Source organism: Rhizobium sp. SYY.PMSO (assembly GCF_046840415.1).
Classification (GTDB): domain Bacteria; phylum Pseudomonadota; class Alphaproteobacteria; order Rhizobiales; family Rhizobiaceae; genus Rhizobium.
Map to the genome: position 1 here is coordinate 3,370,001 of NZ_CP177349.1, position 56,331 is coordinate 3,426,331.

Consider the following 56,331-nt stretch of genomic DNA (forward strand, 5'->3'; position numbering starts at 1 on the left):
GTGTTCTGCATACATTGTGAAGAGAAGATTGATCTGGAGGCTTCCAGGTGTTTTGGGTTTAGGCCTGAGACGTCCGAGCCCGGACCTTGTGATATCGTGGATGGCCTAGCCGGCTGGAAACGAAGGAGGGGACGGAGGTAGGAAGGAAGCTTGTCGCTCTGGATTGTCAGCGTAAATTGCGCAAGCGGTTTATCGCGTCGTTGTTGATACTCTTTGGAGTATCTCTGACGGACAATCGGATTACCGTTGCCTGACCGCGCGGTACCGGATTTAATCTCGAGAAGCTGGTCTTAAGACAGGCTGCAAGCGAGCTGCTCGGCGTAGCTCCAATAAAGCAAGCCTGTCGAACACGTCGATGGCATTGTTGATAGGCTGGGTTGTAAAAGGTAACCCGGTCTGTTGCCGTTTCCTGACGGAAACGGGCAACGAGACGATGAGCATTGGCAATGAGAACGATCAAGTGTCGTAAGGGCATTTAGTGGATGCCTAGGCATGCACAGGCGATGAAGGACGTGATACGCTGCGAAAAGCCGTGGGGAGCTGCGAATAAGCTTTGATCCATGGATCTCCGAATGGGGCAACCCACCTTAAATACCTAGAAAATCTGAATTGTTGACCGCAAACATCCTGCTCTTTCGCTTGCTCTTCGGAGTGGCGAGGGAAAAGGATCGAAGCCCGTTTGGGCTTCGCAAGGCCGGAGGCCGTCGCTGCTGATGCAGCGTAGCCTCAACGGCCTGGTGGCTGGTTGGACACTTCAGGTTTCTAGGTATTGTAACAAGGTATCTTCACCTGAATAAAATAGGGTGTAAGAAGCGAACGCAGGGAACTGAAACATCTAAGTACCTGCAGGAAAGGACATCAACCGAGACTCCGCAAGTAGTGGCGAGCGAACGCGGACCAGGCCAGTGGCAATGAAGTTTAAAGTGGAAGAACCTGGAAAGGTTTGCCGTAGAGGGTGACAGCCCCGTACGCGTAGATAGCTTTATTGTCCTAGAGTAGGGCGGGACACGTGAAATCCTGTCTGAACATGGGGAGACCACTCTCCAAGCCTAAGTACTCGTGCATGACCGATAGCGAACCAGTACCGTGAGGGAAAGGTGAAAAGCACCCCGACAAGGGGAGTGAAATAGAACCTGAAACTGGATGCCTACAAACAGTCGGAGCCCGCAAGGGTGACGGCGTACCTTTTGTATAATGGGTCAACGACTTAGTGTAACAAGCAAGCTTAAGCCGGTAGGTGTAGGCGAAGCGAAAGCGAGTCTGAACAGGGCGATATAGTTTGTTGCATTAGACCCGAAACCGAGTGATCTAGCCATGAGCAGGTTGAAGGTTGGGTAACACCAACTGGAGGACCGAACCCGCATCTGTTGCAATAGATTGGGATGACTTGTGGCTAGGGGTGAAAGGCCAATCAAACTCGGAAATAGCTGGTTCTCCGCGAAATCTATTTAGGTAGAGCGTCGAGCGAATACTCCCGGGGGTAGAGCACTGGATGGGCTATGGGGACTCACCGTCTTACTGATCCTAACCAAACTCCGAATACCGGGAAGTACTACTCGGCAGACACACGGCGGGTGCTAACGTCCGTCGTGAAAAGGGCAACAACCCTAACCTCCAGCTAAGGTCCCCAAGTCATGGCTAAGTGGGAAAGGATGTGAGGATCCCAAAACAACCAGGATGTTGGCTTAGAAGCAGCCATCATTTAAAGAAAGCGTAACAGCTCACTGGTCTAGTCAAGGGTCTTTGCGCCGAAAATGTAACGGGGCTGAAGCCATGCACCGAAGCTGAGGATGTGTAGCAATACACGTGGTAGCGGAGCGTTCCGTAAGCTGATGAAGGGATACCCGTGAGGGGTCCTGGAGGTATCGGAAGTGCGAATGTTGACATGAGTAACGATAAAGAGGGTGAGAGACCCTCTCGCCGAAAGACCAAGGGTTCCTGCTTAAAGTTAATCTGAGCAGGGTTAGCCGGCCCCTAAGACGAGGCGGACACGCGTAGTCGATGGGAACCACGTTAATATTCGTGGGCCTGGTGGAAGTGACGGATTGCTTAACTTGTTCACACTTATTGGATTGTGTGGGCGGGGACGCGGTTCCAGGAAATAGCTCCACCGTACAGACCGTACCCGAAACCGACACAGGTGGTCAGGTAGAGTATACCAAGGCGCTTGAGAGAACTATGTTGAAGGAACTCGGCAAATTGCACGCGTAACTTCGGAAGAAGCGTGACCCTTATGTGCGCAAGCATGTGAGGGTGGCACAGACCAGGGGGTAGCGACTGTTTACCAAAAACACAGGGCTCTGCGAAGTCGCAAGACGACGTATAGGGTCTGACGCCTGCCCGGTGCTGGAAGGTTAAGAGGAGGGGTGCAAGCTCTGAATCGAAGCCCCAGTAAACGGCGGCCGTAACTATAACGGTCCTAAGGTAGCGAAATTCCTTGTCGGGTAAGTTCCGACCTGCACGAATGGCGTAACGACTTCCCCGCTGTCTCCAACATAGACTCAGTGAAATTGAATTCCCCGTGAAGATGCGGGGTTCCTGCGGTCAGACGGAAAGACCCCGTGCACCTTTACTATAGCTTTACACTGGCATTCGTGTCGGCATGTGTAGGATAGGTGGTAGGCTTTGAAGCAGGGACGCCAGTTCTTGTGGAGCCATCCTTGAAATACCACCCTTATCGTCATGGATGTCTAACCGCGGTCCGTCATCCGGATCCGGGACAGTGTATGGTGGGTAGTTTGACTGGGGCGGTCGCCTCCGAAAGAGTAACGGAGGCGCGCGATGGTGGGCTCAGACCGGTCGGAAATCGGTCGTCGAGTGCAATGGCATAAGCCCGCCTGACTGCGAGACTGACAAGTCGAGCAGAGACGAAAGTCGGTCATAGTGATCCGGTGGTCCCGCGTGGAAGGGCCATCGCTCAACGGATAAAAGGTACGCCGGGGATAACAGGCTGATGACCCCCAAGAGTCCATATCGACGGGGTTGTTTGGCACCTCGATGTCGGCTCATCGCATCCTGGGGCTGGAGCAGGTCCCAAGGGTTTGGCTGTTCGCCAATTAAAGCGGTACGTGAGCTGGGTTCAGAACGTCGTGAGACAGTTCGGTCCCTATCTGCCGTGGGTGTAGGAATATTGACAGGATCTGTCCCTAGTACGAGAGGACCGGGATGGACATATCTCTGGTGGACCTGTTGTCCTGCCAAGGGCATAGCAGGGTAGCTATATATGGAATGGATAACCGCTGAAGGCATCTAAGCGGGAAACCAACCTGGAAACGAGTGTTCCCTATCAGAGCCGTGGAAGACGACCACGTTGATAGGCCGGGTGTGGAAGTGCGGCAACGCATGAAGCTTACCGGTACTAATAGCTCGATTGGCTTGATCGTTCCCATTGCCAGTGCTCATCTCAGGCTGAATGCGAAAGCATTCATGCCTATCCCCCGCTGAATGCGAAAGCATTCATGCGGCATGAGCAATCCAAAGACGTGTTCAAATAGACAAAACGAGACGTCTAGTCTCACCAGCTTCTCAAATCGGGCCAAATCCGCAAGGTTTGGCCTGAAGTTGCGCTTTGCCGACCTGGTGGTTATGGCGGGGTGGCTGCACCCGTTCCCTTTCCGAACACGGCCGTGAAACGCCCCTGCGCCCATGGTACTTCGTCTTAAGACGCGGGAGAGTAGGTCGCTGCCAGGTCTGCTAATCGCAACTCAGGCTAAATCGCGTAAGCGGTTTATGCCTCGCATAAATCTTCTCTGATCGAATAACGGCTCGGCCGTGTTGCAATAGGCCGCTCATGCGGCCTTTGTCGCTTCTGAAAGCAAGAAGTTCTCCCCTTGCGCACCTGAAATAGAGGGCAAGGGAAACAAGCGATAGGACGCAACGCGGCTTACGCTGGTGGCCCCCTGAAAAAGGGTGCCTAATGAACACGAGACAAATTGCTAAAGCAATTTGCTCGGATGACGCAAGTCGGCTACGCCGGCTTGCTACTCGCGACAAATCCTCCGGATTTGCGCTGGTGACGCGGGGTGGAGCAGCCCGGTAGCTCGTCAGGCTCATAACCTGAAGGCCGCAGGTTCAAATCCTGCCCCCGCAACCAAATCTTCCCCAATCTCAAAGCCAATATCCAGCAACAATCCCGCAACCGGGCTCCTTGCTGTTCCATATCCAGAAAATCCCGCAGAACTCACCCGCATCGCAGGCCGCTGCCACGATCGAATACATGAACCCCACAGCCCAAACCCAGCCGCAACACGTCCCCCACCGCCAGCCCGCAACTCGCCGGAAGGCTCGCCATCAGACGCTGTGAACCAACATGAACCGTCACGATCAGTTCCGGACCCGTCAATTCCGTGACTTCGCAGACCGCTTCAAGCTGACCCTCGCCATCCAGATGCAGCGCTTCCGGCCGAATGCCGATCACCAGCTCCTGTCCCTGCCGGATCCCGGTGCTCGCCGCAGGCATGGGCAGCGCGATCGATGTCCCGTCGATACGCAGGCTGCCTGCTTCCGCCGTCGCGTTCAGCAGGTTCATCGGCGGCGCGCCGACGAAGGTCGCGACATGGAGTGTCGCCGGCCGGTTGTAGATCTCGTCCGGCGTGCCGAGCTGTTCGATCCGGCCGTCGCGCATCACGGCGATGCGGGTTGCAAGCGTCATCGCCTCGATCTGGTCGTGCGTCACATAGACCACCGTGGTCTTCAGCATCTGGTGAAGACGCTTCAGCTCCGTGCGCATCTCCATGCGCAGCTTGGCATCCAGGTTGGACAGCGGCTCGTCGAACAGAAAAACCTCCGGCTTGCGCACAAGTGCACGCCCAATCGCTACGCGCTGACGCTGGCCGCCAGAAAGCGCGCTCGGCTTGCGCTCGAGCAGCGATTCGATCTGTAGCAGCTTCGCCGCCTCACGCACTGCCTTGTCGCGCTCGGCAGCAGGCACTTTGCGCATTTCCAGGCCGAAGCCGATGTTGCGGTGGACCGAGAGGTTCGGATAGAGCGCATAGGACTGGAACACCATGGCGATGTCGCGGTCCTTCGGATGGACGCCGAGCACCGAGCGATCACCGATGCGGATATCGCCGCTGGTTGCCTCGGCAAGTCCGGCGATGATGTTCAGCAGCGTGGACTTGCCGCAGCCCGACGAGCCGAGCAGCACCAGGAATTCGCCGCTTTCGAGCGAAATATCGATGCCTTTCAGAGTATCTACTTCGCCGTAGCTCTTGCGGATGTTCTGGATTTCGAGCGCGCTCATTGAACGGCCTCCTCGGATGCTTGGGCCGGGCCATAGCTGCGCGGCAGAGTGGAAATGGCGCTGGAAGCGACAGCGGTCCCCGCCGAAAGGCAGGCCGCAGGCGGCTCGCCGCAGGCAAGGGCGGCCAGGAAGCCGGCATTGAAGACATCGCCGGCACCGATCGTGTCGACGACGGTGACAGGCGGCGCATCGGCCGAAACAAGGTTGCCATCTGCTTCGATGGCGATTGCGCCGTCCGCACCGCGCTTGACGACGAAGATCGCGCCGTCAGGCATCAGCGCATGGAGTATACGCGCAGCCTCGGCCGGATCGGATTTGCCGGCAAGCGTCGTCGTCTCGACTTCGTTCATCAGCGCCACGCCGCAGCGCGAGAGCCAGCGACGCGTGGCATCGCGATTCGCCTCGGTCCAGCCATCGAGCGGCCAGCCGGTGTCGAGTGCGACCGTGATCCCATGCTTGTCGGCCCAGTCGAACAGGGCGTCGTAGTCCCGCGTGAGGTCTTCGGTCAGGAAGGCGCCGCACAAAAGCGCATAGCCGCCGGCGAGCCGCTCGCCGTCGAGCACCGCCAGCACATCGTCGAGACTGAAGCGCGGCAGGTGGCCGCGTGTCGTGAAGAAGGTGCGTTCGCCATCGGGATGGGTGATGCCGACCGAGAGCGTCGTGCGCTCGGGGCTGACAGGCCACTTGCTGCTGCGCGCGCCGAACGCTTCGCTGAGCCAGCGTCCGAACTGGTCGTTGCCGACATTGGCCGATATCGCGTAGTCGACGCCGAGGCCTTCCCAGGCGAGCGCGCTATTGCCGGCCTGGCCGCCGACGCGCAACTCGTCGTGATCGACGATGATCTCCGTGCCGGCCTTCGGCCATGGCGCGGCTGGCCCGAGGATCAGGTCGATATTGACGTTGCCGATGACTGCAAGCGGCTTCATTCATTCGCTCCGGGTGATCTTGGTGGAGCGTACCGGCGTGCCGGCATTTTCCACCCGCTCGTCGGCGAAGGCGATCATCAGCGACTGCGCCACGGGCAGCATCTGGAAAATGGCCGCAAGCCCGGTTTCCGGCTTGAAGCGCAGCGTGACGCAGCCAGGGACCGGCTCTTCCTGCGAACCGTCGAAGATGATCACAGGCGCACCCGTCTCGGCAGCCGAAACGGCCATGGCCGTCACGAGGCCAGCCGTCGCATCGTTGCCGCGGAAAAGCACGACGCCAATTGACGGCCCGAGCATTTCCATCGGCCCATGGCGGAGCTGGCCGCCTTCGAGCGAGAAGCAGGGACGGCGGGAAAGTTCCGTGAGGCCGAGCGCCAGCGCTTCGGCAACGCCCTGCAGGCGGCGGCCCGAGGTGACGATCGTGGCGACATTGGCAAGTGCCGAGAGCGCCGGCTTGATATCGAGCGCCTCAGGCGCGCGAAGCACGGCCAAGGCGGGCGATGAATCCTGCCCGAGGGCGGCGAAGATCGCCAGATGCAGCGCGAAGCTCACGGTGAGGCTGCGGGTTGCGGCAAAGGCAAGCTCGGTGCCGCCAGCACCGATGAGAGAAGGCGCTGTTCTGGCAAGGAAAGAGCTGCCCTCCAGCGTCAGGCCGAAGGTCTCGGCGGTGCCGCCCGTCTCGTCGAACCAGCGCAGGACCTCGGCGCTTTCGCCGGATTGCGAGGTCATGAAGATCGTGCGTCCGTCCAGCGATAGCGGCTGGCCGAGCTGTTCGGAGAGCGGCAGCGCGATCGCATCGATGCCGGCGGCGCGATAAAGCGGCTCGACGGCGCGGTTGACGGCGTGCGAGCCGCCCATGCCGAGCAGCAGCAGCCTGCGAGTGTGCTTCAGCGAGGCGGCGGCCTTGGCGGCCATATCGGCGGCAGCCTCGAACGAGGCGAGCGCATCCGCATGCTGGCGGGCCATCTCGCGGTCGATGGCGGCAAGGCCTTCGGGGCGTGTTTTCTCTTTGGTCATGGTCATCCCTTGACGCCGCCATTGGTCAGGCCCGAGATCAGGGCGCGTTGCATGACAAGGCCGATCAGCACCGGGGGCAGGGCGGCGAGCACGCCGGCAGTCGCGATCAGTCCGTAATCCGAGACACGGCCGCCGGCGAGATCCGCGATGGCGACGGTGAGGGTCTTGGCGCGCTGGTCTGACGTGAAGAGCAGCGCATAGAAGAATTCGTCCCAGGCAAGCAGGAAGGCGAAGAGCGCCGAGGTCGCCATCACGGGCATGGCAAGCGGCAGCGTGATGATCTTCAGCGTCTGGAACAGCCCGGCGCCGTCGATCATCGCCGCGGCCTCGATCTCCTTCGGAATGGAATCGAAGCCGGATTTCATCAGCCAGGTCGTGAACGGCGCCAGGATCGTCAGGTAGACGAGCGCCAGGCCGAAGACGTTGTTGAGCAGGCCGAGATGGGCAAGGCCCATGTAGAGCGGCACGGCCAGCGCCACCGGCGGCAGCATGTAGGTGGCGATGACCATGGACAGAGACCAGCCGACCGAGGGCGTGCGGGACACGGCCCAGCCGGCGGGGATGGCGAGTGCGATGGCGGCAATGGTCGCCATGCCTGCCACTTCGATGCTGTTGCGCAGCGAAGAGGTGAAGGCGGCGCCCTCGCTGTTTTCCAGCGTCGACAGCAGCACCTTGTAACGCGAGAAATCTGGTGTCTGCGGCCACCAGCGCAGCGGCTTGGCGGCAAGGTCGGCAGCCGGCGAAATGCTCATGATGAAGAGCCAGGCGATCGGCGCCAGGATAACGGCGGCAAGCAGGATGGCGCAGACATAGACGAAGCAGGTGAAGAGCGGGCTCTTGCGTTCCATCAGGCGGCACTCCCTGCGGTTTTGCGGACAAGGGCGGCATAGGCGGCGGCAAGCACAGTGACCAGCAGCGTGACGATGAGGGCGAGCGATGCGCCGGACCCCGCCCGCTGGAAGGAAAACGCTTCCTGATAGACGAGGATCGACAGCGTGCGCGTGCTGTTTGCCGGTCCGCCGCGTGTCATCACCCAGATGATGTCGAAGACCTTGAAGGCCTCGATGGTGCGCAGCACCAGCGCCACCATCAGCGGTCCGACAAGATAGGGAAGGATGACGAAGCGGAAACGCTTGAAGGGGCCTGCGCCATCGACCAGCGATGCGGCGGTGATGTCACGCGGCACGGCCTGCAGGGCGGCGAGCGCGATCAGGGCCACCAGCGGGAAATTCTTCCAGCAATCAGCGACGATGAGCGCCGTCAGCGCCGTGCCCGGCTCGCCGAGCCAGGAGCGATAGGCGTCGATGAGACCGAGCTGGGTGAGTGCCGCATTGAGGGCACCGTATTCCGGATTGTAGATCAGGCGCCAGAGCGTCGCGTTGACGACCGTCGGCAGCGCCCAGGGCAGGATCATCAGCGCTCGCAGCGCCCCTCGGCCCTTGAAGTCCTGGTTCAGCAGCAGCGCGGCAAGCACGCCGAGCACCATTTCGGCGGCGACGGAGACGACCGCGAACCAGGTTGTGGTGATCAGTGTGCGCTGGAAATTGGAGTTCGCCAGCATCTTCGCGTAGTTGTCGATGCCGACGAAATTGCCGCCGGTTCCGACAAGCTTTGCGTCCGTGAAGGAAAGGCCGACGGTATCGGCGAGAGGCCAGCCGATGACGGCAACCATCACCACAAGCAGCGGCAGCATCAAAAGCCAGGCGCGGGTCGTCATAGAGGTGCCGGACATGACAGGCCCCTTCTTTCATTCTTCATGGAGGTTAGGGCGGGCGGCGAGCAGAGCATGATGCCGAAAGTATGATCGGTTTTCGGTCGACATCATGCTCTCTTTCTCTGATGCCGGAGCGGATTCAGATTCTAGGACGAACAGACCTGAAATCATCCGCTCCAGTACCACCCGGTAAGACTATCAGAGACCGCTGTTGTCGGCAGCGGACTTCAGTGCATCTTCCGGCGAAGACTGGCCGAGCAGCGATTCCTGGATCGCCTGCTGAAGCGCGGTCGACAGTTCCTGATACTTCGGCGTCGTCGGACGCGGATACATCGCGGCAAGCCCCACCTTGGCAGCCGCGATCAGCTCTTCCTGCCCCTTGGTGACGGCCGGATCGTCATAGGACGATGCCCAGATCGGCAGGCTGAGCTTGGCATACTGGTTTTGCGTCGCCTGCGAGGTCATGAAGGAGATGTATTTCCAGGCTTCGTCCGGATGCTTGCTGGCCGTGGTGATGCCGAGGCCCATGGAGCCGTTGACGGCCGAAGCCTCGCTCTTGCCGGCAACGCCCGGTGCCGGCACGACGCCGACCTTGCCGGCGACCTTGCTGTCCTTCGGATCGTTCGCCATGTTGTACATGTAGGTCCAGTTCAGCGCGAAGGCGGCATCGCCGTTCTCGAAGACCTTGCGGACATCCTCCTCGAGGAATTCCTTGGAGTTCGGGTTGGTGAGGCCGGATTTGTAGCTGTCGACCATGTATTTCAGGGCATCGAGGCCGCCGCCGTTCTGGAAGTCCGGCTTGCCATCCTTGATGAAATCGCCCTTGTAGGCGCTGACGAGCGTGGCGTAGTCGCAGATCGCGGCTTCGGCCTGCGACCAGCTCCAGGCGATCGGGGTTGCGAGCAAACCCTTGTCCTTGATGATCTTCGCCTGTTCGTTCAGTTCGTCCCAGGTCTTCGGCGGCGTCTTGATGCCGGCCTTTTCCAGGATTTCCTTGTTGTAGAACAGGTACTTGGTATCCAGGATCCAGGGCATGCCGTAGTACTTGCCGCCATACTGCACCGTCGTCCAGGCGCCCGGCAGCACGTTCTTCCTCGTGTCGTCCGGGATGCGCGAGGACACGTCGACCAGAACCTTGTTGGTCGCGTATTCGGCCGGCCAGATCACGTCGAACAGGACGACGTCGTAGCCGCCGCCGGAGCCTTGAGCGAGCACGGTCTTGTCGTGCAGGCCTTCGTAGGGGACGAATTCGAGATTGACCTTGATATCCGGATTGGCCTTGGTGAAGGCATCCGTCATGGCGCGCACATCGGCTTCGCTAAAGGCCGCCTGCGCCATGAAGAGGGCATTGATCGTCGTTTCGGCGAAGGCATGCGAGGCGAAGGATACGCCGATCAGCGCTGCGCCGAGCAATGTCTTGTTCATTGATTTCAACATTCCATCCTCCAGTTTTTGACAGTCACGCGATTTTTCCGATGCCGGCTCGAGCGTCGCCATCGATTATCGGGCAGGCAATCGGCTTGGCCGGCTGCCGCACGCGGATCGGAGCGTCTTCCGAGCCTTTAAGCCCTCTGCGTTCCCTTTTCGAAACTCTGCGGTTTCTTTTAAGTCAATTGTATTGACTAATTTGTTCTTCAATATTCTATTGGTGTCAAGAGGCAAATACATATGGACGACAATCGCCCGATCAGGGCTACGAGCGGAACGAATCACGAAGGCACCAGCGCCCATAACCGGCGGGTGATCATCGATGCCCTGCGGCTGAACGGCGCGCTTTCGCGCGCGGATCTCGCGCGGGCCACCCGTCTGACGAAGCAGACGGTCTCCAACATCATGGAGGAGCTGGAAAACGACGGGCTGGTCACGTCAAGGGAAACGGTGCGGCGCGGCCGGGGCCAGCCCTCCACGCCCTATGGTCTCGTGCCGGAAGGCGCCTTCGCCATCGGCTTGCAGATCGACCGCCACGTTACCCGGGCCATCGCCGTCGATCTCGTCGGCAATGTTTTGATCCGCAAGGAAGCGAACCTGCCGGCCGGCGGACCGGCGACCGGCACGCCGGTCGTGCTGCAGCTGGTACAGGACGTGCGCGCCGAACTCAAGCAGCGCGTGGCGCAGGCGGAGAAACGCCTCGTCGGCCTCGGTGCGGCGATGCCGGGCCCCTTCGGCATCGAGCAGGACGATGTCGATAACCCCTGGATGATGGGCCCCTGGCAACGCTTCCCGCTGCTGGAAACGCTCTCTGCCGGCACCGGCCTTAACGTCACCCTACAGAACGACGCCGCCGCCTGTGCGACCGCCGAGCGCATGGTGGGAGCCGCGCACGGCCTCGACCACGCGGTCTGTCTCTATGTCGGTTACGGCATTGGCGCGGGACTCATCCTCGGCGGCGAACTCTACAGCGGCGCCCATGGCAATGCCGGCGAAATCGGCATGGCCCTGCTGACGGCCGGCGGCCGGCTGACTCAGCTGGAACATCGAGCCTCGCTGGCCTCGCTTTACGACCATCTCGGCGTCGATCCGATGGCGCCCGATATTTACGCGCTGATCAACGACCGCGCTGCCGCCGACGACCCCGAAATTCTTGCCTGGATCGAAAGGGCGGCGGTCGACCTGCGCTGGAGCGTGCAGCTCATCGAAACCGTCTTCGATCCGCAGACGGTAATTCTCTGCGGCGCCCCCGCGGCGCTGGCAACGCGTCTGATCGCCGCCATGCAGCCGCTGTTGCCGTCCAATGCGGATCGCCCCGGCCGATCGTTGCCGCGTCTGCAGCTCGGCATGACCGATCCCTGGGCCGTGGCGCGCGGTGCGGCGGCGGAACCGATCGGCCATGCCTTCGATCCGCGTTTCCAGGCGATCCTGAAATCCTGAGGTTCAGGGGTGCCGGGGGCTTGCCCCAAGCCGCGCAAGCACCTTGTTCGGGATACCGTAGCGCTGGATGACGTCGCGGCCGTTGCGCAGGCCGCAGATCTCGCGGTGAATGAACATGCCCCAGACGGCTTCGGCGGCGGTGTCCACCAGTCTTTCGTGCTCCACGCCTTGCTTGCCCTTGGCCTCGCCCTCCTGCAATGCGGCGAGCGCCGTCTCGACCTTCATGCCGTGATGGCCGAGCGTACTCGCCCGTTCCGACATCATCTCGTACTCGAGAACGCCGAGGCCGGTCTCGTTCATGTGCGATGGACTGAAATTGCGCGGCGGGCGAACCGTCATATCGGGCTCTGCCTCCTCGATGATTTGCCTCTAATTGTTTTTACACAATTTGAGCCCGTTTCCCAAGCGCGACCATGAATTCCGTGTCAGCTTGAACCTGCGCGCATGAAGCCTAAATGCCGGGATTTCGCTGCCGGCGAACTCTTTTCGGGTGGTTGCAGGCCGTCATTTGAGGTCCAATGCGGACATCAGCGCTTCATCGCAGGCAATCTCGCCCGATACCATGAGCGCAATTCAAGGAAAGGATATCGGCATGACCAAGGCTCCGAAAAATGCAGAAAAGCACTATGTCTCTCGGATCATGAATTCGCCTGTCGGCGCCCTGAAGCTCGTCGGCAGCGACGACGGGCTTGCCGCGATCCTGTGGGATAACGATCGGCCGGGCCGCGTGCCGCTGCTGATCGTGGCCGAGGATGAAAGCCATCCCGTGCTCCTCGAAACCGAACGGCAGCTGCGTGAATATTTCGCCGGCGAGCGACAGGCTTTCGATCTGCCGCTCGACTTTGCCGGGACGGAGTTCCAGCAGAAGGTCTGGCAGGCGCTGCTCGCCATCCCCTTCGGCGAGACGAGGAGCTATCGCCAGATCGCAACGGAGATCGGCTCGGCCAAGGCGATCCGCGCGGTCGGCGCCGCCAACGGCCGCAACCCGATCTCGATCGTCGCGCCATGCCATCGCGTGGTTGGCTCGGCCGGCGATCTCAGGGGATTTGCCGGCGGCCTCGAGCGCAAGGCCTATCTTCTGCGGCTCGAAGGAGCGGACACGAAGACCTTCGATTTCGCCGCCTGATCTCTCATGTTTAAACTCCTTCTCCCCCACGGGAGAAGGTGGCCCGAAGGGCCGGATGAGGGGGGGTAATTGCGCTGATTTAATTGGCTTTTGTGCCCTTGGCGAATCCCCCTCATCCGCCTGTCGGCACCTTCTCCCCGAGGGGAGAAGGTGGTGCGTGGCAACCATCTCTTCCCATGTAAAAAAGCCCATCCGGTTTCCCGGATGGGCTTTTTGTTTCGGTATCACCTTTCAAGTAAGGCGCCGGTCTCAGCCTTCGAGCCACTTCACCTGTTCCGGCGTCAGCTTGATGTCGAGCGCCGAAAGGCTGTCTTCCAGCTCGGCGATCGTGCGCGGGCCGATCAGGGGTATCACAGGGAAGGGCTGGGCGACGACATAGGCGAGCGCGATGTGGATCGGGCTGCGGCCGAGTTTCTGCGCCAGTTCGATCGCCCTGTCGCGGCGGCCGAAATTGCGGTCGGAATACCAGACGCGCACCAATTCCTCATCGTCGCGCTTGTCGCGGCCGGCACGGTCGGTGAAGAAGCCGCGTCCCTGGCTCGACCAGGCGAAGTTCGGGATCTGCTTGGCATTGAGCCACGCCTTCCACTCGTCGTCGGAGGCGGCGATGCAGCCGGCCCAGATCGGGTCGAGCATTTCCGCCAGCGAGAAGTTGTTGGAGAGGGCAGCCGGTGCCGTCTTGCCATTCTTCTCGGCATAGGCGATGGCCTCGTCGAAGCGGGCACGCGTCCAGTTCGAGCCGCCGAAGATTCCGCGAATGCGGCCGGCCTTCACCTCGGCATCCATGGCATCGACGAATTCGCCGACGGGAACGTCGGTATTGTCGCGGTGCATGAAGTAGATGTCGACATAGTCGGTCTTCAGGCGGTTGAGCGACTGGTCGAGCTGCTTGGCGATCATGTCCGGGTAGCAAAGCGGCGAATGCGCGCCCTTGCCGATCAGCACGATCTCCTCGCGCGGCACGTTGCGGCTCGTATGCCAATCGCCGAAGATGCTCTCCGTCTTGCCGCCGCCATAGACATAGGCCGTGTCGAAGGCATTGCCGCCTGCTTCATAGAAGGCGTCGAGCGTCAGCGAGGCGGCCGCGAAATTCGGGAAGAACTCGAAGCCGAGCGTGACGAGCGAAGCCGGCTTGGAAATGCCCGGAATGCTGCGCTTGGGGATGCTGTTGCCCTTGGCAACGGTTGCGCCGGCGATGTTCTTCGTGCGGCGGGTTGCCTTCTCCACCTCGTATTCGAGGCCGATCGAGGCACGCCACTGATCGAGGACCCGCAGGTTGCCGATCGAATCCGCCCAGCCGATGCCGGGATAGGCGAACTCCTTCTTGCCGGCGCGGATGGCATCGCCGGCGGCATCGACTTCGAAGGAATAAAGCCAGCGGTCTTCCTTGACTTCGATGGTCTGGGTCTCGCCCCCCTTGATCACGTCGATCTTGCCGACGCCGCCCTTGTGGCCGGATGCGAACCAGAAGTCCGCGACTTCGATGCGGCCCTCCGAGCCGATGATGCGCAGCGTGTTGTCCTGGTTCGCCATGATCGAGCATGAGACTTCGGCGACGATGCCGTTCGGAAACTTCAGCACGGCGGAAGCCCATTCGTCGACGCCTGTCTGGCCGAGATGGCCGACACCCGAGACCTTGTCGGGATCGAGGAACGGCTTGCCGTCGACCGCACCGGCAATCAGTCGCGCCATCGATACCGGATAGCCGCCGACATCGAGAATACCGCCGCCGGCGGTTTCATTGGCGAACAGCCGATGTTCCGGATTTACCTTGCCCATGTTGAAGCCGAAGGATGAGCGGATGATGCGCAATTCGCCGATCGTGCCGCTTTTTACCAGTTCGATCAGCTTCGCCGTCTGCGGATGGACGCGGTACATGAAGGCTTCGCCGGCGAAGACGCCGGCCTTCTTCGCTTCGTGGTAGATGGCGTCGGCATCGAAGGCTGAAAGCGCGATCGGCTTTTCGACCAGCACATGCTTGCCGGCGCGGATCGCCTTGATCGCCCATTCGGCATGGCCGGTATGCGGCGTGGCGATATAGACGGCGTCGATCTCCTTGTCGGCCAGCAAAGCTTCATAGCCGTTGACGATGCGCGCACCGGGAAAATTGTCGCCGAGGCCGGGCTTGTCCGGATTGCGGCTGGCGATGGCCACCAGCTTGCCGCTGCGGGAATGGGCGACGCCATCGGCAAAAGTCTGCGCGATCCGGCCGGGGCCGATGATGCCCCAGCGGATGGGTGTGTCGGTAGTCATGGAACGGTCCTTTCCTAAATCTGCATGCTGTCCTGGGAGGGGTGAAGGGCAGCGCCTACCGCAATCGGTTGCCGGCGCTGTCGAACAGGAATGTCTTGGCCGCCGACAGCGCCACGGTGAGCTTGTCGCGATTGCCCGTATTGCGGGACTCCTCGCGCTCGATGACGATCTGCTCGCCGCCTTCGATATTGGCGTAGATGTAGCTGGTATTGCCGAGATGCTCGGCGACATCGACGTCGACGGTCATGTCCGCGTCGCCGCGTCCGGCCTCCAGAAAATGTTCCGGACGAACGCCCAGCATCACCGATTGGCCGACCTCGGCCTTTGCCGGGCTGATCGGCAATGTCAGCTGCACATTGCGCTGGCCCTTGAGCACGATGGAGACGCGGCCAGGCTGGTTGTCGGCGATCTCGGCCTGCAGGAAGTTCATTTTCGGCGAACCGACGAAGCCGGCGACGAACTGGTTGGCCGGATCGTCGTAGAGATCGAGCGGCGCTCCCACCTGTTCGATATTGCCGTTGCGCAGCACGACGATCTTGTCGGCAAGCGTCATGGCCTCCGTCTGGTCGTGCGTCACGTAGATCATCGTCGTGCCGAGCTTCTTGTGCAGGCGCGAGATTTCGACGCGCATCTGCACGCGCAATTCGGCATCGAGGTTGGACAGCGGCTCGTCGAACAGGAAGATTTGCGGCTCGCGCACGATGGCGCGGCCGATGGCGACGCGCTGGCGCTGGCCGCCGGAAAGCTGCTTCGGCCGGCGCTGCATCAATTCGGTGATCTGCAGGATCTCGGCGGCCTGCTTGACACGGCGGTCGGTGTCGGCCTTCGGGTTGCCGTTCATGCGCAGCCCGAAATTGAGGTTCTGCTCGACCGTCAGGTGCGGATAGAGCGCATAGGACTGAAAGACCATGGCGATGCCGCGATCGGCCGGCTCGACATCGTTGACCACGCGGCCGCCGATCCTGAGCTCGCCGCCGGAGATATCCTCCAGCCCGGCGATCATGCGTAGCAGCGTGGACTTGCCGCATCCGGACGGCCCGACGAAGACGACGAATTCGCCGTCCTTCACCTCCAGATTGGCGCCGTGGATGATCTCCAGCGAACCGTAGCGCTTGACGACATTGGTAAGAGACAGTTCAGCCATGCGGGGTCTCCCGGAATTATTTGATTGCGCCGGCGGCAATGCCGGCGATGAAGTGGCGCTGCAGGAGAACGAAGACGATGAGGATCGGCGCCGTCAGCATCACGGCGCCGGCCATGATGCCGCCCCAGGAGACCCTGGTGAGTCCGATCAGCGTTCCGAGCGCCACGGGCGCGGTCATCATCCCCGGCCGGGAATTGATGAGCAGCGGCCAGAGGTAATTGTTCCAGGAAGCCAGGAACAGGATGATGGCGAGCGCCGCCATGGTCGGCCGCGCCAGCGGCAGGGCGATGCGCAGGAAGATCTGCCATTCCTTGACGCCCTCGACGCGGGCCGCGTCGAAAAGCTCGCCCGGCATCATCGAGAAGGCCTGGCGCATGAACAGCACGCCGAGCGAATTGAAAAGAGGCGGGACGATCAGCGCGACCCATGAATTGGCCAGCCCGAAATCGCGAGCCACCATGATGAACTGCGGAATGACGACGACGGAATAGGGCAGCGTGATCGTGCCGAGGATGATGCCGATGACGCCCGAACGGCCGGCGAACTGGTAGCGCGCCAGAGCCCACCCGGCCATCGAGGTCAGCAGCACGGACAGGACGGTATAGACGACGGCGACGACGATGGAGATCGTCATGGCGCCGATGAAGTTGGTATCGGCCTGCAGGTTCCGGACGTTGTCCAGGAAACCCGTCGACGGTGTCAGGATGATGCCGGGACTGAAGATGCCGTAGTCGGGCATGGTCGAGAAGACGAACATCATCCAGAGCGGAAACAGCCAGATTATGGCGAGCGGTGCCAGCAGGCCGTGCAAGGCAAGCGAGCGGATGAGAGTGGATTTGGACTTCGATTTCATTTCGGTTCGCGCCCCACCCAGAGATTGAGAAGAGAGATGACCACAGCGAGCGCTGCCATCGTGTAGGCGATCGCCGAGGCATAGCCGAAGTTGGTCGACTGGAAGGCCTGGCGATAGAGCAGGAGGCCGAGCGTCTCCGTCCCGCCGCCGGGACCGCCCCTGTTGGTGATCAGATATGGTTCGGTGAAGAGCTGCATGGTGCCGATGACGGACAGCACGACGCAGAAGAGGATGATCGGCTTCAGGAGCGGCAGGGTGATGTGGATGAACTGCTTGAAACGGCTGACGCGGTCGAGCGTTGCGGCCTCGTAGACATCCTCGGGGATCGATTGCAGCCCGGAAAGGATGATGATGGCGTTATAGCCGGCCCAGCGCCAGGTGACGGCGATGATGATGAGCAGCATGGCGGCATGCGATTCGGCGAACCACGAAACCGGTGCGATGCCGACCGTGCCGAGAAGCTTGTTGATGATACCGAAGTCGACGTTGAACATCAGGCGGAACACGGCGGCATAGGCCACTTCGCCGACGACCACGGGCGCGAAGAAAGCAAAGCGAAAAATGCTACGCGCCTTCAACAGCGGCGAGTTCAGCAGCACCGCCATGACCGTGGCGAGCGTGATCATGACGGGGACCTGAACGATCAGGATAATCAGCGTGTTTTGAAGCGCGTTGTAGAAGGCCGGGTCGCCGAACAGGCGCCCCCAGTTGATCGAGGTGTTGAATACCCATGGATTGACACGCGTGTTCTGGAACGAGATCAGAAACGAATCGATGATCGGCCAGACCCAGAAAGCGGCGAACACCAGAAGATAGGGTGCAAGGAACGCGTAGGCGCTCCGGTTTCGCAACCGCATGAAATCCTTCTCCTTTATGCGCGGTGAAATGACTCATGACCGCATCCCCGCCGCCCTGAGAGCGGCGGGGATGCCGGGCGCGGCTTGGGATGCGCGCCCGGCAGTGTCACTCATTTCGCGAGCGGCAGACCTGTCGCCGAGGCGATCTGCTGGGCCGCATCGTCGAGCGCGGCCTTGCCGTTTGGATAGCCGCCGGCAAGGTATTTCGTCTGTACGGCCTTTATGATTTCATCGGCGTCGCTGAAATACTGGGTGCCGGGGCTCGGGCGGATTTTCGGCAGGGTGGCGAGGATATCGGCCCAGACTTTTTGCCCGCCCCAATAGGGCTGCGGCTGGTTGACGAAGGGATCCTGAACCGCCGTCAGCAGCGACGGCACAAGCCCGAAGGACTTCAGCATCGTCACCTGGCCCTCATTGGTGCCGAGCGTGTATTCGAGGAATTTCCAGGCGGCTTCCTTGTTCTTGGAGCCGTTCGAGATCGCCAGCGACGAGCCGCCGAGATTGGCCGCATGCGGGCCGTCGGCCGTCATGCTCGGCATCGGATAGACGCCCCATTTGCCCGCGAGATCCGGCGAGGTCGAGCGAACGGTGCCTTCGTACCAGCCGCCATAGAGCTGCGATGCCACCTTGCTTGCCGTGTTCGCCTGGATTTTCTCGTTCCAGTTCGCCGCGGTCATCAGGCCGGCGTCCTTGATTTCCTTTACCTTGTCCAGCGCCTGGACGCAGCCGGGCTGGTTGACGGTGATGCTCTGGCTGTCATTCGAGAAGTAGCCGCAGCCCTGTTCGTTGGCGAGCATGCGGAACCATTCGCTGTCGCCATTGAGATCGGCTTGCGTCATCACAACGCCGGGATTGGCGGCGGAGATCTTTTTGCCGGCGGCGATGAAATCGTCCCAGGTCTTGATCGTTGCCGGATCGACGCCTGCCTTTTCATACATGTCGCGGCGATAGAACATGGTGACCGGGCCGGAATCCCATGGCATTGCATAGGCGGCGTCGCCGACTTCGAGCTCGGCGCGCTTGAAATCCGGGAACTGCTTCTTGAGTGCATCATTATAGCCGAGCTTCGTCAGGTCGGTCAGGCAGTCCGGAAAGCGGTTCCAGAAGATCGAAGCCTTGTGGTTTTCGATCGACATGACGTCGGGCAGACCGTCGCCGCCGGCCGCGCATGCAGCCAGCATTTTATCGAAGACCTGCGGGTTGCCGATGTCCTGCACATCGACCTTGATATCGGGATATTTCTTGTTGAATCCCTCGAGCGTGGATTTCAGCGCCGACGCGGCGATGTTCCAGCTCCAGACTGTGATGGTGGTTTGTTCCGCGAAAGCGGAACCGGAAGCGAGCAAGGCAGCAAGCGCCGTCGCTCCAGCAAGTTTTAAACGCATTGAAAATCCTCCCTTTTCAATTGCCGTCCTCAAGAGAACACGCTTAAACTAGCTGCCCGTACGCTTCTGTCTCCTAAAAAAGGAACATCGACTTGGCGAAAAGTAAGGTAGGTCAACGGGCAATTTATCAGCCGGGCGCGAGCAGCGTCGAAGGGCTCCCGAATGTCCTTCAGATGTTCCATAACCATCCGTTGCCGATGGCAAAGCCGCATTGGCACGCGCAGGTGGAAGTGAATTACATCGTTCGCGGCACCGTGCACTACCGCATAGGCAACCACGAGCTTACTTTGAGAGCCGGCGAGATCTGCCTTTTCTGGGGCGGACAGCCGCATCAGCTGGACGAATTGTCCGACGACGCGATCTATGCGGGCGCGCATCTGCCGCTCGTGCATTTCTTCCGCCTGCGTCTGCCGCTCGATATTTCCGGGCGCCTCATCCGCGGGCAGGCCCTCATCAGCTCGGCGACCGATGCCGCCGATGACGAGAATTTCGCCCGATGGCACCGTTATGTCATGTCCGACGACGGTGCCAGGGCGGAACATGCCGTTGCCGAACTTCTCCTGCGCCTGGAGCGCATCGCCTTCGAGCCGTACCGCATGGTGCCGGAACGGCAGGGAAACCTGGCAAGCGAGCAGGCCCATCCGCAATCCTCGCGCAGCCTGGCGCGAATGTGCGATTTCATCGCCGACAATTTTCTGCACGATATCGATACGGTCGATATCGCCAAGGCGGCGCGTCTCCATCCGAAATACGCCATGAACCTCTTCAAGAAGTCCACCGGCATGACGCTGGCCAAATATGTGAGCCTGCTGCGTCTTTCGCGCGCCCAGGCGATGCTGATGCGCGACGGCGCCAATGTCCTGCAGGTTGCCATGGACAGTGGTTTCGGCTCGATCAGCGCCTTCAACAAGTCCTTCCGCCACATTGCCGGCATGACGCCTTCCGATTTCCGCCGGGACATGCGCGTTCTCTCCGCAATGAACGTGGAAGCCATCGATTCATCGGCGAGGCGCCCTCCGCATATTCAGCGCTGACCCTCTTGCGGCCGCCGCCGATCCCGCGCATTGCTGGGAAAAGTGCGGGAGGAGAATTTCATGCGGCAATTTTCGGCTTGTATCGAGTGGTTGTTTGCGCGCGACGGCGACGCCTTTGCGGATCGCGTGCGGCTGGCGCATGAGGCGGGGCTCGATGCGATCGAGTTCTGGCGTTGGACGAACAAGGATGTCGATGCCATCGCCGCCGCGGTTGCCGAGACCGGCATCGCGGTTTCCGGCCTGGTGGCGGAGCCGATGATCGCGCTGACGAATCCGGCGAACAAGGAGGCCTGGCTGGACGGTTTGCGCAAGTCCGTCGCCGTGGCGCAGCGCCTCGGCGCCCAGGTCCTGATCGCGCAGGCCGGCGACGATCAGCCGGAGTTTTCGCGTGCCGACCAGCGGGCCGCCCTCGTCGGCGCCCTCAGCGCCGGCGCCGATATTCTGCAGGGGTCCGGTGTTCGGCTCGGCCTTGAGCCGCTGAATACGAAGATCGACCATGTCGGCTATTATCTGTCGTCGACGGCCGAGGGCCTGGATATCGTCGACGAAGTCGGCCGCGCGGAAATCGGCATCGTCTACGATCTCTATCATTCCGCCGTCATGGGCGAGGATACGCGCGAGGTCGTCGGTGATCGCATCGACCGCATCGTGCATCTTCATGTCGCCGATCATCCCGGCCGCAACGATCCCGGCACCGGCGATATCGATCTGGCGGAGCGGCTGGATTGGCTGTTCGCCCATGGCTATCGCGGCAGGGTGGGCCTGGAATACAGGCCGGCGACCAGCGATGCGGCAGCCGCTCGCGCCGTGGTGAAGTCTCTCGGTGGGGCCGAGCGGGCAAAGCTTCCATAGATTGGAGCCTTTCCGCTTTTCCTCGAATCGCGAAAACGCCCCATCCTTTTGTTCTCAAGCAATTCCGGACGGAAAACCGCTATGTTCTTTTCCTGGAATTGCTCTATGCCGGCTCCAGCATTCCGAAGACCGAAACCAGCCCGATCACCAGCATGCCGATGGCGATTTCGGCGATGCTTCCCAGCCGGAGGGCATGCAGCGCGCGGCCGGGATTGCGGCCGATCCAGGGAACGAAGACATAGCGATTGACGATCGCCAGCAACGCCATGACGGCGACCAGAGCGATCTTGAGCGCGAGCAGCGTCTGGTAGGGCGACGACCAGTCCGTCGGCAGCCGTTTCAGGATCAGCATGGTATTGACGAGGCCGGAGAGGATGACGAGCGCGACCGCAGCATGCCCGGCATTGGAGAACCGGCGCAACGCCCGTTGCGCGGCCGCCCTGCAGTCCGGCCGCCCGAGAAGCCGCAGAATAGGGATCAACGGCACCAGCGCCCCCAGCCAGCCGCCGCCGGTCAGTACATGAAGGATATCGTTGGCGCGATGCGCTTGGCGCAGCCACCCCTCTAGCATCGAGGCGTGACCGGTCAGCGAGAGCGCCGCCAGCCCCAGGCCGGAGGCCAGGGCCAGCCCATGGCGGCGCCAGCTCTCGGGCAGCAGGAAGGCGCAAACCATCATCGCGGTGGTCAGCGCCTGTGCCTGCCATGCTCGCCCGACGGTGGTGTCGAACAGGACATCGTGCACCATGCCGACATCGAGCGCATCGCTCCATCCATTCCCGATAATGGCGGTGGCCGCAGGCAGCGATATCAGCATCGCCAGGCCACCCACCAGCGCGATCAGCAAAAACGGCATTGCCATCCCGCGCCAGACAATATCCGCAATCGCCTTCGGCACCAGAAGGGAGAGATAGGCGCAGGAGCCCCACAGAAGCATCAGGGATGCGTCGTGCAGAAAGCGGCAGAGTTCGAGCGCTGTCGTCGGATCCATCACAGCTTCACGATAAATTTACAGGCGCCATAGGTGTGATGTTCCAGGTCGGTGTGGTGTCGTTTCGCCCGGCAATCGGCAACTGTCCTGCCGAGTCCGCCAGAAGCAATTCCAGGAAAAGTGCGTAGCGGTTTTCCGTCCGGAATTGCGTGAGAACAGAAGGATGGAGCTTTTCGCGATTCGAGGAAAAGCGGAAAGGTTCTAGCGCGATAGGATTGCGGATACGCACTGTCAACTTTCTCCAAGGCATAAAGGAACCATTCGGGACGCTTTGCCGCAAGCAAGGCCGATGCCGCAGGCCCGATCTCGCGGCCGGCATCGTCATGGGTGATGATTTCCGCCTTTTTGGCAAAGAATCGTCGCTTTTGAGTCCTTTTTGCAGACACAGTTAAGGCGTTCCGGGGTGTGCGCTCGAAAGGCAGTTTCATGGCGGCATCTAGAATACGCGAAAAAATGGCAAATGGCTTCGGCCATCGGCGACGTCGCGAGCGGCTCGATCATCTTGACATGCCCACCTACGTCATCGGCGATGTCCATGGCCGCTATGATCTCCTGAGTGCGCTGGAGCGCAAGATCGTCGCCGATGCGGCAGGGCTGCCGGGCCGAAAGCTCATTATCATGCTGGGTGATTACATCGATCGCGGGCCCGCCTCGGCGCAGGTCGTCGGCCGGATCATGGCGCCGCCGCCGAACGGTTTCGATCGCATCTGCCTGACCGGAAATCATGAGATGGCGATGCTTGCCTATGTCGATGGCGAGATATCGCTGGAGGATTGGGTCGGGCTCGGCGGCGATGCAACGCTGGCGTCCTATGGCGTGGATATCCCGAAACTGAAAGAGCAATATCCCAAGCAGAAGACGCTCGATGCCTTCATCCGAACCTGGTTGCCTGACGATCACGTCACTTTCCTGCGCCGGCTGCCGATCCTGCTGGACACGCCGGAAGCATTGTTCGTTCATGCCGGCATAGATCCCGATCGTCCGATCTCGGAGCAGCGGGACGACGACCTCGTTTTCATCCGTTCCCGCTTCTACGACAGTGCCCAGCCGCTGCCGAAGCTGATCGTCCACGGCCATACGCCCATCCGGCGAGCCGAAGTCAACGGTCTCAGGCTCAATCTCGATACCGGCGCGTTTCACACCGGTCGATTGAGCGCGGCCCGTCTGTGGAAGGGCCGCGTTCACATTAGCTCGACTTGATTTGCCGGCTATAGATTGCCGATGCAGAGATATTTCATTTCCAGATAGTCGTCGGCGCCATGGCGCGAGCCTTCACGGCCGAGGCCGGATTGCTTGATACCGCCGAACGGCGCCGTCTCCGTCGACATCAGGCCGGTATTGATGCCGACCATGCCGTATTCCAGCGCTTCCGCCACACGCCAGACCTTCTTGAGGTCGCCGGCGAAGAAATAGGCGGCAAGGCCGAATTCGGTGTCGTTCGCCTGCGCGATGACGTCCTCGACGGTGTCGAAGCGGAAGAGCGGCGCGACCGGGCCGAAGGTCTCCTCGCGCGCGACCTTCATGCTCCGGCCGACGCCTGTCAGGATGGTCGGCGCAAAGAAGGTGCCGGCACCCTCGATGCGTTTGCCGCCGAGCACGATGCGGGCGCCTTTCGACACGGCGTCCTGTACATGGTCCTCGGCCTTGGCGACGCCCTGTTCGTCGATCAGCGGCCCGACCGTCACCCCCGGCTTGAAGCCGTCGCCGACGGAAAGTTCGCTCACTTTGGCGGCAAGCTTGGCCGCAAAGGCGTCATAGACGCTGGACTGGACATAGATGCGGTTGGCGCAGACGCAGGTCTGGCCGGCATTGCGGTATTTCGACGCCATCGCCCCTTCCACGGCGGCATCGAGATCCGCGTCGTCGAACACGATGAAGGGCGCGTTGCCGCCGAGCTCGAGGCTGACTTTCTTGATCTGGTCGGCGCACTGGCGCATCAGGATGCGGCCGACCTCGGTCGAGCCGGTGAAGCTGATTTTGCGCACCTTCGCATTGCCGCAAAGCTCGCGGCCGATCGCCGGGCCGTCGATGCCGACGATGATGTTGAGAACGCCGGCCGGAACGCCCGCCTCTTCGGCCAGAACGGCCAGTGCGATCGCCGTCAGCGGCGTCTGCTCGGCAGGCTTGGAGACGACGGTGCAGCCGACGGCCAGCGCCGGCGCGATCTTGCGGGCGATCATCGCCGCTGGGAAGTTCCAGGGCGTGATCGTGCCGACGACGCCGACAGGCTGCTTGATGACCACCATGCGCTTGTCGTTGGAGGGGGCGGGGATGGTTTCGCCGTAGATGCGCTTGGCCTCTTCCGCATACCATTCGACATAGGACGCGGCATAGAGGATCTCGCCTTTGGCTTCCGGCAGCGGCTTGCCCATTTCGGCCGTCAGGATCGCGGCGAGATCATCGGCATTGGCGACCATCAGATCGAACCATTTCCGCAGGATCGCGGCGCGATCCTTGGCCGGACGGGCGGCCCAGGCGACCTGGGCGATGGAAGCGGCATCGATCGCGGCGGTCGTCTCGGCAGCACCCATGTCGGGCAGCGAGGCGAGCACTTCGCCGGTGGCGGGATTGATGACATCGAATGTCTCGGTTGCGCCCCCCGCCGTCCAGGCGCCGTTGATATAGCCGGCGGCGCGCAGGAAGCGCGAGGAGAAGGGAACATGCTTGGTCATTGCTGATGTAAAGGACATGCTATGCACTCCGACAGGTTTTCGCCCGGCCAACCGCACGGGCGAATAAAGGAAATACGGGGGTTGCGCCCGTTAGCGCGAGGCGCTTGCCTGCAGCAGCGATGCCTCGAGAATGTCGAGCGCCTCGCTGAACACGCCGTCCTGAATGGTGATCGGCGACAGGAAGCGGATGACATTGCCGTGGACGCCGCAGGTCAGCAGGATCAGCCCCTTGTCGAGAGCGATCAGCCGCACCTTGTTGGCGAAATCCGCGCTCGGCAGCTTCGTCGTCGCATCGTTGAATTCCACGGCATTCATGAAGCCGGGCCCACGAATGTCGGCGATTTCAGGCACCTTGTCGCGCAGCGATTCCAGCCTTTGCTTGAGGCGCGAGCCGAGCTGGTTGGCGCGGTCGCACAGGCCCTCGTCGGCGATGACGTCGAGCACGGCATGGGCTGCGGCGATCCCCAGCGGATTGCCGCCATAGGTGCCGCCGAGGCCGCCAGGTCCGGGCGCATCCATGATTTCGGCGCGGCCGGTGACGGCGGCGAGCGGGAAACCGCCGGCAAGGCTCTTCGCCATGGTGACGAGATCGGCCGCCACTTCATGATGATCCATCGCAAACATCTTGCCGGTGCGTGCAAAACCCGTCTGCACCTCATCGGCGATCAGAAGAATGCCTTGCTGGTCGCAAATCTCGCGCAGCGCTTTCATGAAAGCGGATGGCGCCGGATAGAAACCGCCTTCGCCTTGCACAGGTTCCAGAATGATGGCCGCCACGCGCTGGGGATCGACATCGGCGGCGAAAAGCTTCTTCAGCGTTGCCAGCGACTGTTCGACGCTGACGCCGTGCAGCGGCACGGGGAAGGGCGCGTGGAAGACGTCGCCCGGCATCGGGCCGAAGCCGATCTTGTAGGGCGCCACCTTGCCGGTCAGCGCCATGCCCATGAAGGTGCGGCCATGGAAGCCGCCGCCGAAGGCGATGATGGCGGAACGGCCGGTGGCGGCGCGGGCGATCTTGACGGCGTTTTCGACCGCTTCCGCACCCGTCGTCACGAAAATCGTCTTCTTGGCGAAGTCGCCGGGGACGATGGCGTTGAGGCGTTCGGCCAGATGCACGTAGCTTTCATAGGGCACGACCTGATGGCAGGTGTGGGTGAAGCGATCGAGCTGTTCCTTGACGGCTGCAATAACGCGGGGATGACGGTGGCCGGTATTCACCACGGCAATGCCGGAGGCGAAATCGATATAGCGATTGCCTTCCTTATCCCAGATCTCGGCGTTTTCAGCGCGGTCGGCATAGATTTGCGTCGTCATGCCGACGCCGCGGGAAATAGCGGCATTCTTCCGTTCGGTCAGGGTCATTGCAGGGCTCCCAGAAAGCTGTCTTGAATTATCTTGCAGAACTTCTGTAAGTTCTTTAGAAATTTCCTACATTTTTTCTGCAAGATTTCAAGCGGGATTTTGTGCGGATGACAAAATGCAGCGGAGACGCTGCACACCCCGAATGGCGGCATAATTCCTTAAATCGATTCCGCGCTTCATCCATGCTAAACGGATCGAAAGACCAGAGAGCAGGGATCATTGGCCAATGAGCAGCATCGAGCCGGAGCGCCACGCCGTACGCTACAAGGTGGCGGAAGCGGCACGCCTTGCCGGCGTCTCGGCTTCCACCCTGCGGCTATGGGAAAGCCAGGGCCTTGTCGTTCCCTCCCGCTCGGAGACCGGACATCGCCAGTACAGCGCCGAAGACGTGGCGCGGCTGAAGCGCATTTCATGGTTCCGCGCCGAGCGTGGCCTCAATCCGGCGGCGATTCGCGAGGCGCTTGAGACCGAGGAAGGAAGTGCCGCCAGCCCGGAAAATGGCGAACAGCTGGCATCGTCGGATATCGGCCGCAGGCTTCGTTCGCTGCGCCATGCCGCCGGCAGGACGCTGGAGCAGGTCGCCGCAGACATGGGTATGACCTCCTCGACGCTCTCGACGCTTGAGCGCACCTCGCAGGGTGTCAGCTTCAAGACCCTCCACGACCTGGCGGATTACTACGGCACGACGGTATCGCGCCTGTCGGGAGAGGAGCGCGAGGATGTCCCGGCGCTCATCCGCTCCGGCGAATGGCGTGCCTGGCCGGCAACGACGCCGGGCGTCACCGTGCAATTGCTGGCGGAAGGGAGGACGATGATGGATTGCCACCGCTTCGTGCTCGCGCCCGGCGCGACGAGCGAGGGGGCCTATCGCCACGAGGGCGAGGAGTTCATCCATGTGCTCGCCGGTCGTCTGGAGCTGGTGCTCGATAGCGACCAGTTCTTCGACCTCCTGCCCGGCGATTCGCTTTATTTCGAAAGCCGCCGCTATCATTCCTGGCGCAACCGGCATGACGGTGAGACCATATTGCTCTGGATCAACACGCCGCCGACATTTTGAGCGCCTGCGGTATGGTTCTCATCCCGTCTGTTCTATAGAACGGACGAAAAGCGCGAATTCAGAAAGACAAAGCCGGGAGAATCTCATGGCTGCCACCATCCGCTATCACGAGGGCGATATTTCCGCCGAAGACGCTGCCCGCTACACCGGCGCCATAGCCATCGATACCGAGACCCTCGGCCTCATTCCGCGCCGCGACCGGCTTTGCGTCGTGCAGCTTTCGCCGGGCGACGGCACGGCCGACGTCATCCGCATCGCCGCGGGTCAGAAACAGGCGCCCAATCTCGTCGCCATGCTGGCCGATCCGACGCACCAGAAGATCTTTCATTATGGCCGCTTCGACATCGCCGTGCTGTTCCATACCTTCGGCGTCACCACCACGCCGGTCTTCTGCACCAAGATCGCCTCGCGCCTCTGCCGCACCTACACCGATCGGCACGGGTTGAAGGACAATCTCAAGGAGATGCTCGACGTCGATATCTCCAAGGCGCAGCAGTCGTCGGACTGGGCCGCGGAAACCCTGTCGCCGGCGCAGCTCGAATATGCGGCCTCCGACGTGCTTTATCTGCACGCGCTGCGCGAGAAGCTGACGCAACGCCTGCTGCGCGACGGGCGGATGGACTATGCGGACGATTGCTTCGCCTTCCTTCCGACGCGCGCCAAGCTCGATCTGCTCGGCTGGGAAGAGACGGATATCTTCGCGCATAGCTGATCGTTTCGCCGAAAGAGCGAAATCCACCGGCCGATGCCGCAAAAGTGGCATTGGTCTTTTTTGTTTAGGAATCTGTTAAGAAACGCCCTGCTATCCTCATCGCTGACTTCCGGCCCGACGCGTCCGCGTTTCGCTCTTCCGGTTTTCCGGCGCTCGAAGTTCTACCGGCCGCATGAGCGGACCCTGATTGAACCTGCCCCTAGCTTCCATCGTCGCCCTGCCAGACAAAGGAGCATGTCATGTTGCTTTCCGTGGGTGCCGTATCCGCTGTCGGTGTGACGGCTGAAAAGCCGGTTGTCGTGACAGCCGAGACCTCCGGACTCCAGACCGCGGCTACGCCGCTTGCGGTTCTATCGAGCACGGTCAACGCCAGCGTCGAGGGCAAGTTGAACATGCTGCTGGTCGCGGCCCGCGAGCGGATGTTCGACAGCCTGCTTTCCGCAATCGACGCCGCCGCTCAGGCGGTGAATGTTTCGCGCGAGCCGGGCGAGAGCAATGCCGCCTATGCGCAACGCGTCGCCGCCGCGATCCGCAGCCTGACGCCGCCGCAGCTCGTTGCGGCGCAGCAGCGGATGGACACGCAGATGAGCACGCCGCTGCCATTGCCGCTTCTGGCGGAGGCACTGGAGGATCCTGAAAATCCGCAGGCGATCCAGCTGGCTCTCAGCCTCGAACAGGCATCGGCTGGCGAACCCGATGCCGTGCTGAAGGCGGTCGTCAATTCATACGGACAAAATGCCGGCGAAGTGGAAACGCCCGCCCCGCAGACACTGGCAGCGGCCCCACCGCCGAAGCCGGCCGATCTCGCCGCTCCGGCAGCGGCTCTTGCCGCCACCATCGCCGAAGAACCGTTGCTGTCAACACCCGCATCCACGCAAACAGCGGTCCAGCCGGATGCGCAACCGGCGTCGGCGCCGCAGCAGACACCACAGGCGGCCGTTCCGGCTGTATCCGGGCCGGCTGCTGGCGCGGGAGCTCTTCCGGCACAGACGATGGCGCCAAATGCCACCGCCGCCGCTGCGCAAACTGCGCCTGCCACTGGCATCGCCGACGCTGCGGCCCAGGCTTCGGCGCTCGCTTCCCTTGTCGATGATCTGGCTGCGGGAGCATTGTTGACGGCAATCGCCGCCGAAGCCGAACTCCCGAGCGAGGTGGCGTTGATCAGATCGCCGCTGACGCCGCCGCCGGTGCCGCGCGATATCCAGCAGATAGAGGCCGATATCAAACAGGGGCTTCAGGTCGTCATCAGCCCGCCTGCGATGGCAACCGATCCCGACCTTTTGCAGATCATCCGCAATCCGTCGTCGTCGGTCGAGAAAATCATCGCGCAGGCGTTGACCGGCAACGCGGCCGCACAGACGTCATCGCCATTGCCTGCCGTCAATGAAAATGGCAGGAGCCCGGCCTCGGTAACGGCCGTGCCGGTATCGTTGACGGAGCAGCCCGAGGCGCCCGCCATCGCGGCCGTGCTGTCCGGCAAACCGGCGGCCCAGGCGTCGTCCGCAGCGTCGATGGCGGCGAACGAGGCCGCGGAACAGTTGGCCACGCCCGCGCCTCTTCCGCTTGGCGTTCCCTTCGTCGTGGCGAATTATCTGCCGGCCGAACCCCCCGTCAGGAAAAGCGAAGCGAAACTGCTCGATCGGGTCGATCCCGTCGGCGACGAGGAGGGCGGGCAGGCTCGTGACGAGGAGACCCCGCAGGATCAGGACGAAGACGAGGCCCATGCGGACGAATCGCCGGTACAGGCGGTCGAGGAGCAGGCCGACGAATCCGAAGCCGCATCGACCGCTCCGCAGGGTGAAGGCGTCCGGCCGGAGCTCGTTGCCTTGCCGCAGCCTCTGCGCGACCCCCTGACCGATCACGCCTTCGATTTCTATCGGCGCATGGTGGCCTGGGAATAGGCGCCATGGGAGCGGAACGGCCGGGCGCAGGTATGTCGTGGCCGCCAAAGAAAAACCCGCCGGATCGCTCCGGCGGGTCTTTTGTTTTCCAGGTTTTAGCCGGGATTATTCGGCGTTGCGGTTCTTCAGAGCCGCGCCAAGGATATCGCCGAGCGAAGCGCCCGAGTCGGAAGAACCGAACTGAGCGACGGCTTCCTTCTCTTCCGCGATTTCCAGAGCCTTGATCGACAGCATGATCTTGCGGTCCTTCTTGGAGAAGTTGGTGACGCGAGCGTCGACAACCTGACCAACCGAGAAACGCTCCGGACGCTGTTCGTCACGGTCACGCGACAGATCGGCGCGGCGGATGAACGAGGTGATGTCTTCGTGGTTGACGAGCTTCACTTCGATGCCGCCGTCGTTGACTGCGATGACTTCGCAGGAAACGACTGCATTCTTGCGCAGGTCGCCGGAAGCGGCTGCTTCGCCGACTGCGTCCTTGCCGAGCTGCTTGATGCCGAGCGAGATGCGTTCCTTCTCGACGTCGACGTCGAGAACGACGGCCTTGACGACGTCACCCTTGTTGAACTCCTCGATGACCTGTTCGCCCGGACGGTTCCAGTCGAGGTCGGAGAGGTGCACCATGCCGTCCACATCGCCGTCGAGGCCGATGAACAGACCGAATTCGGTCTTGTTCTTGACTTCGCCTTCGACTTCGGTGCCGGCCGGATGGTTGCGGGCGAATGCTGCCCACGGGTTTTCCAGCGTCTGCTTCAGGCCGAGCGAGATACGACGCTTGGTCGGATCGACTTCGAGAACGACGACTTCGACTTCCTGGCTCGTGGACAGGATCTTGCCGGGGTGAACGTTCTTCTTGGTCCAGGACATTTCCGAGATGTGGATGAGGCCTTCGATGCCCGGCTCCAGCTCGACGAACGCACCGTAGTCGGTGATGTTCGTGACCGTACCGGAAATCTTCTTGCCTTCCGGATACTTGGCCTGGATGCCATCCCACGGATCGCTCTCGAGCTGCTTCATGCCGAGCGAGATACGGTGGGTTTCCTGGTTGATGCGGATGATCTGCACCTTGACCTGCTGGCCGATGGACAGGATTTCCGACGGATGGTTCACACGGCGCCATGCCATGTCGGTGACGTGCAGCAGGCCGTCGATGCCGCCGAGGTCGACGAACGCACCGTAATCGGTGATGTTCTTGACGACGCCGTCAACAACCTGGCCTTCTTCGAGGTTCTGAACGATTTCAGAACGCTGCTCGGCACGGGACTCTTCCAGAACCGTACGGCGCGATACGACGATGTTGCCGCGACGCTTGTCCATCTTGAGGATTTCGAAGGGCTGCGGGTTGTGCATCAGCGGGGTGACGTCGCGGATCGGACGGATGTCGACCTGCGAACGCGGCAGGAAGGCGATAGCGCCGTCGAGATCGACGGTGAAGCCGCCCTTGACCTGGTTGAAGATGACGCCTTCGACGCGCTCGCCAGCTTCGAACTTGGCTTCGAGCTTGATCCAGCTTTCCTCGCGGCGAGCCTTTTCGCGCGACAGAACGGCTTCGCCAAGCGCGTTTTCGATACGCTCGACGTAGACTTCGACTTCATCGCCGACCTTGAGCGTGCCGTCCTTGGCGCGCGCACCGAATTCCTTCAGCGCGATGCGGCCTTCGACCTTGAGGCCGACGTCCACAACGGCGACATCCTTTTCGATGGCGGTGATGATGCCCTTGGTGACATAGCCTTCAGCCAGATCGTTCTTGGCAAAGGATTCTTCGAGAAGAGCTGCGAAATCTTCGCGAGAGGGGGAAGTTACAGACATAAAATCTCCTGGCGTGTCCCGATCGTGCGATCTGGACACTGACGCGCCGGTGGTTCGCGTTGAACAGAACCTGACCCCAGTCCGCCTCCCCTTCGGGAAGCTATCCGGCGCTTGGACGGAATGTCAGGCTATTGAAATCGGCGGTTTCGGGCGCGGAAGCGCGCGAAAGCCGCTCATATTTTCAGGCATTTCGGCTCAGAGCGGCGTCGATGATCGATTTCGCCGTCTGAAACGCCGCTTCTATACTCATTTCTGAGGTATCTAGCAAGTACGCGTCTTCGGCGGGTTTCAGCGGGCTGTCGGTGCGGCCCATATCGCGCTCGTCGCGCCGCTTCACATCCTCGAAAATGGCATCGTAATCGGCGCTGCCCCCGGCCTCGACGATCTCTTCGTAGCGGCGTCTGGCGCGGACTTCGGCCGAAGCCGTCACATAGAGCTTCACCGGCGCGCCGGGGCAGACGACGGTGCCGATGTCGCGGCCGTCGAGCACCGTGCCCGGCGTCTTTTCGGCAAAGCGGCGCTGCGCCTCGACCAGTGCCCGGCGCACGGCCGGCATGACGGCGATCTTCGATGCGGCCTCGCCGATCTCGTGCCTCGACAGAACGGTCCGGTCGAGCCCGGCAAGGTCGACCCTGAGCGCCATGCCTTCGGCCACGGCTTCGTCGTCCAGCGGCAGTCCGGCATCGAGCAGGGCCTTGGCGGTCGCGCGATAGGTGAGGCCGGTGTCGAGATGATGAAAACCGTAGGTTTCGGCGATCCGGCGTGCCAGAGTTCCCTTGCCGGCAGCCGCAGGTCCGTCGATGGCGATGATCATGTCTTCTTTCGTCCCTACCCTGTATTTCCTGCTCTACTTGCCGTAGCAGCGCACCAGATCGGCCATCTCGGCTGCTTCGCTGCGATCGATCGCCGCAAGCCCCTCGGCCACGCCCTGCCGGTCGGCGAGCGGCCGGTTCTGGCTCACCTTCCACTTGCCGTCAATCGTTTCGATGTCGATTTCGATGCCGACAATGCCTTTCATCTGGGCCGCGATGAAGTCCGGCGGCGCGTCCTCCACCGCCCAGGGCTGCGCACGGTCGCTTTCGTTTTCTCCCGTCAGCGCCCCGATCTGCGTGCGCAGCCAGGCGGGATCCTCGATCGTGCGCGCGCTTCCGCGGACCTGCACGATCGCATAGTTCCAGGTCGGCACCACCTTGCCGGTCTCCCGCTTCGTCGCATACCATGATGGCGTGATGTAGGTGTCGGCGCCCTGGAAGACGACGAGCACCGGCGCTCCCGCCGCGATCTCCTTCCACTGGCCGTTCGCCCTGGCAAGATGCGCCTGCAGGGTGCCCTTGGGCGAAAGTTCCGCATTGAGATGAAACGGCACCGCGTTGGCGATCAGCCCGCCGCCGCCCGCGGTGATGAGCATTCCCAGCGGATGCGCGCGGATCAGCCGGTGCTGCGTGCCGAGATCGTCTTCGCGGTGATGTGGGGGCTGATACATGGCTTCGATCCGTTGTTGCCGCCATCCCCGGACCCTTGCAGGACTTCGAATGGCCGATGCGCGATCTAGCAACTCCTGGCTTCGATCGTCGCACCCAATCTTGTCATCATAGCAAAATAGCAGAAAATCCGGAAAGCCCGCGGCTCCGTTCGTTCGAGCGGCGTGTCGCGGCTGGATGCGGGTATTCCTGCCGCATTCTGCGGCCGGCTGCGATACCCTTCGCCTTATGTCCTGCGGTTCATCCCGGCTCGCCGGCACGGGTCTGCCGACCGGTCGTCCCGCAATGCGCGCAAACCGCGTGCGAAGCGGCATGAAGTTTAGCTTTGACAGAAACGGCCGCAACGATTAAGGGGACCGGCTGATATTTCCCTTAAAACGCCGGCTTCCCCGGCATTGCCGAATTTTCATTCGGCCATTCATGAGGCTTTGACAGTGGCGAAAGCGGAACTTGGAACGAAACGTACCGATCCCGATACCGGCAAGAAATTCTACGACTTGAACCGGGATCCGGTGATCTCGCCCTATACCGGCAAATCCTGGCCCTTGTCCTTCTTTGAAGAAACCTCTGCTTCCAAGGAAGTTCCGGAAGAAGACGAAGTGGCCGAGGTCGATACCGAAAACACCGAAGTCGAACTGGTGTCGCTCGAGGATGCCGACGAGGCTGCCGCCGGCGACGATATTCCGGATATCGGCGATGACGATGTCGAAATCGGCGATGACGACGACGATACCTTCCTCGAAGCCGACGAAGATGAAGACGATGACGACATGAGCGACATCATCGGCGTCACCGGCGACGACGACGACGTCTGATCTGCGGACAAGTCGGCCCGGTAAGCAAGAAAAATTTCCCGGGCCGAATTTTTCGGCTTGCTATCTGTGAAAACCACAAGTAATAAGCCGCCACCCCGACGGGCGAAGCGCTCGGAAGGGACCCAGGGCCGGTCACACGGCACCACCTTGATGGGGCTATAGCTCAGCTGGGAGAGCGCTTGCATGGCATGCAAGAGGTCAGCGGTTCGATCCCGCTTAGCTCCACCAAATTCTCCTTCGATAAAAATTCCATAATATAATCAAATGGATGTGCCGTATGGCTGTCTGGTTGAGTACCCAAGAAAGTACCCATGGCGAGTACCCACGCGTTTCTGGAGATTAAGCTTCGAGAAACCACCCGTTAGTAACTTGTGATTCGCGGCGGCTGGGAATCCATTCTAGGCTGCCTTCACAAATTGGAGATGAAGAGCGCAATGTTATGAGCGCCGGATATGACCCCAGAGCTGTTGCCAACCTCATGCTAGATGAGGCGGGCAGGATTGACTTGGGGCTGGGGCACATTCAACTCCAAAAGCTCCTATATTTCTCCCACGGCATCCATCTTATCCAAACCAAATCGCCTCTCGTCTCGGGATATTTTGAGGCATGGCAGTATGGTCCTGTCCATCCTACCGTCTATCGCTCATTTAAGCAGGCGGGCCGCGAAGCCATTCAGTTCCGCGCGACCGGCCAAGACCCCCTGACTGGGGAGCGTCGCCCCATCGAAGACGTTAAAGACAGCCGGATCGTGGATCTCATTCGGCGTGTTCTAGCCTCATACGGCTCTTTGCCTACAGGTCGTCTTGTCGACTTGTCCCACGCCAAGGACTCTCCATGGTGGTATGTCGTGGAGCAGGGGCGGGCGGGAGTTGCGTTCGGGATGAGAATCTCGGATAGTGTGATTGCAGACCGATTCCGTCACCATAAGGTCTCAGTCGGTCCAGAACCACTATCTGGAGAACCTCTTGACGACACCCCTTTTGCCTGACACCGACTTGGCGCGGCTTGCTCCACTGCCTGATGAGGTGCAACGAGCGCAGTTGTGGAAGATGAAGACGGGATTTTCTACCTTCTCCTACAAACACGTTCGCGCATGCTTTGCTGATATCTTCAATGTTCAGCCAGCAATGTTTGGCGATGCGTCCCCTACGCCCTTTGAGAAAATCCGGGAGCGGTTGATTCGGTCCTGCAAGTCGGGCGACGAGTTCAAGAGCAATGAGCAGATTGCGAAAGCGCTCCACGAGTTTGCTGCACAACACAACATCGCGGGCCGGCACCATGACTTTTTCCCGATGGCGATGGGCATTGGCCGCAAGGTAAACTTCTGGCTTCCCTCCGTGTTCGCCATTGACGGTATGCCTTACTCTTTATTCATCGACCCAAGGCGCACCAAAGGGCTTACCAAGGCGGGACGGCGCTTTGCATTCTCCGTGATGCATGAACGCATTCGTGCTGCGGACGATGACTTTGCTGGGGTCAACCTCGGGATTGTTCGCTTTGGCGTTGACGATGACGGCGGGCGTACGGCGCGGCTCTACGGTGATAAAGGTGTGACGCTGTATTCGCTTGAAGAGCTAGAGAGCATGGTGGCGAATACCTACCGCATCTGGGCTGAAGTCTACGAAGAGCGAACCGCTGAGACACGGCGCAAGGGCACAGCAAACGGTGGGTTCATTTAATGAAGACGGTCAGGCACGCTCGTAGCAGAGGCGCATCGCCCGCCATCTAAGTACTCTACTTTTTTATGAACTCTAGCAGCCCCAGAGGCGGGCCCTCCTCTTGTGGGCTAATAGGCGCAGGCCGGAAAAGCGCGTTGAGAATAAGCGCTCTATCTTGTTCCGCAATGCCAACAGACTTCCGCTTGGCCAGACCCAAGAATGTTATGGCCATCACCCTTCTGTGCTCAGCATCAGAAGCGATCAAAAGGTTCTGAGCGAAAATTCGGCTCACATGCTTCAGCAACCAGCCGTACGCCAACACCGGCACCGTGAATACAACGAGCGAAGCAACGGATATCCCACACGTCGAAATATGCCCCTTGGTCGATAAAGACCTACATTGCGTTTTCCGATGAGGCGCAGGCATTCGCATTCGAAAAATATCTCAAATCCGGGTCGGGGCGGGCCTTTGTGAAAAAGAGATTGTAGCTGCCCCCTCAGGAAGGCTTCCCATTTCCTACAAGCACCGTAATACTCCGCATGCTCCCCGAGTTCATGCTACCCTCCAACCCTCCGTAACACACCTCGATTCGCCCCATGACCAGACAACGCCGCCGCCGTCTCATCAAGACCCGCCGCACGGTGACGGGATTGATGCTCGTCGCTTCCATTTCCTTTCTGGCCGGCATGACGGATGCCGTCGGCCTGATGCTGACGGGCAATTTCGTGTCCTTCATGACGGGCAATACGACGCGGGCGGCGATTGCTCTGGGAACGGGTGATTTCGGCCACGCAGCGGTGCTCTTTTCCGCCATCCTGACATTCATTGCCGGCAATGCGCTCGGCATCGTCATCGCGCATGCGGCCGACAGGCGGGCTTTCGTGGTGCTGGCCTGCGTCAGCGCTCTTCTTGCCGCCGCCGCGGGCTTTGCGGAGCCGCCGCTCATTCTGGTGCAGTTCTATCTGGTGGTGCTTGCCATGGGCCTGGTCAACGCCACCGTCGAACACATCGAAGGCCTGCCGATCGGCCTGACCTATGTAACCGGAGCGCTCTCGCGATTCGGTCGCGGTGTCGGCCGCTTCCTGCTGGGGGATCGGGACTTCGCCTGGACGGTGCAGATCGTGCCCTGGAGCGGCATGATCGTCGGTGCCGTCATCGGCGCGCTTCTCGCCAATGCGCTCGGCGCCCACGCGCTCTGGCTGGTGTCGATGGTTGCGCTCGTCCTGGCATTGGCCACGCTTTTCATTCCGCGCCCGCTGCAGCGCCGCTTCAGCCAGCGCCTGATGATGGCGGCCCCGATGGCGCGACGATCGAAATAGCCACATTGCAGCGCACAAAATCTGCTAGGAGAAAAGACGAATCGTTTTGCCGACAAGCGTAAGGATGTGCCGTGTTCGTTTTTTCGAAACTTGTCTGGATTTTCGGTCAGCCGCTGTCGCTGGCGTTTCTCTTCGTGCTCCTGGCGTTCATTGCGGCTCTCCTGCGCTGGCGCGCCATCTCCGCAGCCTCGTCGCTGCTGGCGACACTCATCCTGTTCGTCGCGCTCTATACGACGGCGGGTTCCTATATCGTCCAGGGGCTGGAAGAGCGTTTTCCGCATCCTGCGGCCGATCCCGCCGATCTCAAATGCATGATCGTTCTCGGCGGCGCCACGCAGAACGAGGTGGCGACCGCGCGCGGCGGCTACGAGCTCGATTCGGCCGGCGATCGGCTGATCGAAGCATTGCGGCTGGCGCAGAAATACCCGCAGGCGCGTATCCTGATCTCGGGCGGCGACGGCTCGATCGGCGGCACCTATGAGGGCGACGCCGTCATCTCGGAGCGCTTCTTCACCGCGCTCGGCATCCCGACGAGCCGCATGGTCGAGGACACGACCTCGCGCACCACGTTCGAGAACGCGGTCAATACGAAGGAGCTGCTGGCACGGAACGGGCTTTCGGATTGCCTGCTCATCACCTCCGGTTTCCATATGCCGCGCTCGATGGGCATCTTCCGCAAGCAGGGCATCGATGTCGTGCCCTGGCCGGTCGATTATCGCAGCACCGGCAAGGAAAAGCTCGGTTTCGATTTCACGCAGCCGTCGCGCAATGCGCAGCTGCTGGCGACGGGCGTGCGCGAATGGGTCGGCCTGGTCGGATATTACGCGGTCGGCCGCACCTCGGCGCTGTATCCGGCGCCGTGAGGCCTATTTCTTCGATATGGTGACGAACTTCGTGCCACGGACCCTGACGGTGATCTCGCAGGGATCCTCGCCATCCTTGCGGTCGCAGAAGCGCGGATGCATTTTCATGACCAGCACCATGTTGCCGAAGCGCTGGATGAAATCGTAGCCGTAGATCTGCGCCGTGGCGATCAGCAGATAGCCGCCTTCCGCCACCTGGACGTAGAAATTGTAAGGGCAGCCCTCATCGGTGCAGTAGGGCCCTTTTTCGCCCTTGCAGGTGATCTCGCCCTCATTGATGACGATATCGGTCAGCTTGTCGTTGTTGACGTCCTGTTCGGTCGCGAACTTGTCGCCGAAGCTTACGGGGCCGTCGCAGCTCTTGGTGAAGTGATCCTTTTCGAAAGCCACGGGGTCCTGCAGGACCGATTGCTGCGCCACGGCCGAAACGGGCATGATGACGAATGCGACGAGGTTCAGGATGACGATCAGCAGGGATTTCAAGGGGGATTCCTCTTCGAAGTGCCGTTGCGGCCACGATGGTCGCCGTAACCGCTGCGATATCTTTGCACGCGCCTGCTTGCGCGGCCCTTGCCGTCGTGATTCATTCCGGAAAAATCGCCGGCGCCCCGTTGGAGTTTTCGATGTCGCTTCTGTCGTTTCTTGATTATACCGGCGTCGCCCTTTTTGCCGCAACCGGTGCGCTCGCGGCTTCGCGCAAGCAGCTCGATCTGATCGGCTTCCTGTTCCTGGCCGCTGTCACCGGCATCGGAGGCGGCACGCTTCGCGATATCGTCCTGGGCCGGGTGCCGGTCTTCTGGGTGCTGAACCCGACCTATATCATCATCTGCGCTGCGGTCGGCGTGCTGTTCTTCTTCACCGCGCATCTGTTCGAATCGCGCTACCGGCTGCTTCTGTGGCTCGATGCGGTCGGATTGTCGGCCTATTGCGTCATGGGGGCGGCCAAGGGCATGGCGGCGACGGGCTCCCCCACGGTCGCCATCGTCACCGGCGCGCTGACGGCGACGTTCGGCGGCATCCTGCGCGATCTGCTCGCGAACCAGCCCTCGGTGCTGCTGCGGCCGGAAATCTACGTGACGGCCTCGCTCGTCGGCGCAGGCGTCTTCACCGCCGCCAATGCGACGATGCTGCCGCTCTATGTGTCGGCGGGATTGGGCGTGGCGGCGGCCTTCGCGGTGCGCGGCGGCGCGCTCTGGTTCGGCTGGACCTTTCCGACCTATCGCCACAAGCCAGGCCGGCATCCGGATGATGTGATGTAATTGGAGGCAATGGGTATCGGGCAATAGGGCAATAGCAAACGCCCGGGAAACAATTCTGCTGCCGCTGCCTATTGCCGCTGCTTGCGGCGCAGGCGGATCACCACGTCGACATGGGCGATTTCCATGCCCTTGGGCGGTTCGGGTAGATTGCCGATCGTCAGGTTGCTGATGGGGATATCCAGCACCTCGTTATGGCCTTCCACGAAAAAGTGATGGTGGTCGGAGACGTTGGTGTCGAAATAGGTCTTGGTGCTCTCGACGGCGAGCACGCGGATCAGGCCAGCCTCGGTGAACTGATGCAGCGTGTTGTAGACGGTCGCGAGCGAAACGGGGACACCGGCGGCAACGGCTTCCTCGTGAAGCTCTTCCACGGTCAGATGGCGGTCGCCCTTGGCGAAAAGAAGATCCCCCAGCGCGATCCGCTGTCGGGTCGGCCTCAGGCCCACATTGCGCAGCCTGCTTTCGATCGCGATTTCGGCCTCTTCCGCCATTCAGGGACTCCGGATTCCTGAGCTCTATAATTCTTTACTAAGCCATATAACTTTTGCCTTGATTGCTTTCAATAGTTTCCATGCAGTGGGAAGGTGCTCAAAAGCCGCAAAAAACGGGCTTTTGGCGCATTTCGCTCTGGTCGCGGCTCTGGCGTTCCTGTATGCGACCACCACATAACAGCTAGTGCATTCGATCGAACGGATGAATGAGAGCGTGATGCTTTCGCTTCATTTTCTGTCCATCTTGCACTAAAGCTTCACATCCATCGGCATTCATGTGGGGGAAACGGAATTTTTATGACGACGAGACAGCCCAGCTTCAATTACGAGGAAATCCTGGCTTGCGGCCGCGGCGAACTGTTCGGCCCGGGCAACGCGCAGCTTCCCCTGCCGCCGATGCTGATGGTCCATCGCATTACAGAAATTTCGGAAACCGGCGGCGCCTTCGACAAGGGCTTCATCCGCGCCGAATACGACGTGCGCCCCGATGACTGGTACTTCCCGTGTCATTTCGCCGGCAACCCTATCATGCCGGGATGCCTCGGCCTCGACGGCATGTGGCAGCTCACCGGCTTCTTCCTCGGCTGGCTCGGCGAGCCCGGCCGCGGCATGGCGCTTTCGACAGGCGAGGTGAAGTTCAAGGGCATGATTCGTCCGGACACGAAGCTTCTCGAATACGGCATCGACTTCAAGCGCGTCATGCGCGGCCGCCTCGTCCTCGGCACCGCCGACGGCTGGCTGAAGGCCGACGGTGAAACCATCTATCAGGCGACGGACCTGCGTGTGGGCCTGTCGAAGGACAAGGTCGCCTGAACCGCGGCGCCGCCGCCTCCACCAAGACAGACGTTTTAGAAAAGGTCATCGATATGAGACGGGTAGTTGTTACGGGTCTGGGTATTGTCTCCTCGATTGGAAACAATGCTCAAGAAGTGACCGCCTCGCTGCGCGAAGCCAAATCCGGCATTTCTTTCTCCCCCGATTTCGCCGAGCATGGCTTCAAGTGCCAGGTCTGGGGTTCGCCCAACATCGATACGACCGATATGGTGGATCGCCGCGCCATGCGCTTCCTGTCGCAGGGCGGCGCCTGGAACCACGTCGCCATGAAGCAGGCGATCGCCGACAGCGGCCTCGAGGACGGCGATATCACCAACGAGCGCACCGGCATCATCATGGGCTCCGGCGGCCCGTCGACCCGCACGCTGATCGAAGCGGCCGACATCACCCGCAAGAACAACAGCCCGAAGCGCATCGGTCCCTTCGCCGTGCCGAAGTCGATGTCCTCGACCGCGTCGGCAACGCTTGCGACCTGGTTCAAGATCCACGGCGTCAACTATTCGATCTCGTCCGCCTGCTCGACCTCGGCGCATTGCATCGGCAATGCGGCTGAAATGATCCAGTGGGGCAAGCAGGACGTCATGTTCGCCGGCGGCCACGAAGATCTCGACTGGACGATGTCGAACCTCTTCGATGCCATGGGCGCCATGTCGTCCGACTTCAACGAAAACCATCCGGAAACCGCCTCGCGCGCCTATGACGCCAAGCGCGATGGTTTCGTCATCGCCGGCGGCGCCGGCGTGCTGGTGCTGGAAGAGCTCGAGCATGCCAAGGCTCGCGGCGCCAAGGTCTATGCCGAGATCGTCGGCTACGGTGCCACCTCGGACGGCTACGACATGGTCGCGCCGTCCGGCGAAGGCGCCGCGCGCTGCATGCGCCAGGCGCTTTCCACGGTGAAGGGCGATATCGACTACATCAATACGCACGGCACCTCGACGCCGGTGGGCGACAGCAAGGAAATCGGCGCGATTCGCGAGGTCTTCGGCGACAAGATCCCGCCGATCCAGTCGACCAAGTCGCTGACGGGCCATTCGCTCGGGGCGGCGGGCGTGCAGGAGTCGATCTATTCGATCCTGATGATGCAGGAGCGCTTCATCGGCGAAAGCGCCCATATCACCGAACTCGATCCGGAATTCGAAGGCGTGCCGATCGTGCGCAAGCGTATCGACAACGCCAAGTTCGACATCGCTCTTTCGAACTCCTTCGGCTTCGGCGGCACCAACGCCACGCTCGTATTCCAGCGCTACAACGGATAAGGCAATGACGGGAATCATGCAGGGTAAGCGCGGGCTCATCATGGGCGTCGCAAACAATCACTCGATTGCCTGGGGTATTTCGAAGGCGCTGGCGGCCGAAGGCGCGGAACTGGCTTTCACGTTTCAGGGCGAGGCGCTCGGCAAGCGCGTCAAGCCGCTGGCAGCCGAAGTCGGCTCGGATTTCCTTCTGCCGTGCGACGTCGAGGATCTGGCTTCCGTCGATGCCGTCTTCGCCGCGATCAAGGAGCGCTGGGGCAAGCTGGACTTCATCGTCCATGCCATCGGCTTTTCCGACAAGAACGAGCTGAAAGGGCTTTATGCCAACACCACGCGGGAGAATTTCACCCGTACCATGGTGATTTCCTGCTTCTCCTTCACCGAGATCGCCAACCGTGCGGCCGAGCTGATGACCGAAGGCGGCAGCATGCTGACGCTGACCTATAACGGCTCGACGCGCGTGATCCCGAACTACAACGTCATGGGAGTGGCCAAGGCGGCGCTCGAGGCGTCCGTTCGCTATCTCGCTGCCGATTACGGCCCGCGTGGCATCCGCGTCAATGCGGTTTCCGCCGGTCCGATCCGCACGCTGGCCGGTGCCGGCATTTCCGATGCCCGCGCCATCCTGTCGTGGAACCAGCGCAACGCGCCGCTGCGCAAGTCGGTCACCATCGACCAGGTCGGCTCCTCTTCGCTCTATCTGCTGTCGGACCTGTCGGCCGGCGTGACCGGCGAAATCCACTTCGTTGATGCCGGCTACAACATCACCTCGATGCCGACGCTGGAAACGCTGTCGAGCGCCGACGCCGAGTAGGCCCTGATCCCAATCGTCCTCTCGGTTCGTGGCCGCGAGGACGACATTTCCGGCTATCCTTGCAGAGGATTCCCGATGATGTCGAAAGACGCAAAACCCCTCGCATCGACCGATCGCCTCATCCTCCGCCGCTTCATGCCAGAGGATTTCGCCGCCTATAGCGCCTATCGCTCCCTGCCGGAAATCTATCGTTTCCTGTACCGTGATCCTCCTTCGCCTGAAGCGATGAGGGAGCGTTTCGATGCCCGCCTCGATTCACCTTTCCGCGAAGACGGCGATACGCTGCTGTGTGCCGCCGTTCGGCGAGAGGATGATGCTTTGGTGGGAGATGTCAGCCTGACATTCGCAAACAAGGCCGCACGGCAAGCCGAGGTCGGCTATATCTTCAGCCCCGCCCATGCCGGAAAGGGATACGCCACCGAAGCAGCCGCGGCCATCATCACCCTCGGTTTCGAGAAATTCGGCTTTCACCGGATCTTCGCGCGGCTGGATGCGAAGAACGCCGGCTCCGTTGGTGTTGTCGAACGGCTCGGTTTGCGTCGCGAGGCGCTTTTGATCGAAAGCGATCGCTTCAATGGCGTCTGGGGCGACGAATGTGTCTACGCCGTCCTGAGCCGCGAATGGGCTGTAAGAGTGCCGAATCGGACGCATTGATCTCCGCGAGATAGGAGAAAAGGCTCGGGGAGCAGGTCATCTTGCCGGGGATGCCCGCTCAAGAGGCTGCCGCCTCCGGCGCGAAGCGGAAATGCCCGGTCCTTGGGTAGGCAAACAGCGTGTCGTCCTCCCTTGCGCCCGCGCCGATATTCTGGATCACCAGCGGACAGCCCGCAGCCTCGCCCGACATGCCGGAGGAAACGATGAGGATATGGGGCAGATTGCCCGGCAAAAGCTGCGTGACGAGATCGCCCGGCTGATATTGGCCGATATCGTCGCTCACCGGCATCGCCGTTCCCCTGCGGCTGAAATAGGCGGCCAGATTGAGGACGCGCCGATGGTCGATGTTGCTGTCGGGTCTCTTGAGGCTCCACGCCTGCGGATATCCGGAGAAATGCGTGGTCATGTCCTGATGCACCAGCTTCTGCAGGTCGAGGCCGAAGGCGCTGCGATAGGCGCGGATGACGACGTCGGCACAGACGCCACGCTCGGGCGGCACGTCGCCGCCCGGATAGGCGATCCGGACATAGGCGGGATCATAGAGCGTCGTGACGCCGATCTGGCTGCGCGCGGCGGCGACCAACGCAGACTGCCAGCCAGGTTTCGCCTCGGCACGGCGCACCGCGGGAAATGCCGAGGCGAGCGCGAGAAGTCCGGACTGAAGCAGGCTCCTGCGCGTCATTCCCATAATTCGCGTCATGATCCCCACGGCTTCGAAGATGCAGTGAAGCGGGAGGGGAGGATATGACAGTGGCTTAATTGAGGTCGGGGCCGCCGCGGCTCCGGTCTTACTTCTTCGCCCAGAGCACCTTGTAGCGGGCGTTGCGGCAGGTCTCGCCGAATTCCTTGAAGTTTTCGGCCAGCACCGGCTCGTAGGGCAGGCCGCGATTGGCGACCAGCATCAGCCGCCCGCCGCCCCGCAGCGCCGAAGCGGCCATCTTGATCATCGCCTGTCCGAGCGAGGGCTCGGCGGCATGGCCCTCATGGAAGGGCGGGTTCATCACGATCAGGTCGTACTTGTCCTTGACCGGCTCGCTCGCGAGATCGTGCCAGAAGAAGCGCTGGGCGACTTTCGGGCAGTTTGCCAGCAGATTGGCGCGGGCGGCCTCCAGTGCGCCGTAGTGAGCCTCGTAGAGGTCGATACGCTCGATTCTCGGCGATTTCGTCGCGATTTCGACGGAGAGATAGCCCCAGCCGGCGCCGAAGTCGGCGGCATCGCCGGAAAAATCCGTCGGCAGGCGCGACGCGAGCAGCTCGGAGCCGGCATCGATCCGGTCGTGGGAGAACATGCCGGGCGCCGTGACGAACCGACCATCGACGCGCGTCGCCGGCTTTGCGAGCTGGGCCGTCAATGCTTCGATGTCGGCAGGGCGCGCAAACCAGAAGGCGACGCCGTGATATTTCGGCATGTGCTCGATCGCGAGGCCGAAGCCTTCGATGCGCTTGCGCAGCGGCTGGATGCCGTCTTCCTTGCCGCCGGCAACGAGGATGAGGCCGCCTTCCTTCACCCGCGCCAGCGCCTCCGCGATATGGTCTTCGTTCTCGCCCTTGTGCTTTCCGCAGAGCACGAGCGCGCCGTCATAGTCACCGCCTTCGATTTCCGGCGTCACGTTGATGCGCTGGGCCTGCAGCTGGCGATAGAAGGGGCGGAAGCCCTGGACGGCGGAAAGCTCGGCGGCAAAACCATCAGGCAGCGCAAAGCCGGCCTCGGCGCCGAGAAACAGGATCCGCTCGCCCTCGCCGGGCGCGTCTACGGTGCCGGAGGCAAAGGGATGAAACAGGGTCTTCAGGGCGTCGCGGCTCATGGGCGTGATCTCGTCATGGGGGTGGGTTTCGTTCGTCGGATCCGTGCCACCGTCTTATCCGGTACTTGCCCCTCACCCTAACCCTCTCCCCGTTGGAACGGGGAGAGGGGACGACGGAGCAAGACAACATGTCTCTTGGTAGGAAGGGCTGTTATCGAGCACAATCGTTATCCCCTCTCCCCGCGTGTGGGGAGAGGGCTAGGGTGAGGGGCCGGGCACGCAGTTTCAGCAGGGGCGGCCGACGGCATCAATATAAAAGGGGCGCGGAAACGAATCCCGCGCCCCGGAACTTGGATGAAGGCGGGGCTTATTCGGCCGCGTCGTCCTTCTTCTTCTCGGCGACGATTTCCTGGCCGGTCGCCTGGTCGACGACCTTCATGGACAGGCGAACCTTGCCGCGCTCGTCGAAGCCGAGCAGCTTGACCCAGACCTTGTCGCCTTCCTTGACGACGTCCTGCGTCTTGGCAACGCGCTCGGAAGCGAGCTGCGAGATATGGACGAGGCCGTCGCGGGCGCCGAAGAAGTTGACGAAGGCGCCGAAGTCGGCGGTCTTGACGACCGTGCCTTCGTAGATCTGGCCGACTTCCGGCTCGGCGACGATCGAGTGGATCCACTTGCGGGCCGCTTCGATTTCCTTGCCGGAGGAGGAGGCGATCTTCACGGTGCCGTCGTCCTCGATGTTGATCTTCGCGCCGGTCTTTTCGACGATTTCGCGGATGACCTTGCCGCCGGAGCCGATGACTTCGCGGATCTTGTCGACCGGGATGTTCATGACTTCGATGCGCGGAGCGAATTCGCCGAGCTGGCCACGGCTTTCGGTGATTGCCTTGGACATTTCGCCGAGGATGTGGGTGCGACCGCCTTGTGCCTGGCTGAGGGCGACCTTCATGATCTCTTCGGTGATGCCGGCGATCTTGATGTCCATCTGCAGCGAGGTGATGCCGTCGGCAGTGCCGGCGACCTTGAAGTCCATGTCGCCGAGGTGGTCTTCATCGCCGAGAATGTCGGAAAGAACCGCGAAGCGTTCGCCTTCCAGGATCAGACCCATGGCGATGCCGGCAACCGGCTTGGCCAGCGGAACGCCGGCATCCATCAGCGCCAGCGAGGTGCCGCAAACCGTTGCCATCGAGGAGGAGCCGTTGGACTCGGTGATCTCGGAGACGACGCGCAGCGTGTAGGGGAACTGTTCAGCCGACGGCAGCATCGGGCGGATAGCGCGCCATGCGAGCTTGCCGTGACCGATTTCGCGGCGACCCGGGGAACCCATGCGGCCGGTTTCGCCAACCGAGTAGGGCGGGAAGTTGTAATGGAGCAGGAAGCGCTCCTTGTACATGCCCGTCAGGCTGTCGACATACTGCTCGTCTTCGCCGGTGCCGAGCGTGGCGACGACGATTGCCTGCGTTTCACCGCGGGTGAAGAGAGCCGAGCCGTGCGTGCGCGGCAGCAGGCCGACTTCCGAGACGATCGGACGGACGGTCTGCAGGTCGCGGCCGTCGATGCGGCTCGAGGTGTCGAGGATGTTCCAGCGAACGATCTTCGCCTGCAGGTGCTTGAAGATGGCGCCGACTTCTTCGGCCGTGTATTTGGCTTCGCCTTCCTCGGGGAGGAAGTGTGCCTTGACCTTCGCCTTGACGGCGTCGACGGCGGCGTAGCGATCTGCCTTCTGGGTGATCTTGTAGGCTTCGCGCAGTTCGCCTTCGGCAAGGCCGAGCATTTCGGTTTCGAGCGCGGAGAAATCCTCCGGCGTGAAATCGCGCGGTTCCTTGGCGGCGACTTCGGCGAGCTGGATGATCGCGTCGATCACGGGCTGGAAGCCGCGATGACCGAACATGACGGCGCCGAGCATGACGTCTTCAGGCAGTTCCTTGGCTTCGGACTCGACCATCAGGACGGCATCCTGCGTACCGGCGACGACGAGGTCGAGGGTCGACTCGTCCATCTCGTCGAGATGCGGGTTGAGCACGTATTCGCCGTTGATGTAGCCGACGCGGGCGCCGCCGATCGGGCCCATGAACGGAACGCCCGACAGCGTCAGGGCAGCGGAGGTCGCGACCATCGACAGGATATCGGGATTGTTTTCCAGGTCATGCTGGATGACGGTGACGACGACCTGCGTGTCGTTCTTGTAGCCTTCCGGGAAGAGCGGGCGGATCGGGCGGTCGATCAGGCGGGAAACGAGCGTTTCGTTTTCGCTCGGACGTCCCTCGCGCTTGAAGTAACCGCCGGGGATCTTGCCGGCGGCGTAGGTCTTTTCCTGATAGTTGACGGTGAGCGGGAAGAAGTCCTGGCCCGGCTTCGGCGCCTTGGCGGAAACGACCGTCGCAAGCACTACGGTCTCGCCGTAGGTGGCGACGACGGCGCCGTCGGCCTGGCGGGCGATCTTGCCGGTTTCCAGCTTCAGCGGGCGGCCTGCCCACTCGATTTCAACGGTATGGATATCGAACATATCTTGTCCTTGCACAGTGCGGGAAAAGGCGCCGTGGCCGACGAATTCGGCAGGGCGCATCTTCAACCGCACGAAATGTGACGCATCACGGGCAAGACAACGAGAGGCTTTCGAAGATCGGCCGAAGCTTGAGGCTTCGGCTGAAAGCATCCGGCAATCCTGCCCCATGACAGGTCAACGGTTGGCATTGGCAGAACCGGCCCATCCGGCCCGCCGGCAGTTTCGCATCGCGCAAATGCAAAGCGCAAGCGAAACAGTCTCAAGGGTTCATACCCTTCATAAGCATCCGGCGGACGTTCAGCAGAACGCCCGCCGGAAATTCTGTTAGCGGCGGATACCGAGGCTGGTGATCAGCTTGGTATAACGGCCTTCGTCCTTCTTCTTGAGATAATCAAGAAGCGAGCGCCGGCTGGAAACCATCGTCAGGAGACCACGACGGGAGTGGTTGTCCTTCTTGTGGCCCTTGAAGTGTTCCGTGAGGTTGTTGATGCGCTCGGTCAGGATCGCAACCTGGACTTCCGGAGAACCGGTGTCGCCTTCGACGGTCGCATATTCCTTGATCAGCGCAGCCTTGCGCTCAGCAGTGATCGACATCGGATGGTCCTTTCTATGAGAGGAGATTGAAGTCGCCAAATGCCGGGATGTCGTCCAGCATCGGCCGCGAATGCAATCAGGCACGCCTGATGCTGGCGCTGCCTATAAACCAAATGAGCGGCAATGGAAAGAGGCTTCTCCCGCGAGCGGCTTTCAGCGCCCCGCCATGGCATCCCGGATCATCGCATCGTAGCCCTCGGGGTCCTGCAACATGGCGAAATGACTGGCGTCCTTCAGGATGACGAGTTTCGCGCCCGGAATCTCCTTTGCCATCATCTGCGTATGGTCGAGCTTGACCGCCTCGTCATGGTCGCCGATGGCGAGCGTCAAAGGCACGCTGATCTTTCCAAGATCGGCCGCCGTCCACGCCGGCTGCGTTGCCCACATCTGCGAGATCTGGTTGACGAAGGCGTCGTATTCGTTCGGCGTGGGCGACAGTTTCTTGTAATAGTCGCCGGCGACGTTGATGTAGTCGTTGAAGGTCTTGTTGTTCATGACGTCGGGCTTGACGCCGTCGGTCGTGACGTTGGCCGCCTGGGCGATCACGCGCGTCAGCTTGCCGGGATGTTTCATCGCCATGTCGATGCCGATGATGCCGCCATCCGACCACCCGACCAGCGTCACCTTGTCGATCTTCAGATAGTCGAGCAGCGCAACGTAATCCGAGGTCATCAGATCGTAGCCGAAGGGCTGCTGGCTGCGCGTCGAGCGGCCATGCCCGCGACTGTCGGCGACGATGACGAGGTGATCCTTGGCGAAATCGGCAACCTGATGGCCCCAGACGTCGGCATTCCCGAGGCCACCATGGATGAAGAGGATCGGGTCGCCCGCGCCGTATTCGGCATAATACATCCTGATGTCGTTGACATCGGCCATACCGCTCGTCTTGGGCTGCGGCATGGGCGGAAAGGCCGGCAAGCTGGCCCAGCGCTCGGCGGAATGCGCGCTCGCCATTGTGACGAACAACGAAAGGACTGCCACTATTCCGATGGTCATTCTGCGCATGTTATCCCCCTTGGACGGGCCGTCATGGCCCGTCAGGGAGCATATCGCATCGCTGTTGCCTCGCAATAGCCGCCTTTGGCGGCTGGCGGAAGGTCAGCCGAACACGCGCTTGGGACGGAATTCACCCTGGCCGATCTCGCCGATGGCGATCAGCTTGCCGCGCGCCGTGGCATAGGCCTCGGTTTCGGCGACCGGCGCATCGCGCCCGCGCACCAGGATCGGGTTGCCCATCTTCAGGCGGTGCGCCTGATCGTCGTTGATGACGAGATGCGGCAGCGAAGACAGGGCTTCGGCCGTGTCGATCAGCAACGCATCGAGGGCAGCAAGCCGCTCGTCCGCATCTTCGATCGCTTCCAGCGCCACGAGGTCGGCAAGCGGCACCATCGTCTCCTCGGCAAAGGGGGCGACGAAGCTGCGGCGCAGGCCGGAAATATGGCCGTAGCAGCCGAGGTCGCGGCCGAAATCGCGGGCAAGCGCGCGGACATAGGTTCCCTTGCCGCACTCCACCTCGAAATGCGCCGTATTGGCGTCCGGGCAGGCAAGCAGCGTCAGGCGGAAGATCTCGACTTCGCGCGACGGAATCTCGACCGTCTCGCCCTCGCGGGCAAGGTCATAGGCGCGCTCGCCGGCAATCTTGATGGCGGAGAACTGCGGCGGGATCTGCTGGATGACGCCGGTATATTTCGGCAGCAGCGCGCGAATATCTTCTTCGCCCGGACGCTTGTCGGAGGTGGCGGTAATCTCGCCCTCCAGGTCGTCGGAAGCGCGTTCCTCACCCCAGGTCACGGTGAATTCATAGATCTTGCGGCCATCCATGACATAAGGGACGGTCTTGGTGGCGTCGCCGAGCGCGATCGGCAGCATGCCGGATGCAAGCGGGTCGAGCGTGCCGGCATGGCCGGCCTTCTGGGCCTTGTACAGCCACTTGATCTTGGAAACGGCTTCGGTGGAGCCGAAGTCGACCGGCTTGTCGAGGATGAGCCAGCCCGAAATCGGGCGGCCCTTGGGCTTGCGTGGTTTGGACATTCTCTGTCTCTGTTATTGATCTTGGTCGTTGTCGTCTTCGAGATCGCGGCTGACCTCGGGCGAGCGCAGCAGCGCATCGATCTTCTTGTAGTTGTCGAAGCTCGTATCGTCGCGGAAGCGGACTTCCGGCATGTATTTCATCTGGCGAAGCTGCGGGCCGAGGCGACCGCGAATGTACTTCGCGTGGCGATTGAGCGCCTCGATGACGGCATTATGGTCTGTGACGCCGAGCGGGGTCACGAAAGCCGTAGCGATCTTCAGATCCGGCGACATGCGCACTTCGGAAATGGAAATCACGGTGCGCTCGATCAGGTCGTCGCGCACTTCGCCGCGCTGCAGGACCTGCGTGATCGCTGCGCGCACCTGCTCGCCGACGCGAAGCATGCGCTGCGAAGGCGCGGAAGAGGTTGGTCTGGTCATGGTTGTTCCGTTAGCAGCGTCCCTTTGGACGCAATAAAGCGGCTCACATGACTCGATCCGGCGCAAAGGTCAAGGCTGGATGGCCCGGCCGGCCCGCCAGAAGCCGAGAATCCTCGCGAATGCGGCCTGTTGCTCGGCCTCGGAGGAAAAGGCAGCGACCGGGATATAGGTTGCGAAGGCTTCAAGATCGAATTCGATCCGTTTGTCGCGAAGACCGATATCGACGATTTCGCTCCAGGCGAGCCACATCGACGATTGCTTGGAATCCCAGGTGGCGCCCTTTGGCGTTATCGTCACGGTGATAAGGATATCGGGCCTTATGTGGGCTTGCATCATCGCCATCCGCCGCCGCGCCAGCCACCTGAAATAGATCAGGATCAGGGCATAGAGGATCAGCGTCGGCACAAGCCAGATGATCGCCATGTCTCCCCTGTGGATCGATGGCGATAGATCGAAAACAGGAATGAACACGTAGGTTCGCAGCAAATCAAAAAAGACGGGCAGGGCGGCACCGACGGCGATTGCTGACACGACGAGCACCGCCGCCGCTTTTTGTGCGCTCGGAGACCGGCGAGCGGCAAGGCGCCGCCCCACCTGACGCATTACGGTAACATGCTCCGCGGGCTGGCGAATGAAGGAAACAACGATGGGATGATCGTCTTCAGCCCCTGTCGTCATGGCGGCAACTCCTCCTCTTTCCGGTATGTTCCAATAAAAAACCGCCGGACTGGCCGGCGGTTTTGGTATTTCTCAAAGCGAAAGACGGCTTACAGCGTGCGGGTGATATGCTCGACGCGGAAGCATTCGATCGTGTCGCCGACACGGATGTCCTCGTAGTTTTCGAAGGCCATGCCGCATTCCTGACCGACGTTGACTTCCGATACTTCGTCCTTGAAGCGCTTGAGCGTCTTGAGCTTGCCTTCGTGGATGACGACGTTGTCGCGCACCAGGCGGACGCCGACGCCACGCTCGACCTTGCCTTCGGTGACGCGGCAACCCGCGACCTTGCCGACCTTCGTGATGTTGAACACCTCGAGGATCTCGGCATTGCCGAGGAAGGTTTCGCGACGTTCCGGAGAGAGCAGGCCCGACATCGCTGCCTTCACGTCATCCACCAGATCGTAGATGATGTTGTAGTAGCGGATTTCGATGCCTTCGCGCTCCGCGAACTGGCGAGCCTGGGCATTGGCGCGGACGTTGAAGCCGATGATGGCCGCGTTGGAAGCTTCGGCGAGCGAAATATCCGATTCCGTGATGCCGCCTGCGCCCGAATGGACGATGCGGGCGCGGACCTCGTCGGTGCCGAGCTTGTCGAGCGCGCCGGCAATGGCCTCGATCGAGCCCTGCACGTCGCCCTTGATCACCAGCGGGAATTCCTTCACGCCCACGGTCTGCAACTGGGTCATCATCTGCTCGAGCGAACCGCGCTGGCCGGACTGGCGGGCAGCGGCCTTGTCGCGGGCCAGACGCTGGCGATACTCGGAAATCTCGCGGGCGCGGCTTTCGCTTTCGACAACGGCGAACTTGTCGCCCGCCGCCGGCGTGCCGGACAGGCCGAGAACCTCGACCGGCGTTGCCGGCGTTGCTTCCTTCACATGCTCGCCCTTGTCGTTGATCAGCGCACGCACGCGGCCCCACTGATCGCCGGCAACGACGATCTGGCCGGGGCGCAACGTGCCCTTCTGGACGAGGACGGTCGCGACGGAGCCGCGGCCGCGATCGAGCTGGGCTTCGATGACGGTGCCTTCCGCCGTGCGGTTCGGATTGGCCTTGAGATCAAGGATTTCCGATTGCAGCAGGATGGCTTCCAGCAGCTTGTCGAGGTTGGTGCGGTTCTTGGCGGAGACTTCCACGTCGAGCACTTCACCGCCCATCGATTCGACGAAGACCTCATGCTGCAGCAGTTCCGTGCGGACCTTCTGCGGATTGGCTTCGTGCTTGTCGATCTTGTTGATCGCGACGATGATCGGAACACCCGCCGCCTTGGCGTGGTTGATCGATTCGATCGTCTGCGGCATCACGCTGTCGTCGGCCGCCACCACGAGGATGGCGATATCGGTCGCCTGGGCGCCGCGGGCACGCATCGCCGTGAAGGCGGCGTGGCCGGGCGTATCGATGAAGGTGATCTTCTGACCGTTCTGCTCCACCTGATAGGCGCCGATGTGCTGTGTGATGCCACCGGCTTCGCCGGCCACCACGTTGGCATGGCGGATGGCGTCGAGCAGCGAGGTCTTGCCGTGGTCGACGTGACCCATGATGGTGACGACGGGCGGACGGGAAACCAGTTCGCCTTCGTCGTCGGCAACGTCGAAGATGCCCTGTTCGACGTCGGATTCCGAAACGCGCTTGACCGTATGGCCGAATTCGCCGGCGATGAGTTCCGCCAGGTCGGCGTCGATCACGTCGCCCGGCTTCATCATCTGGCCTTCCTTCATCAGGTACTTGATGACGTCGACGGCGCGTTCGGACATGCGCTGCGACAGTTCCTGAATGGTGATGGTTTCCGGCAGAACGACTTCACGCGAAATCTTCTCGCGCGTTTCCTGCATCTGGCTGCGGCGGAATTTTTCCTGGCGGCGGCGCATGGCCGAAAGCGAGCGGCCGCGAGCGGTGCCGTCTTCGTCGACGTTGGCCGTCGTTACCGTCAGCTTGCCGCGGCGGCGTTCTTCGTCGGTCTTCGGACGCGTGGTAACGGGCTTTGCAGGCTCGGGGCGCGTGACCTTGCCGCGGGCCGGAGCGCCGCCGCGCGGCGGGCCGCGATCGCTCTCTTCCTCGTTGACGCGACGGCGGTTTGCCGGTGCCTCGGCGGCAGGGGCGCCGGGACGTGCCGTCTGCGGAGCCGCATCGGGACGACGCGCGGCGGCAGGAGCCGGAGCTGCCTGCACAGCCGGCTTCGGTGCTTCCACCGGCGCGGGGGCCTCGACCTTGGCCTCGGCAGCGCGGGCCGCTTCCTCGGCGGCGCGGCGGGCAGCCTCGGCCTCTTCGGCGATGCGGCGTGCCTCTTCTTCCTGACGGCGGCGTGCCTCTTCCTCCGCGCGACGGATCGCATCGGCGGCGTCGCGGGCCTGAGCGTCGGCGAGTGCGCGGCGACGCGCATCCATTTCATCGGCGGAAAGATGGTTCAGAACCACCGGCCGCGATGAGCGTTCCTGCTGCGGCCGCTGCTGATAGCCCTGGTTGGACTGGCCCGGCCGCTGTTGTCCGCCGGGCTGATGAATGCGCGGAGCCGGCTGCGGCGGACGCGGCGGCTGCGGTGTCGGTTCTGCAACCCGCGTCACGGATGGCGCGGCGGCCGTCGTCGTCGAAGCTGTGATCGGCTTTTCGTCTTCAGGACGCAGCGGGCGGCGCTTACGGGTCTCAACCACGACCGCCTTGGTGCGACCGCGGCCCATGTCCTGGCGCACGGTACCCTGGTTCACGCCTGACGGCTTCAGGGTGAGGGTTTTCTTACCCGATGCACTCAGCGTCTTGTCGTCTTGATTGTCGGTCATTCCGTTCCCGTTCCTTCGGACAGGGCTCGGAAACGTCCGTCAGACCCTGTCGTTCAATGCATGTACCTTAATGAGGCGTCCGGCAGTGGCCGGTGACCGCGTCATTGTTTTCGCCGGCCAGCGCCGCCCGTTGCCCGGGACTGACCGCCGTTGCGGTACCGTTCGAGCAGGTTTGCGCGCTTCACTACACCTTCACCCGCCCGCCCCGCAAGCGCTGCGGCATGGATAAAAGCATTCTGGCCCATCAGTTCTTCCATTTCCGCCTCCGTGAAGACACGGAATGACGGTATTTCCTGTTCGGTTTCCATACCGAGATGCCAGGCCTTGCGTGCCTGGTCTATTTTGCGGACGCCGTCGGCAGCGGCATCGATCGCGTGGAACACGGCCAGTGCCGATCCATTGCGAACAGCGCCATCGACCTTCGACGACCCATTGACGAACTGGCCCGCCTTGCGCGCCATATGCATCATCCCGGCCAGCTGCGCGACAAGCAGGCGGTCGACGATGGCACCGAGATCGCCCGGTGCCGTCACCTCCGCCTTCAAGGCGCGAGCAAACAATTTCTTCGCCACCGCCTTGTCCACCAGCGCCCGGTCGAGCTTGACCCAGCAGCCGCGTCCCGGCAGCTGCCGCTTCAGATCGGGAACAACGGTCCCGTCGGGAGCGGCCACGAAGCGGATCAACTCGTCGGGCGATCCGCTCTCGCGTGTTACGATACACATGCGGCCGTTTGCGCCGTCACCCCCGAGATCGTCGTCTTCAGGCGGTGCGCTCGGCCCCTCGGTGATCGTCATGCTTGTTGCTCGGCTTCATCCTCCGCGACCTCTTCGGTCGTCTCAGCGGCGAGATCGGCCTCGGTGATCCAGCCGGCCAGCAGGCGAGCCTGCACGACCATCTGTTCCGCTTCGACGCGCGAGACTTCGAGCTTGGAGAACAGGCCTTCGAACTTCTTCGTTTCGCCGTTCTTGCGCTCGCTCCAGCCGACGAGATCATCGGCGGCGCAGCCGGCGAAGTCCTCGATCGTCTTGATGCCGTCCTCGCCGAGGGCGACCATCATCTGTGCGGTCATGCCGTTGATCTGGCGCAGCTCGTCGGATACGCCGAGCGCCTTGCGCTTCTCGTCCATTTCGGCTTCCAGCCGTTCCAGATATTCGCGGGCGCGCTCCTGGATTTCCTGGGCGGTCTCTTCGTCGAAACCGTCGATCGAGGCGATTTCGTCGAGATCGACATAGGCCAGTTCCTCGACGGCGGCAAAGCCTTCCGAAGCCAGAACCTGGCCGACCATCTCATCGACGTCGAGCGCTTCCATGAACAGGTTGGTGCGTTCGTTGAATTCCTTCTGGCGGCGCTCCGATTCCTCGGCTTCCGTCATGATGTCGATATCCCAGCCGGTCAGCTGCGATGCGAGGCGGACGTTCTGGCCGCGGCGGCCGATGGCCAGCGACAGCTGCTCGTCGGGAACCACGACTTCGATGCGCTCCGCGTCCTCGTCGAGAACGACCTTGGCGACTTCCGCCGGCTGCAGTGCGTTGACGACGAAGTTCGCCGGCTCGTTGGACCAGGGGATGATGTCGATCTTCTCGCCCTGCAGCTCGCCGACGACGGCCTGGACGCGCGAACCGCGCATACCCACGCAGGCGCCGACCGGATCGATCGACGAATCGTTGGAGATGACGGCGATCTTGGCGCGCGAGCCCGGATCGCGGGCAACCGACTTCACCTGGATGATGCCGTCGTAGATTTCGGGCACTTCCATGGTGAAGAGCTTGACCATGAATTGCGGATGCGTGCGCGACAGGAAGATCTGCGGACCGCGCTGCTCGCGGCGGACGTCGTAGACATAGGCGCGGACGCGGTCGCCGTAGCGGAAGTTTTCGCGCGGGATCATCTCGTCGCGGCGGATGATGCCTTCGCCACGGCCGAGATCGACGATGACGTTGCCGTATTCGACGCGCTTGACCGTGCCGTTGACGATTTCGCCGACGCGATCCTTGAATTCGTCGAACTGGCGGTCACGCTCGGCTTCGCGCACCTTCTGCACGATGACCTGCTTGGCCGACTGGGCGGCGATGCGGCCGAAATCCATCGGCGGCAGCGGATCGGCGATGAAATCGCCAAGGGCGGCGTCGGGGTTGCGGTCGCGGGCCAGTTCCAGCGGGATCTGCGTGGAATAGTCCTCGGCCTTTTCCACCACTTCGAGCAGGCGCTGCAGACGGATTTCGCCGGTCTTCGGATTGATGTCGGCGCGGATGTTCGACTCCGTGCCGTAACGCGAGCGCGCGGCCTTCTGGATCGCGTCCGCCATTGCGGCAAGCACGATCTCGCGGTCG

The 56,331-nt window shown here is 61.7% G+C and carries 50 protein-coding genes, 2 tRNA genes, 2 rRNA genes and 1 pseudogene (1 of these 55 running past the window's edge); 23 read left to right on the top strand and 32 right to left on the bottom strand.

Annotated features, from left to right (window positions below; genetic code table 11):
* Positions 1-454: 454 nt before the first annotated feature.
* The 3 genes from ACJJVH_RS16290 to ACJJVH_RS16300 all read left to right on the top strand — a co-directional run bounded on the left by ACJJVH_RS16290 (position 455) and on the right by ACJJVH_RS16300 (position 4,093).
* A 23S ribosomal RNA gene (locus ACJJVH_RS16290) occupies positions 455-3,383 on the top strand.
* 192 nt (positions 3,384-3,575) lie between these two features.
* Positions 3,576-3,690, top strand: a 5S ribosomal RNA gene (gene rrf, locus ACJJVH_RS16295).
* A gap of 326 nt (positions 3,691-4,016) precedes the next feature.
* A tRNA-Met gene (locus tag ACJJVH_RS16300) sits at positions 4,017-4,093 on the top strand.
* Between the two features lie 87 nt (positions 4,094-4,180).
* Here ACJJVH_RS16300 and ACJJVH_RS16305 read toward each other — a convergent pair.
* The 6 genes from ACJJVH_RS16305 to ACJJVH_RS16330 all read right to left on the bottom strand — a co-directional run bounded on the left by ACJJVH_RS16305 (position 4,181) and on the right by ACJJVH_RS16330 (position 10,336).
* Positions 4,181-5,242 carry an ABC transporter ATP-binding protein gene (locus ACJJVH_RS16305; RefSeq protein ID WP_412064354.1) on the bottom strand — a complete coding sequence of 354 codons (1,062 nt, stop codon included), beginning with the start codon at positions 5,240-5,242 and terminating at the stop codon, positions 4,181-4,183.
* Positions 5,239-6,168 carry a PfkB family carbohydrate kinase gene (locus tag ACJJVH_RS16310; protein ID WP_113503919.1) on the bottom strand — a complete coding sequence of 310 codons (930 nt, stop codon included), beginning with the start codon at positions 6,166-6,168 and terminating at the stop codon, positions 5,239-5,241. Before ACJJVH_RS16310 ends, ACJJVH_RS16305 begins: the two co-directional genes overlap by 4 nt.
* Positions 6,169-7,191 (bottom strand): SIS domain-containing protein, encoded by a 1,023-nt coding sequence (locus tag ACJJVH_RS16315; RefSeq protein WP_113503918.1) that lies wholly within the window; start codon positions 7,189-7,191, stop codon positions 6,169-6,171.
* Positions 7,188-8,033, bottom strand: a complete 846-nt coding sequence (locus ACJJVH_RS16320) for a carbohydrate ABC transporter permease (protein WP_112795613.1) — start codon at positions 8,031-8,033, stop codon at positions 7,188-7,190. Before ACJJVH_RS16320 ends, ACJJVH_RS16315 begins: the two co-directional genes overlap by 4 nt.
* On the bottom strand, positions 8,033-8,917 hold the full coding sequence (locus ACJJVH_RS16325) for a carbohydrate ABC transporter permease (RefSeq protein ID WP_113357880.1): 885 nt from the start codon (positions 8,915-8,917) through the stop codon (positions 8,033-8,035). Before ACJJVH_RS16325 ends, ACJJVH_RS16320 begins: the two co-directional genes overlap by 1 nt.
* A gap of 180 nt (positions 8,918-9,097) precedes the next feature.
* Positions 9,098-10,336: an extracellular solute-binding protein gene (locus tag ACJJVH_RS16330; RefSeq protein WP_412064355.1), complete on the bottom strand. Its 1,239-nt coding sequence runs from the start codon at positions 10,334-10,336 to the stop codon at positions 9,098-9,100.
* Between the two features lie 231 nt (positions 10,337-10,567).
* On the opposite strand from ACJJVH_RS16330, the gene ACJJVH_RS16335 reads away from it, so the two are divergent.
* Positions 10,568-11,767: an ROK family transcriptional regulator gene (locus tag ACJJVH_RS16335; RefSeq protein ID WP_113357879.1), complete on the top strand. Its 1,200-nt coding sequence runs from the start codon at positions 10,568-10,570 to the stop codon at positions 11,765-11,767.
* 3 nt (positions 11,768-11,770) lie between these two features.
* Here the strand turns inward: ACJJVH_RS16335 and ACJJVH_RS16340 are convergent, their stop codons facing one another.
* Complete coding sequence (locus tag ACJJVH_RS16340) at positions 11,771-12,106, bottom strand: DUF6665 family protein (RefSeq protein ID WP_412064356.1); 336 nt, start codon at positions 12,104-12,106, stop codon at positions 11,771-11,773.
* Between the two features lie 253 nt (positions 12,107-12,359).
* Here ACJJVH_RS16340 and ACJJVH_RS16345 point away from each other — a divergent pair, with 253 nt between their 5' ends.
* Positions 12,360-12,893 (top strand): methylated-DNA--[protein]-cysteine S-methyltransferase, encoded by a 534-nt coding sequence (locus tag ACJJVH_RS16345; protein WP_113393597.1) that lies wholly within the window; start codon positions 12,360-12,362, stop codon positions 12,891-12,893.
* 249 nt (positions 12,894-13,142) lie between these two features.
* Here ACJJVH_RS16345 and ACJJVH_RS16350 read toward each other — a convergent pair whose 3' ends face one another.
* The 5 genes from ACJJVH_RS16350 to ACJJVH_RS16370 all read right to left on the bottom strand — a co-directional run bounded on the left by ACJJVH_RS16350 (position 13,143) and on the right by ACJJVH_RS16370 (position 19,385).
* Positions 13,143-15,146: an aldo/keto reductase gene (locus ACJJVH_RS16350; RefSeq protein ID WP_113372486.1), complete on the bottom strand. Its 2,004-nt coding sequence runs from the start codon at positions 15,144-15,146 to the stop codon at positions 13,143-13,145.
* A 55-nt stretch (positions 15,147-15,201) separates the two neighbouring features.
* Positions 15,202-16,290 (bottom strand): sn-glycerol-3-phosphate ABC transporter ATP-binding protein UgpC, encoded by a 1,089-nt coding sequence (locus tag ACJJVH_RS16355; RefSeq protein ID WP_113357877.1) that lies wholly within the window; start codon positions 16,288-16,290, stop codon positions 15,202-15,204.
* Positions 16,291-16,306: 16 nt separating this feature from the next.
* Positions 16,307-17,143: a carbohydrate ABC transporter permease gene (locus tag ACJJVH_RS16360; protein ID WP_113357876.1), complete on the bottom strand. Its 837-nt coding sequence runs from the start codon at positions 17,141-17,143 to the stop codon at positions 16,307-16,309.
* Positions 17,140-18,000, bottom strand: coding sequence for a carbohydrate ABC transporter permease (locus ACJJVH_RS16365; RefSeq protein ID WP_112795605.1), 861 nt, complete (start codon positions 17,998-18,000; stop codon positions 17,140-17,142). Before ACJJVH_RS16365 ends, ACJJVH_RS16360 begins: the two co-directional genes overlap by 4 nt.
* A gap of 110 nt (positions 18,001-18,110) precedes the next feature.
* Complete coding sequence (locus tag ACJJVH_RS16370; protein WP_112795604.1) at positions 18,111-19,385, bottom strand: ABC transporter substrate-binding protein; 1,275 nt, start codon at positions 19,383-19,385, stop codon at positions 18,111-18,113.
* Between the two features lie 86 nt (positions 19,386-19,471).
* Between ACJJVH_RS16370 and ACJJVH_RS16375 the strand changes: the two genes are divergently transcribed.
* Together ACJJVH_RS16375 and ACJJVH_RS16380 are read left to right on the top strand one after the other, a co-directional pair.
* Positions 19,472-20,419, top strand: coding sequence for a helix-turn-helix domain-containing protein (locus tag ACJJVH_RS16375; protein ID WP_112795603.1), 948 nt, complete (start codon positions 19,472-19,474; stop codon positions 20,417-20,419).
* Between the two features lie 60 nt (positions 20,420-20,479).
* On the top strand, positions 20,480-21,271 hold the full coding sequence (locus ACJJVH_RS16380; RefSeq protein WP_412064357.1) for a TIM barrel protein: 792 nt from the start codon (positions 20,480-20,482) through the stop codon (positions 21,269-21,271).
* A gap of 103 nt (positions 21,272-21,374) precedes the next feature.
* Here ACJJVH_RS16380 and copD read toward each other — a convergent pair whose 3' ends face one another.
* On the bottom strand, positions 21,375-22,259 hold the full coding sequence (gene copD / locus ACJJVH_RS16385; protein WP_113393585.1) for a copper homeostasis membrane protein CopD: 885 nt from the start codon (positions 22,257-22,259) through the stop codon (positions 21,375-21,377).
* Positions 22,259-22,687 (bottom strand): hypothetical protein, encoded by a 429-nt coding sequence (locus ACJJVH_RS16390; protein ID WP_412064358.1) that lies wholly within the window; start codon positions 22,685-22,687, stop codon positions 22,259-22,261. Before ACJJVH_RS16390 ends, copD begins: the two co-directional genes overlap by 1 nt.
* Here ACJJVH_RS16390 and ACJJVH_RS16395 point away from each other — a divergent pair.
* Positions 22,686-23,459 (top strand): metallophosphoesterase, encoded by a 774-nt coding sequence (locus ACJJVH_RS16395; protein ID WP_412064359.1) that lies wholly within the window; start codon positions 22,686-22,688, stop codon positions 23,457-23,459. The genes ACJJVH_RS16390 and ACJJVH_RS16395 overlap by 2 nt on opposite strands.
* Before the next feature lie 8 nt (positions 23,460-23,467).
* Here the strand turns inward: ACJJVH_RS16395 and ACJJVH_RS16400 are convergent, their stop codons facing one another.
* Both ACJJVH_RS16400 and ACJJVH_RS16405 read right to left on the bottom strand, forming a co-directional pair.
* The gene (locus ACJJVH_RS16400) at positions 23,468-24,949 is read right to left on the bottom strand and encodes an NAD-dependent succinate-semialdehyde dehydrogenase (protein WP_412064360.1); all 1,482 of its coding nucleotides are present in this window, start codon (positions 24,947-24,949) and stop codon (positions 23,468-23,470) included.
* Positions 24,950-25,021: 72 nt separating this feature from the next.
* Complete coding sequence (locus tag ACJJVH_RS16405; protein ID WP_412064361.1) at positions 25,022-26,293, bottom strand: 4-aminobutyrate--2-oxoglutarate transaminase; 1,272 nt, start codon at positions 26,291-26,293, stop codon at positions 25,022-25,024.
* Positions 26,294-26,519: 226 nt separating this feature from the next.
* Here ACJJVH_RS16405 and ACJJVH_RS16410 point away from each other — a divergent pair, with 226 nt between their 5' ends.
* The 3 genes from ACJJVH_RS16410 (at position 26,520) to ACJJVH_RS16420 (ending at position 29,963) form a co-directional block, all read left to right on the top strand.
* Entirely contained in the window at positions 26,520-27,350 is an 831-nt protein-coding gene (locus tag ACJJVH_RS16410; RefSeq protein ID WP_112795596.1) for a MerR family transcriptional regulator, read from the top strand.
* 85 nt (positions 27,351-27,435) lie between these two features.
* Positions 27,436-28,062, top strand: a complete 627-nt coding sequence (locus ACJJVH_RS16415) for a ribonuclease D (protein WP_112795595.1) — start codon at positions 27,436-27,438, stop codon at positions 28,060-28,062.
* A gap of 239 nt (positions 28,063-28,301) precedes the next feature.
* The gene (locus ACJJVH_RS16420) at positions 28,302-29,963 is read left to right on the top strand and encodes a hypothetical protein (protein ID WP_412064362.1); all 1,662 of its coding nucleotides are present in this window, start codon (positions 28,302-28,304) and stop codon (positions 29,961-29,963) included.
* Positions 29,964-30,068: 105 nt separating this feature from the next.
* Here ACJJVH_RS16420 and rpsA read toward each other — a convergent pair whose 3' ends face one another.
* The 3 genes from rpsA to ACJJVH_RS16435 form a co-directional block, all read right to left on the bottom strand.
* Entirely contained in the window at positions 30,069-31,772 is a 1,704-nt protein-coding gene (gene rpsA, locus ACJJVH_RS16425; protein WP_112795593.1) for a 30S ribosomal protein S1, read from the bottom strand.
* A 181-nt stretch (positions 31,773-31,953) separates the two neighbouring features.
* On the bottom strand, positions 31,954-32,586 hold the full coding sequence (gene cmk / locus ACJJVH_RS16430) for a (d)CMP kinase (RefSeq protein WP_113372480.1): 633 nt from the start codon (positions 32,584-32,586) through the stop codon (positions 31,954-31,956).
* A gap of 33 nt (positions 32,587-32,619) precedes the next feature.
* Complete coding sequence (locus ACJJVH_RS16435) at positions 32,620-33,255, bottom strand: FMN-binding negative transcriptional regulator (RefSeq protein ID WP_113372479.1); 636 nt, start codon at positions 33,253-33,255, stop codon at positions 32,620-32,622.
* Between the two features lie 432 nt (positions 33,256-33,687).
* Here ACJJVH_RS16435 and ACJJVH_RS16440 point away from each other — a divergent pair, with 432 nt between their 5' ends.
* The 7 genes and pseudogenes from ACJJVH_RS16440 to ACJJVH_RS16470 all read left to right on the top strand — a co-directional run bounded on the left by ACJJVH_RS16440 (position 33,688) and on the right by ACJJVH_RS16470 (position 37,909).
* On the top strand, positions 33,688-34,068 hold the full coding sequence (locus tag ACJJVH_RS16440) for a TIGR02300 family protein (protein ID WP_112795627.1): 381 nt from the start codon (positions 33,688-33,690) through the stop codon (positions 34,066-34,068).
* A 152-nt stretch (positions 34,069-34,220) separates the two neighbouring features.
* Positions 34,221-34,296: transfer RNA gene (locus ACJJVH_RS16445), tRNA-Ala, on the top strand.
* A 211-nt stretch (positions 34,297-34,507) separates the two neighbouring features.
* A complete protein-coding gene (socA, locus tag ACJJVH_RS16450) occupies positions 34,508-35,056 on the top strand; it encodes a type VI toxin-antitoxin system SocA family antitoxin (protein WP_112795590.1) in 549 nt (182 codons plus the stop codon).
* Entirely contained in the window at positions 35,034-35,747 is a 714-nt protein-coding gene (gene socB / locus ACJJVH_RS16455) for a type VI toxin-antitoxin system SocB family DNA replication inhibitor toxin (protein ID WP_412064363.1), read from the top strand. Before socA ends, socB begins: the two co-directional genes overlap by 23 nt.
* 333 nt (positions 35,748-36,080) lie before the next feature.
* A pseudogene (locus ACJJVH_RS16460) lies at positions 36,081-36,215 on the top strand (GIY-YIG nuclease family protein); the annotation flags it as partial.
* A gap of 108 nt (positions 36,216-36,323) precedes the next feature.
* Positions 36,324-37,046: a YoaK family protein gene (locus ACJJVH_RS16465; RefSeq protein ID WP_112795587.1), complete on the top strand. Its 723-nt coding sequence runs from the start codon at positions 36,324-36,326 to the stop codon at positions 37,044-37,046.
* A 71-nt stretch (positions 37,047-37,117) separates the two neighbouring features.
* Positions 37,118-37,909, top strand: a complete 792-nt coding sequence (locus ACJJVH_RS16470; protein ID WP_113424074.1) for a YdcF family protein — start codon at positions 37,118-37,120, stop codon at positions 37,907-37,909.
* 3 nt (positions 37,910-37,912) lie between these two features.
* Here the strand turns inward: ACJJVH_RS16470 and ACJJVH_RS16475 are convergent, their stop codons facing one another.
* Positions 37,913-38,392: a hypothetical protein gene (locus tag ACJJVH_RS16475; protein WP_412064364.1), complete on the bottom strand. Its 480-nt coding sequence runs from the start codon at positions 38,390-38,392 to the stop codon at positions 37,913-37,915.
* Between the two features lie 140 nt (positions 38,393-38,532).
* On the opposite strand from ACJJVH_RS16475, the gene ACJJVH_RS16480 reads away from it, so the two are divergent.
* The gene (locus ACJJVH_RS16480; protein ID WP_113357861.1) at positions 38,533-39,168 is read left to right on the top strand and encodes a trimeric intracellular cation channel family protein; all 636 of its coding nucleotides are present in this window, start codon (positions 38,533-38,535) and stop codon (positions 39,166-39,168) included.
* Between the two features lie 68 nt (positions 39,169-39,236).
* On the opposite strand, the gene irrA is transcribed toward ACJJVH_RS16480, so the two are convergent.
* A complete protein-coding gene (gene irrA / locus ACJJVH_RS16485) occupies positions 39,237-39,659 on the bottom strand; it encodes an iron response transcriptional regulator IrrA (protein WP_112795584.1) in 423 nt (140 codons plus the stop codon).
* A gap of 297 nt (positions 39,660-39,956) precedes the next feature.
* On the opposite strand from irrA, the gene fabA reads away from it, so the two are divergent.
* From fabA to ACJJVH_RS16505, 4 genes are all read left to right on the top strand, one after another.
* Positions 39,957-40,472 (top strand): 3-hydroxyacyl-[acyl-carrier-protein] dehydratase FabA, encoded by a 516-nt coding sequence (gene fabA / locus ACJJVH_RS16490; RefSeq protein WP_112795583.1) that lies wholly within the window; start codon positions 39,957-39,959, stop codon positions 40,470-40,472.
* A 53-nt stretch (positions 40,473-40,525) separates the two neighbouring features.
* Entirely contained in the window at positions 40,526-41,749 is a 1,224-nt protein-coding gene (fabB, locus tag ACJJVH_RS16495) for a beta-ketoacyl-ACP synthase I (RefSeq protein WP_412064365.1), read from the top strand.
* A gap of 4 nt (positions 41,750-41,753) precedes the next feature.
* Complete coding sequence (fabI, locus tag ACJJVH_RS16500; RefSeq protein ID WP_112795581.1) at positions 41,754-42,560, top strand: enoyl-ACP reductase FabI; 807 nt, start codon at positions 41,754-41,756, stop codon at positions 42,558-42,560.
* Positions 42,561-42,635: 75 nt separating this feature from the next.
* On the top strand, positions 42,636-43,214 hold the full coding sequence (locus tag ACJJVH_RS16505) for a GNAT family N-acetyltransferase (RefSeq protein ID WP_412064366.1): 579 nt from the start codon (positions 42,636-42,638) through the stop codon (positions 43,212-43,214).
* A 58-nt stretch (positions 43,215-43,272) separates the two neighbouring features.
* Here ACJJVH_RS16505 and ACJJVH_RS16510 read toward each other — a convergent pair whose 3' ends face one another.
* The 11 genes from ACJJVH_RS16510 to nusA form a co-directional block, all read right to left on the bottom strand.
* On the bottom strand, positions 43,273-43,896 hold the full coding sequence (locus ACJJVH_RS16510; RefSeq protein WP_412064367.1) for a DUF1287 domain-containing protein: 624 nt from the start codon (positions 43,894-43,896) through the stop codon (positions 43,273-43,275).
* A 106-nt stretch (positions 43,897-44,002) separates the two neighbouring features.
* Positions 44,003-45,019 (bottom strand): class I SAM-dependent methyltransferase, encoded by a 1,017-nt coding sequence (locus ACJJVH_RS16515; protein WP_412064368.1) that lies wholly within the window; start codon positions 45,017-45,019, stop codon positions 44,003-44,005.
* A gap of 307 nt (positions 45,020-45,326) precedes the next feature.
* Positions 45,327-47,465, bottom strand: a complete 2,139-nt coding sequence (gene pnp / locus ACJJVH_RS16520; protein ID WP_112795624.1) for a polyribonucleotide nucleotidyltransferase — start codon at positions 47,463-47,465, stop codon at positions 45,327-45,329.
* Positions 47,466-47,789: 324 nt separating this feature from the next.
* Positions 47,790-48,059 carry a 30S ribosomal protein S15 gene (gene rpsO / locus ACJJVH_RS16525; protein ID WP_112795577.1) on the bottom strand — a complete coding sequence of 90 codons (270 nt, stop codon included), beginning with the start codon at positions 48,057-48,059 and terminating at the stop codon, positions 47,790-47,792.
* A gap of 153 nt (positions 48,060-48,212) precedes the next feature.
* The gene (locus ACJJVH_RS16530; RefSeq protein ID WP_412064369.1) at positions 48,213-49,064 is read right to left on the bottom strand and encodes an alpha/beta fold hydrolase; all 852 of its coding nucleotides are present in this window, start codon (positions 49,062-49,064) and stop codon (positions 48,213-48,215) included.
* 93 nt (positions 49,065-49,157) lie between these two features.
* The gene (gene truB, locus ACJJVH_RS16535; protein WP_112795575.1) at positions 49,158-50,090 is read right to left on the bottom strand and encodes a tRNA pseudouridine(55) synthase TruB; all 933 of its coding nucleotides are present in this window, start codon (positions 50,088-50,090) and stop codon (positions 49,158-49,160) included.
* Positions 50,091-50,102: 12 nt separating this feature from the next.
* On the bottom strand, positions 50,103-50,510 hold the full coding sequence (gene rbfA / locus ACJJVH_RS16540) for a 30S ribosome-binding factor RbfA (RefSeq protein WP_112795574.1): 408 nt from the start codon (positions 50,508-50,510) through the stop codon (positions 50,103-50,105).
* Between the two features lie 69 nt (positions 50,511-50,579).
* The gene (locus tag ACJJVH_RS16545; protein ID WP_113357854.1) at positions 50,580-51,188 is read right to left on the bottom strand and encodes a hypothetical protein; all 609 of its coding nucleotides are present in this window, start codon (positions 51,186-51,188) and stop codon (positions 50,580-50,582) included.
* 89 nt (positions 51,189-51,277) lie between these two features.
* Complete coding sequence (gene infB, locus ACJJVH_RS16550) at positions 51,278-54,001, bottom strand: translation initiation factor IF-2 (RefSeq protein WP_412064370.1); 2,724 nt, start codon at positions 53,999-54,001, stop codon at positions 51,278-51,280.
* A gap of 101 nt (positions 54,002-54,102) precedes the next feature.
* Entirely contained in the window at positions 54,103-54,795 is a 693-nt protein-coding gene (locus tag ACJJVH_RS16555; RefSeq protein WP_112795571.1) for an RNA-binding protein, read from the bottom strand.
* A protein-coding gene (gene nusA, locus ACJJVH_RS16560; protein ID WP_112795570.1) for a transcription termination factor NusA crosses the window boundary here: on the bottom strand, positions 54,792-56,331 show its 3' portion. The gene runs 68 nt beyond the window's last position; 1,540 of the gene's 1,608 nt are visible here — the last part of the coding sequence; its start codon lies beyond the right edge, outside the window; its stop codon occupies positions 54,792-54,794. The genes ACJJVH_RS16555 and nusA overlap by 4 nt, the downstream gene beginning before the upstream one ends.

What these genes read in the sequence shown, in the direction of transcription:
- rpsA (WP_112795593.1), bottom strand. Translation starts at nt 31,772, where the DNA reads ATGTCTGTAACTTCCCCCTCTCGCGAAGATTTCGCAGCTCTTCTCGAA.
- ACJJVH_RS16335 (WP_113357879.1), top strand. Translation starts at nt 10,568, where the DNA reads ATGGACGACAATCGCCCGATCAGGGCTACGAGCGGAACGAATCACGAA.
- ACJJVH_RS16360 (WP_113357876.1), bottom strand. Translation starts at nt 17,143, where the DNA reads ATGAAATCGAAGTCCAAATCCACTCTCATCCGCTCGCTTGCCTTGCAC.
- ACJJVH_RS16320 (WP_112795613.1), bottom strand. Translation starts at nt 8,033, where the DNA reads ATGGAACGCAAGAGCCCGCTCTTCACCTGCTTCGTCTATGTCTGCGCC.
- ACJJVH_RS16380 (WP_412064357.1), top strand. Translation starts at nt 20,480, where the DNA reads ATGCGGCAATTTTCGGCTTGTATCGAGTGGTTGTTTGCGCGCGACGGC.
- ACJJVH_RS16370 (WP_112795604.1), bottom strand. Translation starts at nt 19,385, where the DNA reads ATGCGTTTAAAACTTGCTGGAGCGACGGCGCTTGCTGCCTTGCTCGCT.
- ACJJVH_RS16515 (WP_412064368.1), bottom strand. Translation starts at nt 45,019, where the DNA reads ATGAGCCGCGACGCCCTGAAGACCCTGTTTCATCCCTTTGCCTCCGGC.
- ACJJVH_RS16395 (WP_412064359.1), top strand. Translation starts at nt 22,686, where the DNA reads ATGGCGGCATCTAGAATACGCGAAAAAATGGCAAATGGCTTCGGCCAT.
- ACJJVH_RS16310 (WP_113503919.1), bottom strand. Translation starts at nt 6,168, where the DNA reads ATGAAGCCGCTTGCAGTCATCGGCAACGTCAATATCGACCTGATCCTC.
- ACJJVH_RS16505 (WP_412064366.1), top strand. Translation starts at nt 42,636, where the DNA reads ATGATGTCGAAAGACGCAAAACCCCTCGCATCGACCGATCGCCTCATC.
- copD (WP_113393585.1), bottom strand. Translation starts at nt 22,259, where the DNA reads ATGGATCCGACGACAGCGCTCGAACTCTGCCGCTTTCTGCACGACGCA.
- ACJJVH_RS16350 (WP_113372486.1), bottom strand. Translation starts at nt 15,146, where the DNA reads ATGACTACCGACACACCCATCCGCTGGGGCATCATCGGCCCCGGCCGG.
- cmk (WP_113372480.1), bottom strand. Translation starts at nt 32,586, where the DNA reads ATGATCATCGCCATCGACGGACCTGCGGCTGCCGGCAAGGGAACTCTG.
- ACJJVH_RS16355 (WP_113357877.1), bottom strand. Translation starts at nt 16,290, where the DNA reads ATGGCTGAACTGTCTCTTACCAATGTCGTCAAGCGCTACGGTTCGCTG.
- ACJJVH_RS16315 (WP_113503918.1), bottom strand. Translation starts at nt 7,191, where the DNA reads ATGACCATGACCAAAGAGAAAACACGCCCCGAAGGCCTTGCCGCCATC.
- ACJJVH_RS16530 (WP_412064369.1), bottom strand. Translation starts at nt 49,064, where the DNA reads ATGCGCAGAATGACCATCGGAATAGTGGCAGTCCTTTCGTTGTTCGTC.
- ACJJVH_RS16465 (WP_112795587.1), top strand. Translation starts at nt 36,324, where the DNA reads ATGACCAGACAACGCCGCCGCCGTCTCATCAAGACCCGCCGCACGGTG.
- ACJJVH_RS16480 (WP_113357861.1), top strand. Translation starts at nt 38,533, where the DNA reads ATGTCGCTTCTGTCGTTTCTTGATTATACCGGCGTCGCCCTTTTTGCC.
- ACJJVH_RS16305 (WP_412064354.1), bottom strand. Translation starts at nt 5,242, where the DNA reads ATGAGCGCGCTCGAAATCCAGAACATCCGCAAGAGCTACGGCGAAGTA.
- infB (WP_412064370.1), bottom strand. Translation starts at nt 54,001, where the DNA reads ATGACCGACAATCAAGACGACAAGACGCTGAGTGCATCGGGTAAGAAA.
- ACJJVH_RS16345 (WP_113393597.1), top strand. Translation starts at nt 12,360, where the DNA reads ATGACCAAGGCTCCGAAAAATGCAGAAAAGCACTATGTCTCTCGGATC.
- ACJJVH_RS16435 (WP_113372479.1), bottom strand. Translation starts at nt 33,255, where the DNA reads ATGTATCAGCCCCCACATCACCGCGAAGACGATCTCGGCACGCAGCAC.
- irrA (WP_112795584.1), bottom strand. Translation starts at nt 39,659, where the DNA reads ATGGCGGAAGAGGCCGAAATCGCGATCGAAAGCAGGCTGCGCAATGTG.
- ACJJVH_RS16365 (WP_112795605.1), bottom strand. Translation starts at nt 18,000, where the DNA reads ATGCGGTTGCGAAACCGGAGCGCCTACGCGTTCCTTGCACCCTATCTT.
- ACJJVH_RS16330 (WP_412064355.1), bottom strand. Translation starts at nt 10,336, where the DNA reads ATGTTGAAATCAATGAACAAGACATTGCTCGGCGCAGCGCTGATCGGC.
- ACJJVH_RS16510 (WP_412064367.1), bottom strand. Translation starts at nt 43,896, where the DNA reads ATGACGCGCAGGAGCCTGCTTCAGTCCGGACTTCTCGCGCTCGCCTCG.
- fabB (WP_412064365.1), top strand. Translation starts at nt 40,526, where the DNA reads ATGAGACGGGTAGTTGTTACGGGTCTGGGTATTGTCTCCTCGATTGGA.
- ACJJVH_RS16420 (WP_412064362.1), top strand. Translation starts at nt 28,302, where the DNA reads ATGTTGCTTTCCGTGGGTGCCGTATCCGCTGTCGGTGTGACGGCTGAA.
- ACJJVH_RS16410 (WP_112795596.1), top strand. Translation starts at nt 26,520, where the DNA reads ATGAGCAGCATCGAGCCGGAGCGCCACGCCGTACGCTACAAGGTGGCG.
- ACJJVH_RS16415 (WP_112795595.1), top strand. Translation starts at nt 27,436, where the DNA reads ATGGCTGCCACCATCCGCTATCACGAGGGCGATATTTCCGCCGAAGAC.
- rbfA (WP_112795574.1), bottom strand. Translation starts at nt 50,510, where the DNA reads ATGACCAGACCAACCTCTTCCGCGCCTTCGCAGCGCATGCTTCGCGTC.
- ACJJVH_RS16545 (WP_113357854.1), bottom strand. Translation starts at nt 51,188, where the DNA reads ATGACGACAGGGGCTGAAGACGATCATCCCATCGTTGTTTCCTTCATT.
- ACJJVH_RS16405 (WP_412064361.1), bottom strand. Translation starts at nt 26,293, where the DNA reads ATGACCCTGACCGAACGGAAGAATGCCGCTATTTCCCGCGGCGTCGGC.
- fabA (WP_112795583.1), top strand. Translation starts at nt 39,957, where the DNA reads ATGACGACGAGACAGCCCAGCTTCAATTACGAGGAAATCCTGGCTTGC.
- fabI (WP_112795581.1), top strand. Translation starts at nt 41,754, where the DNA reads ATGACGGGAATCATGCAGGGTAAGCGCGGGCTCATCATGGGCGTCGCA.
- ACJJVH_RS16390 (WP_412064358.1), bottom strand. Translation starts at nt 22,687, where the DNA reads ATGAAACTGCCTTTCGAGCGCACACCCCGGAACGCCTTAACTGTGTCT.
- ACJJVH_RS16400 (WP_412064360.1), bottom strand. Translation starts at nt 24,949, where the DNA reads ATGTCCTTTACATCAGCAATGACCAAGCATGTTCCCTTCTCCTCGCGC.
- ACJJVH_RS16340 (WP_412064356.1), bottom strand. Translation starts at nt 12,106, where the DNA reads ATGACGGTTCGCCCGCCGCGCAATTTCAGTCCATCGCACATGAACGAG.
- socA (WP_112795590.1), top strand. Translation starts at nt 34,508, where the DNA reads ATGAGCGCCGGATATGACCCCAGAGCTGTTGCCAACCTCATGCTAGAT.
- truB (WP_112795575.1), bottom strand. Translation starts at nt 50,090, where the DNA reads ATGTCCAAACCACGCAAGCCCAAGGGCCGCCCGATTTCGGGCTGGCTC.
- pnp (WP_112795624.1), bottom strand. Translation starts at nt 47,465, where the DNA reads ATGTTCGATATCCATACCGTTGAAATCGAGTGGGCAGGCCGCCCGCTG.
- ACJJVH_RS16555 (WP_112795571.1), bottom strand. Translation starts at nt 54,795, where the DNA reads ATGACGATCACCGAGGGGCCGAGCGCACCGCCTGAAGACGACGATCTC.
- ACJJVH_RS16325 (WP_113357880.1), bottom strand. Translation starts at nt 8,917, where the DNA reads ATGTCCGGCACCTCTATGACGACCCGCGCCTGGCTTTTGATGCTGCCG.
- rpsO (WP_112795577.1), bottom strand. Translation starts at nt 48,059, where the DNA reads ATGTCGATCACTGCTGAGCGCAAGGCTGCGCTGATCAAGGAATATGCG.